Origin of the sequence: Nocardiopsis sp. L17-MgMaSL7, assembly GCF_003182025.1 — a bacterium.
Lineage (GTDB): Bacteria > Actinomycetota > Actinomycetes > Streptosporangiales > Streptosporangiaceae > Nocardiopsis > Nocardiopsis prasina.
In genome coordinates this window covers 1-56,333 of record NZ_QGTF01000005.1, presented here as the reverse complement: position 1 = coordinate 56,333, position 56,333 = coordinate 1, and the positions used below count along the sequence as shown (strand labels likewise).

Annotated in this window: 56 protein-coding genes (1 of these 56 running past the window's edge); 41 read left to right on the top strand and 15 right to left on the bottom strand. The window is 70.2% G+C overall.

Going from position 1 to position 56,333, the window contains the following annotated elements; translation table 11 throughout:
* The 13 genes from BDW27_RS10165 to BDW27_RS10105 all read left to right on the top strand — a co-directional run.
* Positions 1-1,029, top strand: the 3' portion of a protein-coding gene (locus BDW27_RS10165; protein WP_110049130.1) for an MraY family glycosyltransferase. It extends 138 nt beyond the left edge of the window; 1,029 of the gene's 1,167 nt are visible here — the last part of the coding sequence; its start codon lies beyond the left edge, outside the window; the stop codon is at positions 1,027-1,029.
* Positions 1,030-1,253: 224 nt separating this feature from the next.
* Positions 1,254-1,676, top strand: a complete 423-nt coding sequence (locus BDW27_RS10160) for a hypothetical protein (RefSeq protein ID WP_017546075.1) — start codon at positions 1,254-1,256, stop codon at positions 1,674-1,676.
* Between the two features lie 105 nt (positions 1,677-1,781).
* Positions 1,782-2,012: a hypothetical protein gene (locus BDW27_RS27465; RefSeq protein ID WP_026129511.1), complete on the top strand. Its 231-nt coding sequence runs from the start codon at positions 1,782-1,784 to the stop codon at positions 2,010-2,012.
* A 105-nt stretch (positions 2,013-2,117) separates the two neighbouring features.
* Positions 2,118-2,948 (top strand): F0F1 ATP synthase subunit A, encoded by an 831-nt coding sequence (gene atpB, locus BDW27_RS10150; RefSeq protein WP_017546077.1) that lies wholly within the window; start codon positions 2,118-2,120, stop codon positions 2,946-2,948.
* Positions 2,949-3,073: 125 nt separating this feature from the next.
* Positions 3,074-3,301 carry an ATP synthase F0 subunit C gene (gene atpE / locus BDW27_RS10145; protein WP_017546078.1) on the top strand — a complete coding sequence of 76 codons (228 nt, stop codon included), beginning with the start codon at positions 3,074-3,076 and terminating at the stop codon, positions 3,299-3,301.
* A gap of 52 nt (positions 3,302-3,353) precedes the next feature.
* Positions 3,354-3,899, top strand: a complete 546-nt coding sequence (atpF, locus tag BDW27_RS10140; protein WP_110049129.1) for a F0F1 ATP synthase subunit B — start codon at positions 3,354-3,356, stop codon at positions 3,897-3,899.
* Entirely contained in the window at positions 3,899-4,717 is an 819-nt protein-coding gene (locus BDW27_RS10135; protein WP_017546080.1) for a F0F1 ATP synthase subunit delta, read from the top strand. The genes atpF and BDW27_RS10135 overlap by 1 nt, the downstream gene beginning before the upstream one ends.
* Before the next feature lie 65 nt (positions 4,718-4,782).
* Complete coding sequence (gene atpA / locus BDW27_RS10130; protein WP_110049128.1) at positions 4,783-6,423, top strand: F0F1 ATP synthase subunit alpha; 1,641 nt, start codon at positions 4,783-4,785, stop codon at positions 6,421-6,423.
* Between the two features lie 3 nt (positions 6,424-6,426).
* Complete coding sequence (locus BDW27_RS10125) at positions 6,427-7,347, top strand: F0F1 ATP synthase subunit gamma (protein ID WP_110049127.1); 921 nt, start codon at positions 6,427-6,429, stop codon at positions 7,345-7,347.
* A 5-nt stretch (positions 7,348-7,352) separates the two neighbouring features.
* Positions 7,353-8,798 (top strand): F0F1 ATP synthase subunit beta, encoded by a 1,446-nt coding sequence (gene atpD / locus BDW27_RS10120; RefSeq protein ID WP_017546083.1) that lies wholly within the window; start codon positions 7,353-7,355, stop codon positions 8,796-8,798.
* 129 nt (positions 8,799-8,927) lie between these two features.
* A complete protein-coding gene (locus BDW27_RS10115) occupies positions 8,928-9,317 on the top strand; it encodes a F0F1 ATP synthase subunit epsilon (RefSeq protein WP_017546084.1) in 390 nt (129 codons plus the stop codon).
* A 55-nt stretch (positions 9,318-9,372) separates the two neighbouring features.
* Positions 9,373-9,828, top strand: coding sequence for a DUF2550 family protein (locus BDW27_RS10110; protein WP_017546085.1), 456 nt, complete (start codon positions 9,373-9,375; stop codon positions 9,826-9,828).
* A gap of 61 nt (positions 9,829-9,889) precedes the next feature.
* Positions 9,890-10,195, top strand: coding sequence for an MTH1187 family thiamine-binding protein (locus BDW27_RS10105; protein ID WP_110049126.1), 306 nt, complete (start codon positions 9,890-9,892; stop codon positions 10,193-10,195).
* A 324-nt stretch (positions 10,196-10,519) separates the two neighbouring features.
* On the opposite strand, the gene BDW27_RS10100 is transcribed toward BDW27_RS10105, so the two are convergent.
* The 8 genes from BDW27_RS10100 to nucS all read right to left on the bottom strand — a co-directional run bounded on the left by BDW27_RS10100 (position 10,520) and on the right by nucS (position 18,387).
* Positions 10,520-11,116, bottom strand: coding sequence for a cob(I)yrinic acid a,c-diamide adenosyltransferase (locus BDW27_RS10100; protein ID WP_110049125.1), 597 nt, complete (start codon positions 11,114-11,116; stop codon positions 10,520-10,522).
* A 305-nt stretch (positions 11,117-11,421) separates the two neighbouring features.
* Positions 11,422-12,849, bottom strand: a complete 1,428-nt coding sequence (locus BDW27_RS10095) for a M28 family peptidase (RefSeq protein ID WP_233515732.1) — start codon at positions 12,847-12,849, stop codon at positions 11,422-11,424.
* 345 nt (positions 12,850-13,194) lie between these two features.
* A complete protein-coding gene (locus tag BDW27_RS10090) occupies positions 13,195-13,863 on the bottom strand; it encodes a DUF1707 domain-containing protein (RefSeq protein ID WP_110049307.1) in 669 nt (222 codons plus the stop codon).
* 90 nt (positions 13,864-13,953) lie between these two features.
* The gene (locus tag BDW27_RS10085; protein WP_110049123.1) at positions 13,954-14,592 is read right to left on the bottom strand and encodes a response regulator transcription factor; all 639 of its coding nucleotides are present in this window, start codon (positions 14,590-14,592) and stop codon (positions 13,954-13,956) included.
* A gap of 26 nt (positions 14,593-14,618) precedes the next feature.
* Positions 14,619-15,911, bottom strand: coding sequence for a sensor histidine kinase (locus BDW27_RS10080; RefSeq protein WP_199560605.1), 1,293 nt, complete (start codon positions 15,909-15,911; stop codon positions 14,619-14,621).
* Positions 15,908-16,762, bottom strand: a complete 855-nt coding sequence (locus BDW27_RS10075) for an ABC transporter permease (protein ID WP_110049121.1) — start codon at positions 16,760-16,762, stop codon at positions 15,908-15,910. The genes BDW27_RS10080 and BDW27_RS10075 overlap by 4 nt, the downstream gene beginning before the upstream one ends.
* Positions 16,759-17,625: an ABC transporter ATP-binding protein gene (locus BDW27_RS10070; RefSeq protein WP_110049120.1), complete on the bottom strand. Its 867-nt coding sequence runs from the start codon at positions 17,623-17,625 to the stop codon at positions 16,759-16,761. Before BDW27_RS10070 ends, BDW27_RS10075 begins: the two co-directional genes overlap by 4 nt.
* An 84-nt stretch (positions 17,626-17,709) precedes the next feature.
* Complete coding sequence (gene nucS, locus BDW27_RS10065; RefSeq protein ID WP_017546094.1) at positions 17,710-18,387, bottom strand: endonuclease NucS; 678 nt, start codon at positions 18,385-18,387, stop codon at positions 17,710-17,712.
* 106 nt (positions 18,388-18,493) lie between these two features.
* Here nucS and BDW27_RS10060 point away from each other — a divergent pair, with 106 nt between their 5' ends.
* The 4 genes from BDW27_RS10060 (at position 18,494) to BDW27_RS10045 (ending at position 22,147) form a co-directional block, all read left to right on the top strand.
* Entirely contained in the window at positions 18,494-19,705 is a 1,212-nt protein-coding gene (locus BDW27_RS10060) for an MFS transporter (protein ID WP_110049119.1), read from the top strand.
* A 56-nt stretch (positions 19,706-19,761) separates the two neighbouring features.
* Positions 19,762-20,976 (top strand): 3-hydroxybutyryl-CoA dehydrogenase, encoded by a 1,215-nt coding sequence (locus BDW27_RS10055; protein ID WP_110049118.1) that lies wholly within the window; start codon positions 19,762-19,764, stop codon positions 20,974-20,976.
* A 92-nt stretch (positions 20,977-21,068) separates the two neighbouring features.
* Positions 21,069-21,398, top strand: a complete 330-nt coding sequence (locus tag BDW27_RS10050) for an ATP/GTP-binding protein (RefSeq protein ID WP_193374264.1) — start codon at positions 21,069-21,071, stop codon at positions 21,396-21,398.
* A 17-nt stretch (positions 21,399-21,415) separates the two neighbouring features.
* The gene (locus BDW27_RS10045) at positions 21,416-22,147 is read left to right on the top strand and encodes an alpha/beta hydrolase (RefSeq protein WP_017546098.1); all 732 of its coding nucleotides are present in this window, start codon (positions 21,416-21,418) and stop codon (positions 22,145-22,147) included.
* Between the two features lie 572 nt (positions 22,148-22,719).
* On the opposite strand, the gene BDW27_RS10040 is transcribed toward BDW27_RS10045, so the two are convergent.
* On the bottom strand, positions 22,720-24,015 hold the full coding sequence (locus BDW27_RS10040; protein ID WP_110049117.1) for a DivIVA domain-containing protein: 1,296 nt from the start codon (positions 24,013-24,015) through the stop codon (positions 22,720-22,722).
* Between the two features lie 430 nt (positions 24,016-24,445).
* Complete coding sequence (gene mce, locus BDW27_RS10035; RefSeq protein WP_017546100.1) at positions 24,446-24,904, bottom strand: methylmalonyl-CoA epimerase; 459 nt, start codon at positions 24,902-24,904, stop codon at positions 24,446-24,448.
* An 85-nt stretch (positions 24,905-24,989) separates the two neighbouring features.
* Here mce and BDW27_RS10030 point away from each other — a divergent pair, with 85 nt between their 5' ends.
* Positions 24,990-26,177 carry an acetyl-CoA C-acetyltransferase gene (locus BDW27_RS10030; protein WP_017546101.1) on the top strand — a complete coding sequence of 396 codons (1,188 nt, stop codon included), beginning with the start codon at positions 24,990-24,992 and terminating at the stop codon, positions 26,175-26,177.
* Positions 26,178-26,283: 106 nt separating this feature from the next.
* Positions 26,284-27,243, top strand: coding sequence for a methylmalonyl Co-A mutase-associated GTPase MeaB (gene meaB / locus BDW27_RS10025; protein ID WP_110049116.1), 960 nt, complete (start codon positions 26,284-26,286; stop codon positions 27,241-27,243).
* Between the two features lie 187 nt (positions 27,244-27,430).
* Here meaB and BDW27_RS10020 read toward each other — a convergent pair whose 3' ends face one another.
* Entirely contained in the window at positions 27,431-29,110 is a 1,680-nt protein-coding gene (locus BDW27_RS10020; protein ID WP_110049115.1) for a glycosyl hydrolase family 18 protein, read from the bottom strand.
* A 348-nt stretch (positions 29,111-29,458) separates the two neighbouring features.
* Here BDW27_RS10020 and BDW27_RS10015 point away from each other — a divergent pair, with 348 nt between their 5' ends.
* The 7 genes from BDW27_RS10015 to BDW27_RS09985 all read left to right on the top strand — a co-directional run bounded on the left by BDW27_RS10015 (position 29,459) and on the right by BDW27_RS09985 (position 36,653).
* Positions 29,459-29,980, top strand: a complete 522-nt coding sequence (locus BDW27_RS10015) for a MarR family winged helix-turn-helix transcriptional regulator (RefSeq protein ID WP_017546104.1) — start codon at positions 29,459-29,461, stop codon at positions 29,978-29,980.
* 77 nt (positions 29,981-30,057) lie between these two features.
* Positions 30,058-31,788: a methylmalonyl-CoA mutase gene (locus BDW27_RS10010; protein WP_110049114.1), complete on the top strand. Its 1,731-nt coding sequence runs from the start codon at positions 30,058-30,060 to the stop codon at positions 31,786-31,788.
* Between the two features lie 241 nt (positions 31,789-32,029).
* Positions 32,030-32,974, top strand: a complete 945-nt coding sequence (locus BDW27_RS10005) for a tetratricopeptide repeat protein (protein ID WP_026129516.1) — start codon at positions 32,030-32,032, stop codon at positions 32,972-32,974.
* A 206-nt stretch (positions 32,975-33,180) separates the two neighbouring features.
* Entirely contained in the window at positions 33,181-33,900 is a 720-nt protein-coding gene (locus BDW27_RS10000) for an AAA family ATPase (protein WP_110049113.1), read from the top strand.
* A 390-nt stretch (positions 33,901-34,290) separates the two neighbouring features.
* Positions 34,291-35,688: an NAD-dependent malic enzyme gene (locus tag BDW27_RS09995; protein ID WP_017546108.1), complete on the top strand. Its 1,398-nt coding sequence runs from the start codon at positions 34,291-34,293 to the stop codon at positions 35,686-35,688.
* Between the two features lie 64 nt (positions 35,689-35,752).
* Positions 35,753-36,334 (top strand): YqgE/AlgH family protein, encoded by a 582-nt coding sequence (locus tag BDW27_RS09990; RefSeq protein WP_110049112.1) that lies wholly within the window; start codon positions 35,753-35,755, stop codon positions 36,332-36,334.
* A gap of 76 nt (positions 36,335-36,410) precedes the next feature.
* Positions 36,411-36,653: a DUF3039 domain-containing protein gene (locus tag BDW27_RS09985; RefSeq protein ID WP_017546110.1), complete on the top strand. Its 243-nt coding sequence runs from the start codon at positions 36,411-36,413 to the stop codon at positions 36,651-36,653.
* A gap of 95 nt (positions 36,654-36,748) precedes the next feature.
* Here the strand turns inward: BDW27_RS09985 and BDW27_RS09980 are convergent, their stop codons facing one another.
* Positions 36,749-38,629, bottom strand: coding sequence for an HtaA domain-containing protein (locus BDW27_RS09980; protein ID WP_110049111.1), 1,881 nt, complete (start codon positions 38,627-38,629; stop codon positions 36,749-36,751).
* Positions 38,630-38,665: 36 nt separating this feature from the next.
* Between BDW27_RS09980 and BDW27_RS27230 the strand changes: the two genes are divergently transcribed.
* Positions 38,666-38,809 (top strand): hypothetical protein, encoded by a 144-nt coding sequence (locus BDW27_RS27230; RefSeq protein WP_158543575.1) that lies wholly within the window; start codon positions 38,666-38,668, stop codon positions 38,807-38,809.
* Here the strand turns inward: BDW27_RS27230 and BDW27_RS09975 are convergent.
* Positions 38,806-40,197: a cell wall protein gene (locus BDW27_RS09975; RefSeq protein WP_110049110.1), complete on the bottom strand. Its 1,392-nt coding sequence runs from the start codon at positions 40,195-40,197 to the stop codon at positions 38,806-38,808. The two genes, BDW27_RS27230 and BDW27_RS09975, sit on opposite strands and share 4 nt — an antisense overlap.
* Positions 40,198-40,487: 290 nt before the next feature.
* Here BDW27_RS09975 and BDW27_RS09970 point away from each other — a divergent pair, with 290 nt between their 5' ends.
* The 8 genes from BDW27_RS09970 to BDW27_RS09935 all read left to right on the top strand — a co-directional run bounded on the left by BDW27_RS09970 (position 40,488) and on the right by BDW27_RS09935 (position 48,989).
* Entirely contained in the window at positions 40,488-41,582 is a 1,095-nt protein-coding gene (locus tag BDW27_RS09970; protein ID WP_110049109.1) for a hemin ABC transporter substrate-binding protein, read from the top strand.
* Positions 41,579-42,676, top strand: a complete 1,098-nt coding sequence (locus BDW27_RS09965) for an iron ABC transporter permease (RefSeq protein WP_199560603.1) — start codon at positions 41,579-41,581, stop codon at positions 42,674-42,676. The genes BDW27_RS09970 and BDW27_RS09965 overlap by 4 nt, the downstream gene beginning before the upstream one ends.
* Before the next feature lie 104 nt (positions 42,677-42,780).
* On the top strand, positions 42,781-43,653 hold the full coding sequence (locus tag BDW27_RS09960; RefSeq protein ID WP_110049306.1) for a heme ABC transporter ATP-binding protein: 873 nt from the start codon (positions 42,781-42,783) through the stop codon (positions 43,651-43,653).
* A 6-nt stretch (positions 43,654-43,659) separates the two neighbouring features.
* Positions 43,660-44,445 (top strand): class E sortase, encoded by a 786-nt coding sequence (locus tag BDW27_RS09955; protein ID WP_026129519.1) that lies wholly within the window; start codon positions 43,660-43,662, stop codon positions 44,443-44,445.
* Between the two features lie 16 nt (positions 44,446-44,461).
* Entirely contained in the window at positions 44,462-44,710 is a 249-nt protein-coding gene (locus BDW27_RS09950) for a hypothetical protein (RefSeq protein WP_017546118.1), read from the top strand.
* Between the two features lie 244 nt (positions 44,711-44,954).
* On the top strand, positions 44,955-46,679 hold the full coding sequence (locus tag BDW27_RS09945) for a DEAD/DEAH box helicase (RefSeq protein ID WP_017546119.1): 1,725 nt from the start codon (positions 44,955-44,957) through the stop codon (positions 46,677-46,679).
* A 146-nt stretch (positions 46,680-46,825) separates the two neighbouring features.
* Positions 46,826-47,863, top strand: a complete 1,038-nt coding sequence (locus tag BDW27_RS09940; protein ID WP_199560602.1) for a zinc metalloprotease — start codon at positions 46,826-46,828, stop codon at positions 47,861-47,863.
* 118 nt (positions 47,864-47,981) lie between these two features.
* Positions 47,982-48,989 (top strand): tryptophan--tRNA ligase, encoded by a 1,008-nt coding sequence (locus BDW27_RS09935; RefSeq protein ID WP_017546121.1) that lies wholly within the window; start codon positions 47,982-47,984, stop codon positions 48,987-48,989.
* A gap of 88 nt (positions 48,990-49,077) precedes the next feature.
* Here BDW27_RS09935 and BDW27_RS09930 read toward each other — a convergent pair whose 3' ends face one another.
* Both BDW27_RS09930 and BDW27_RS09925 read right to left on the bottom strand, forming a co-directional pair.
* The gene (locus BDW27_RS09930; RefSeq protein WP_110049107.1) at positions 49,078-49,650 is read right to left on the bottom strand and encodes an isochorismatase family protein; all 573 of its coding nucleotides are present in this window, start codon (positions 49,648-49,650) and stop codon (positions 49,078-49,080) included.
* Positions 49,651-49,679: 29 nt separating this feature from the next.
* Positions 49,680-50,981, bottom strand: coding sequence for a nicotinate phosphoribosyltransferase (locus BDW27_RS09925; protein WP_110049106.1), 1,302 nt, complete (start codon positions 50,979-50,981; stop codon positions 49,680-49,682).
* Between the two features lie 133 nt (positions 50,982-51,114).
* Between BDW27_RS09925 and BDW27_RS09920 the strand changes: the two genes are divergently transcribed.
* The 6 genes from BDW27_RS09920 (at position 51,115) to rdgB (ending at position 55,592) form a co-directional block, all read left to right on the top strand.
* Entirely contained in the window at positions 51,115-51,546 is a 432-nt protein-coding gene (locus tag BDW27_RS09920; protein ID WP_017546124.1) for a Mov34/MPN/PAD-1 family protein, read from the top strand.
* Between the two features lie 107 nt (positions 51,547-51,653).
* A complete protein-coding gene (locus tag BDW27_RS09915; RefSeq protein ID WP_110049105.1) occupies positions 51,654-51,932 on the top strand; it encodes a MoaD family protein in 279 nt (92 codons plus the stop codon).
* A 7-nt stretch (positions 51,933-51,939) separates the two neighbouring features.
* Complete coding sequence (locus tag BDW27_RS09910; RefSeq protein WP_017546126.1) at positions 51,940-52,887, top strand: PLP-dependent cysteine synthase family protein; 948 nt, start codon at positions 51,940-51,942, stop codon at positions 52,885-52,887.
* Positions 52,888-53,220: 333 nt separating this feature from the next.
* Positions 53,221-53,973: an MBL fold metallo-hydrolase gene (locus tag BDW27_RS09905; protein WP_017546127.1), complete on the top strand. Its 753-nt coding sequence runs from the start codon at positions 53,221-53,223 to the stop codon at positions 53,971-53,973.
* A 196-nt stretch (positions 53,974-54,169) separates the two neighbouring features.
* Complete coding sequence (gene rph / locus BDW27_RS09900; RefSeq protein WP_083927582.1) at positions 54,170-54,895, top strand: ribonuclease PH; 726 nt, start codon at positions 54,170-54,172, stop codon at positions 54,893-54,895.
* Positions 54,896-54,986: 91 nt separating this feature from the next.
* Positions 54,987-55,592: an RdgB/HAM1 family non-canonical purine NTP pyrophosphatase gene (gene rdgB, locus BDW27_RS09895; RefSeq protein WP_110049104.1), complete on the top strand. Its 606-nt coding sequence runs from the start codon at positions 54,987-54,989 to the stop codon at positions 55,590-55,592.
* Positions 55,593-56,333 lie beyond the last annotated feature (741 nt).

The window sequence follows — 56,333 nt, the reverse complement described above, 5'->3', positions numbered from 1 at the left end:
CGGCTGGGCGGACTGGCGATCTACGGGGGTTTCGCGGCCGCGCTGCTCATCTCGGCGCAGCTGCCGCACCTCCAGAACGTCTTCGTCGCCAAGACGTGGATCGGTCTGCTGCTGGCGGGCGGCCTCATCACGGTCATCGGCGTCATCGACGACCGGTGGGGGATGGACGCGCTCAGCAAGCTGGCCGGTCAGGTCGCGGCCGCGGGCATCCTCGTCTGGCAGGGCGTCCAGCTGCTGTGGCTGCCCCTGCCGGGTACCCAGCTCTCACTGGGGCCGTGGCTCGGGGCGATGGTCTCCATCCTGCTCATCGTGGTGACCATCAACGCGGTCAACTTCGCGGACGGTCTGGACGGGCTCGCGGCGGGCATCGTCGGCATCTCGTCGCTGGCCTTCTTCGCGTACTACTACGTGGTGGCGGTGGAGCAGGGATTCGTCCGCCAGTCCTATCCGGCGATGATCGCCATCATCCTGGCCGGGACCTGCGTGGGTTTCCTCTTCCACAACTTCCACCCGGCCCGGGTGTTCATGGGCGACACCGGCTCGATGCTGCTCGGCCTGCTGCTGACCTCCATCACCATCACGGTCACCGGCCAGTTCGACGCCAACACCGCGAGGGAGGAGTTCAGCTCCTCGGGCCTGGTGGTCTTCCTGCCGATCGCGCTGCCGCTGCTGGTGATCGCGCTGCCCCTGGCGGACCTCGTCCTGGCCGTGCTGCGTCGGACGCTGGCGGGCAAGTCCCCGTTCGCCCCGGACCGGGGCCACCTCCACCACCGGCTCCTCGACATGGGGCACACGCACACGCGCGCGGTGCTGCTCATGTACCTCTGGGCGGGGATCGTGGCCTTCGCCGCAGTCTCCCTGTCCATCTTCGACTCGGCCCTCATCGTCCTGACGGTCACGGTGCTGGTCGCCACCTGTGCCGTCGGTCTCATCGCGCTGCCGCGTCTGCGCCGCCGCGGCCTGCTGCCGTGGGACCGGGGGAACAGGCCCGCCGCGAAGGCAGATCACCATCGGTCAACCGATGGATAAATGCGGGGTCACGTTCGGGACCGAGGTCCCGACAGCCGTTCCGAATGTGCGCTGGTGTGAAGCTCGCGGCAAGTGTGGGCAAGGTGACACAAGTTCCGAAGGGGCCGCCGAACGGGGCTTTCGCGAGGCGTTAAGACCGCGTTAAGGGCACCCTGGATTTGGCACCAAAAACCTTGTGATAGCTTTCACGAGCAGGTACTCACTGAACCCCACGGAGCTTCGTCATGCAGGAACACGACGCCCGGATTCTCCGCGGCGCCGCGCTTCCGAGCGCCGCGTGCGGGGTCCTGGCCATCGCGGTCTCGGGCCTTCTCGCGGGAGCGGCCGGAGCTCTCAGTTCGGCCCTGGCGGTCGGCATCATCCTCGCCTGTTTCGGGCTGGGGCAGTGGGCGGTCATGATGGTCACCCGGAGGAACAGGGACCTGTTCCTCGCCGCGAACCTGCTCGGTTTCGTCGTCAAGATGGCGCTGCTGGGCATTCTGTTGGTGACCCTGGGCCGGAGCCCCCTCATCACGGACCTCAGTAGCAACGCCTTCGTCTACAGCGCGTTGGCCGTCGTACTGGCCTGGCTGGGTGGGCAGACCTGGGCCACTTCCAGGGCGAAGATCCTTCACGTGGACCCGAGCGAGAGCTCGGAGAACACGTGATGGGGTGCCCCGCCGCGACCCGCCGGAACGGGCGTAATAACCTGTTCCAGGGCAGCCGGGCTGCCAAGTCCCAGCCGAGCCCCACATGCTATATTCCGGAGCGAGATGAGCAGCGAACCAGCCAGGAAGAAGGGCTCCAGTGCGCCTCCAGCACCGCGAGAGTCCGACGGTTGGGCGCTCTTCTCCACTCTGCTCGCGGGTGTGCTCGTGTGGAGTGCGATCGGCTGGGGTGCGGACAGGCTCCTGGGATTCCAGGCCCTCTTCCTGCCCATCGGGGCCGTTCTCGGCATGGTCGGCTCGATCTATCTGATCGTCGCCAAGACACGCCACCTCTGAGCTCCCCGCAGTTCCGCGTCGCCCATCTCGCGACGACGCTTGCAGTCACAACCATCAACGAGGCTTTCTTGCGTCACGACGAAAGGATTCGCCGTGAGTGCTGACGTGCGCATTCTCGCGGCCGAACCGGGTTGCCATCTCTTCGGCGACAACGGTTGCGGGTTCACGGCCCCCACTATCGGGATGTTCTTCCCCGAACCGTGGTTCGCCAACATCCCCGGCAGCGCGGGCATCGACCTGTACCTGGTTCTGTTGCTCGTCGCGGTCGGTGCCGTCCTGCTTCTGTGGTCGTGGTTCAGCAGGAAGCTGAGCCTCGTCCCCGGCCGCAGGCAGAGTGTCGGCGAGCTGCTCATCCTGTTCATCCGGGACAACATCACCCGGCCGACCATGGGTGAGAAGGGTGACAAGTTCATCCCGTTCATGACGGGCATCTTCTCGCTCATCCTGGCCATGAACTTCACCGGCCTGATCCCGGGCATGCTCCCGGTCAACAGCAACCTCGCCTTCACGGTGATGTTCGCGCTCACGATCTACGTGATGACGATCGTGATCGGCATCAAGCACCAGGGCGGCTGGGGCTACTTCCGGAACCAGATCTTCCCCCCGGGCATGCCCAAGTGGATCTACGTCCTGGTCACCCCGATCGAGATCCTCTCGGTCTTCCTCATCCGCCCGGTGACGCACGCCCTGCGTCTGTTCGCGACCATGTTCGCGGGCAGCCTGCTGCTGGCCGTGTTCGCCTACGGCGGCTGGTACATGCTCAACCTGACGGCGGAGCCGATGCTCGCCGCGGTCTCCGTGTTCTACTCCGGTGCCGCGCTGCTCGGGTACATCGCCTTCTTCGTCTTCGAGATCGCGATCATGCTGATCCAGGCCTTCGTGTTCACGCTGCTCGCGAGCCTGTACCTCAACCAGTCGCTCGAAGCGGCTCACTAAAGACCCCCTCCACGTTCCCCCGATCCCCTGATCGGACCAGGACGCGGAGTGCTGAAGACCCGTCCAAACCGGCGAACTGACCAATCGCAGAACGCGACGCCGGACGTCGAGTAAAGGGAAACACCATGGACATCGCTGCGATCACCGGCAACATCAACACCATCGGTTACGGCATCAGCGTCATCGGCGCCGGTATCGGTGTCGGTATCGTCTTCGGTCTCGGTATGCAGGCCATCGCCCGCCAGCCCGAGGCCCGCGGCCCGCTCCAGACCAACATCTACCTCGGCTTCGCCCTCATCGAGGCCCTGGCCATCCTGGGCTTCGTTCTCGCCTTCGCGGCTCCCGGCGCCTAGTCGGAATCGCCAACCGTTTTCTGATGGCAACTGACGCGAAGGAGGGCTGACCATGCTGTTGGAGTTGGCAGCCGAACCAAACATTCTGCGGATCGACTGGGTGAAGTTCACCTTCGGCGCGATCGCGCTTGCCGTGATCTACTTCTTTGTGGTCCGCAAGTCGGTCCCCAAGGTCATGAAGGTCCTCGACGAGCGTCACGACGCCATCGAGGGCGGCATCGAGCGGGCCAAGAAGGCCGAGGCCGAGGCCGAGGAGATCCGCCAGCAGTACCGCGAGAAGCTCGAAGAGTCGCACCGCGAGTACGCGCAGGAGCTCGAGAAGGCCAAGGAGCAGCGCGCGGCGATCATCGCCGAGGCTCGCGAGGAGGCCCAGGTCGAGGCCCAGCGCATCATCGACTCCGCCAAGGCGCAGATCGAGGCGGACCGGCAGCAGGCCTTCGTCCAGCTCCGCGGCGAGATCGGCAACCTGTCCACCGAGCTCGCGAGCCGCATCGTCGGCGAGACGCTCAGTGACAGCGCCGCTCAGACGCGGGTGGTGGACCGGTTCCTGGAGGAGCTGGGCCAGGACGAGAGCGCGAAGCAAGCCGAGGTGCGCTGATGCGTGGTATCAGCCGTAACTCCCTGGCTGAGGCGATCCGGCGCCTGGACGAGAACGTCCTGGCGTCGGCTGGCGCCGGGAACGCGGTCTCGCTGGGCGGCGAGCTCTTCGAGGTCGTCGCCCTGGTCAGCGGTGAGCACTCGCTCCGCCGCTGGCTCGCGGACCAGGCCAACGACCCCGAGAAGAAGACCGCTCTGATCGGTCAGATCCTCGAGGGCAAGGTCTCGCCGTCCACGGTCATCGTGGTCAGCGACGTCGTCTCGCAGCCGTGGTCCACCGGGCGCGACATGCTGGACGCCCTGGAGCGGACGGCGGTCTACGCGACCGTCGCCTCCGTAGAGGGCACCCGGCTGGACGAGCTCGAGGACGAGCTGTTCCGCTTCCAGCGGATCGTCGTCGCCGAGCCCGAGCTGCGTTCGGCCCTCACCCGTGAGGGTGTGGCCGACGCCCACCTGAACGCGCTGATCGAGAACCTGCTCTCGGGCAAGGTGAGCGCCGCGACGCTGGCTCTGGTCAGCCAGGCGGTCACCCACCCCCGGGGTCGTACCCTGGAGCAGGCGCTCGACAACTTCGGACAACTGGTGGCCGAGCGCGCGAAGCGCTTCATCGCCGTCGTCCGTACCGCCCACGCCCTGACCGAGACCCAGCAGACGCGCCTGCGCACCCTGCTGAGCCGCAAGTACGGCCGTGAGATCCACCTGAACATCGAGGTCGCCCCGGAAATCCTGGGTGGACTCTCCATCCAGGTGGGCGACGAGGTCATCGACGGCACGATCGCCGGGCGCATCGCTGAGGTCCAGCGCCGCCTGGCCGGCTGACGCGAAGACAAGCAAGCACGCACGGCGCCGGCCCGGCGCCATTTGAGAGCAAGGACAACGTAGAGATGGCGGAGCTGACGATCCGGCCGGATGAGATCCGGGACGCGCTACAGCGCTTCGTCCAGTCGTACGAGCCTGACGCCACCCGCGCTGAAGAGGTCGGTACCGTCACCTACTCCGGTGACGGCATCGCCCGCGTCGGTGGCCTTCCCTCGGCGATGGCGAACGAGCTGCTGGAGTTCGAGGACGGCACACTGGGCATGGCCCAGAACCTTGAGATCGGCGAGATCGGTGTCGTGGTGCTGGGTGACTTCACCGGTATCGAGGAGGGGCAGAAGGTGCGTCGCACCGGCAAGCTCCTGTCGGTCCCGGTGGGCGACAACTTCCTCGGCCGTGTGGTGGACCCCCTGGGTAGCCCCATCGACGGCAAGGGCGAGATCGAGACGAGCGAGACCCGCGAGCTTGAGCTCCAGGCCGCGACGGTCATGGAGCGCCAGCCCGTCGGCGAGCCGCTCCAGACCGGCATCAAGTCGATCGACACGATGACCCCGGTCGGTCGTGGCCAGCGCCAGCTGGTCATCGGTGACCGGCAGACCGGCAAGACCGCGATCGGTATCGACGCGATCATCAACCAGAAGGCGAACTGGGAGACCGGCGACCCCACGAAGCAGGTGCGCTGCATCTACGTCGCGGTGGGTCAGAAGGGCTCGACCATCGCCAGCGTGCGCGGCGCCCTCGAAGAGGCCGGCGCGATGGAGTACACCACCATCGTGGCCTCCCCGGCGTCCGACCCGGCCGGCTTCAAGTACCTCTCCCCGTACACCGGTTCCGCCCTCGGGCAGCACTGGATGTACGAGGGCAAGCACGTCCTCATCGTCTTCGACGACCTGACCAAGCAGGCCGAGGCCTACCGCGCGGTCTCCCTCCTGCTGCGCCGCCCGCCGGGGCGTGAGGCCTACCCGGGTGACGTCTTCTACCTCCACTCCCGTCTCCTGGAGCGTTGCGCCAAGCTCTCCGACGAGCTGGGTGCGGGCTCGATGACGGCTCTGCCGATCATCGAGACCAAGGCGGGCGACGTCTCGGCGTACATCCCCACCAACGTCATCTCCATCACCGACGGTCAGGTGTTCCTGGACTCGGACCTGTTCAACCAGGGCCAGCGTCCGGCGATCGACGTCGGTGTCTCCGTCTCCCGAGTCGGTGGCGCGGCCCAGACCAAGGCCACCAAGAAGGTCTCCGGAACGCTGCGTCTGGGCCTGGCCCAGTACCGCGAGCTGGAGGCGTTCTCCGCCTTCGGTTCGGACCTGGACGCCGTCTCCAAGCAGCAGCTCGCGCGCGGTGCGCGGATGATGGAGCTGCTCAAGCAGGGGCAGTACTCGCCCTTCTCCATGGAGAAGACGGTCGTCTCGGTCTGGATGGGTAACACCGGCCTGATCGACGAGGTCCCGGTCGAGGACGTGCGCCGCTTCGAGGAGGACCTCCTGTCCTTCCTGGACCGCGAGCACAAGGCCGTCCTGGACACCATCCGGGACACCGGCAAGTTCGAGGACGACAGCCAGAAGACCCTCCAGGCCGCCATCGAGAAGTTCAAGCAGAGCTTCCAGACCTCCGCCGGTACCCTCCTGGGCACCGAGGCTGAGGCCGAGGCTCTCGCTGAGGAGAAGGTCGGCCAGGAGACCATCAAGGTCGCCAAGGGCGGGAAGTAACCCATGGGTGCACAGCTTCGCGTCTATCGCCGGAGGATTCGCTCGACGAAGTCGATGGCGAAGATCACCCGCGCGATGGAGCTCATCGCCGCCACGCGCATCACCAAGGCGCAGCGCGCGGCCGAGGCTGCCGGACCCTACGCACGGGAGATCACGCGGGCGGTGTCGGCCCTGGCCAGCCGGGTGACGGATCACCCGCTGCTGACCGAGGCCGAGAACCCCACCCGTGCTGCCGTCCTGGTCGTCACCAGCGACAAGGGTCTGGCCGGCGCCTTCTCGAGCAACGTCATCAAGGAGGCCGAGTCCCTCACCCAGCTCCTCAAGGAGCAGGGCAAGGAAGTCCTCACCTACATGGTGGGCCGCAAGGGTGCGGCGTTCTACAAGTTCCGCGGCCGTGAGGTCGAGGAGTCCTGGGAAGGCTTCACCGAGCGGGTGACCTACGCGCACGCCCAGGAGATCGGCTCCACTCTCATGGAGCGGTTCTCCCAGGACACCGCCGAGGGCGGTGTCGACGAGATCCACGTGGTCTCCACGGAGTTCGTGTCGATGCTGACCCAGCGGGCGGGGGCGGTCCGCGCCCTCCCGCTGGAGGTGGAAGAGGTCGACGCAGAGGAGCTCGAGCAGAGCGTCGGTAGCGAGGCCCTGCCGCTCTACGAGTTCGAGCCCTCCGCGGAGGAGGTCCTGGACCAGCTGCTCCCGCAGTACGTGGTCAACCGGATCTACGCGTCCCTCCTGGAGTCGGCCGCCTCCCAGCAGGCGTCCCGTCGGGCGGCCATGAAGGCCGCGACCGACAACGCGGAAGAACTCGTCAAGAACCTGACCAGCCTGGCCAACCAGGCTCGTCAGGCCGAGATCACCAATGAGATCAGTGAGATTGTCGGCGGTGCCGATGCGCTCTCTGGGTCCAGCGCGGGAAGTGAGTAACAGAAGTGACTGCGACAGTTGAAGGTACGGCCGGCGCTGGCACCGCCACCGGCCGCATCGCCCGGGTCACCGGCCCGGTCGTCGACGTGGAGTTTCCCGTCGGCTCCCTGCCCGGCATCTACAACGCCCTGCACACCGACGTGAGCATCGGTGGCACGGAGAAGGTCGTGACCCTGGAGGTCGCCCAGCACCTGGGTGACAACCTGGTCCGCGCCATCTCCCTGGCCCCGCAGGACGGCATGGTCCGTGGCGCCGAGGTCCGCGACACCGGCGCGCCCATCAGCGTGCCCGTCGGCGACGTCGTCAAGGGCCACGTGTTCAACACCCTGGGCGAGTCCATGGACGTGCCCACGGCCGAGCTCGGCGTGACCGAGCGCTGGCCGATCCACCGCAAGGCCCCGGCCTTCGACCAGCTCGAGTCCAAGACCGAGATGATGGTCACGGGCATCAAGGTGATCGACCTCCTCACCCCGTACGTGCGCGGTGGGAAGATCGGCCTCTTCGGTGGCGCGGGTGTGGGCAAGACGGTGCTCATCCAGGAGATGATCACCCGTATCGCCCGTAACTTCGGTGGTGTGTCCGTGTTCGCCGGTGTCGGTGAGCGCACCCGTGAGGGTACGGACCTCTTCCTGGAGATGGACGAGATGGGCGTCCTCCCGGACACCGCGCTCGTCTTCGGCCAGATGGACGAGCCGCCCGGCACCCGTCTGCGCGTGGCCCTCTCGGCTCTGACGATGGCGGAGTACTTCCGTGACGTCCAGGGTCAGGACGTGCTGCTCTTCATCGACAACATCTTCCGTTTCACCCAGGCGGGTATGGAGGTCTCCACGCTGCTGGGCCGTATGCCCTCGGCCGTGGGTTACCAGCCCAACCTGGCCGACGAGATGGGTCAGCTCCAGGAGCGGATCACCTCGACGCGTGGTCACTCGATCACCTCGATGCAGGCGATCTACGTGCCCGCGGACGACTACACCGACCCGGCGCCGGCGACCACCTTCGCCCACCTGGACGCGACGACCGAGCTCTCCCGGCCGATCTCGCAGAAGGGCATCTACCCGGCGGTCGACCCGCTGGCGTCCACCTCCCGCATCCTGGACCCGCAGTACGTGGGCGAGGAGCACTACCAGGTGGCCCAGCGCGTCAAGGAGATCCTCCAGCGCAACAACGACCTCCAGGACCAGATCGCCATCCTCGGTATGGACGAGCTGTCCGAAGAGGACAAGATCATCGTCAACCGGGCTCGTCGCCTGGAGCGCTTCCTCTCGCAGAACATGTTCGTGGCCGAGAAGTTCACCGGCACCCCGGGTGTGTTCGTTCCGCTTGAGGAGACCATCGCGTCCTTCAAGGGTCTGTGTGACGGCGAGTACGACCACCTTCCCGAGCAGGCCTTCCTCGATGTCGGCAACATCGACATGGTCGTGGAGAAGGCCAAGAAGCTGCAGGAAGGCTAGTACTGCGCGTCAGTGTCCCCCCGCTCTGAGAGCGGAGGGCGACGGGCGGGGCTAGACCCGAGGCGGGGCCGAGTATCCATTCGTACTCGGCCCCGCCGAACCCACCCGCTAGCCGAGGAGTTTGTGGCAGTGTCGAAGAAGCTTTTCGTCGAGATCGTCTCTCCGGACCGCGAGGTCTGGGCGGGCGAGGGCGACATGGTCATCGCGAAGACCGTCGAGGGCGAGATCGGCGTCCAGCCCGGGCACGTCCCGGTGCTGTCGCTTCTGGCCGAGGACGCGGTCGTTCGCGTTCTGGGCGCGCGTGAGACCGGCGAGATCCGGGCCGCCGCCCACGGTGGGTTCGTCTCGGTTTCGGGTGAGGGCCGTATCTCGATCCTCGCCGAGACCGCCGAGCTCGCCGAGGACATCGATGTGGACCGTGCGCGACAGGCGCTGAAGGACGCGGGCGAGTCCGGGGACAACCCGGCCGCCGCCCGTGCCCGCAGCCGCCTGCGTGCTGCTGGCGAGGAAGTCGCCTAGCGAAGCCGGGAGGCGACGAGACGTGGGTGTGGCACCGCTTCAGGGAACGCCGTGGTTGGAGTCCTTGTTGTGGGTGGTCCTCGCCGTCGTCCTGCTCGTCGTGCTGGTGCTCGGCACCGGTTGGATGCGACGGTTCGTGCTGCTGCGCAGCGGCGGGGCCGTCGAGTGTTACCTGCGTGCGCGTGGGGGGAAGGGACGTCGGGGCTCCTGGCGGATCGGCTTCGGCCGTTACGGCTCGGGTGACCTCGGGTGGTTCCCCGTCCTCTCCCTCAGACCGCGGCCGACAGTGCGACTGTCGCGCCGCGGTCTCGTCGTTGTGGGGCGTCGTGCCCCCGGAGCCGAGGACGCGCCCCTGCCCGCTGATGTCACGGTCCTGGAGGTCGGCTGGGCGGGCGCGGACGGCAGCGACCCCAGTGAGGCCGCCCTGGAGGTCGCGATGGGTGAGAGCGCGCTCACCGGGTTCCTGTCCTGGATCGAGTCCATGCCCCCCGGCACCCAGTGGCAGGCCTGACCGCCGCGCGGCGGGAGCCCTGAGGTTCACAGGGGCGGTCCCCGTGTGTTTGCATGGGCCCATGAGTACCATCGTGGCTTTCTCAGTGTCCCCGCTCGGTAGCGGCGAGTCCGTCGCCCCGGCCGTGGCCCGTGCCGTCAGGGTCGTGCGTGAGAGCGGGCTGCCCAACGAGACCTCCGCCATGTTCACCACCGTCGAGGGCGAGTGGGACGAGGTCATGGACGTCGTCAAGCGCGCCGTGGAGGCCGCCGGTGAGGGGGCCGGGCGGGTGAGCCTGACTCTGAAGGCGGACGTCCGTGAAGGCGTGACCGACGGCCTGCACACCAAGGTGGAGGCCGTCGAGCGCGAACTCGGCGACCTCCACTGACGTCCCCTCCGGCACCCCCGTCAGGTGCCGGAAGGGTTCGCGGGGTCGGCCCACCAATCACGGCGTCGTCCCCCGTGCCGGGACCTCTCACATCCCTGGTGAGCGGCGGACCCACGACGACGGACCCGGGGACCCGCCGAGACGAGGCCGCAGGGCCCGGCTCGACCGCCCACGTGCCGCTGCCTCCTGTTGGGGAACCGCGCGTACAGGCCCGGGGCGCATGTGGCACGACCACACTTTCTGTTGTGGAACAGTCGCGTTCACGCGGGTGAGACGGAGGGCGGGCGAAGGCCGCCGATCGGCTTCTCGCCCGTCCGGGGTTCCCTAGCGTTCGCCGCCCGGCTTCCACAGGACCTCGTCGCCGTCTCCGGCAACGTGGCGGCCGAGGATGAACAGCAGGTCCGAGAGGCGGTTCAGGTACTGCGCCGTGAGCGGGTTGACGCTGTCCCCGTGCTCCTCGATGGCCGCCCACACGGAGCGTTCGGCGCGGCGGACCACGATGCGGGCGGTGTGCACCAGGGCAACGGTGGGCGAGCCGCCGGGCAGGATGAAGCTGCGCAGGGTCGGCAGGTCCGCGTTGTAGGTGTCGCAGGCCTCTTCCAACCGGGTGACGTACTCCGGCAGGACCCGCAGCGGCGGGTACGCGGGGTCGGGCACGATCGGTGTGGACAGGTCCGCGCCCAGGTCGAAGAGTTCGTTCTGCACGCGCAGCAGGAGGACGCGCACGTCCTCGGGGAGGTCGCCCAGGGACAGCGCCACACCGATCGCCGCGTTGGCCTCTTCGGCGTCCGCATAGCCGACCAGGCGGGTGTCGTTCTTGGAGGTCCTGCTCATGTCGCCGAGCGCCGTCGTGCCGGCGTCACCGGTACGCGTGTAGATCTTCGACAGTACGACCGGTTTGTCCGTGTCCCTTGTGCTCATGGCTCTCAGCCTAGGCGAGGGCGTGGAACCGGGCCCGTGGTGGGGTCTGAGCACGGGCGAGTCACGGAGGATAACTGTTCAGTATCGGGGGGTGAAGGTGACATGGCTCACTGATACCTTGAGGCACGAGGGAGCTACACACGGTAGTTTCCGGCGGTGTTCACGCGCGGACACCCGGGCGGGACTGAGGGGGGTCGCCCGGACGACCGTACGAGGGGGAGACATCGCGAGGGGCGGGTGGCGTGGAACCGGGGGGTTCACGCCACCCGCCCTCCAGCTTCCCGGATCAGCGGTGGATCACGTGTCTAGCGGATCCAGGCGTCCCCCTTGCGGGGCAGGTCCACCGTCACGGCGGACATCGACAGCACGCCGTTGACCGGGAGAGTGCTCTCGGCGAAGAACTCCACACCGTGCGCGCCCGCTGCCGACAGCTCGGCCACCGACTCCCAGTTGACGTTCTCCAGGGTGTCGTCGGCCGTGTGGTAGTACGGGTCGAACGCCTCGCCCGCCGTGCCGCCGTACCACTCCGCCTGCTCCTGCGACTTCACGCCGTCCGCACCACTGAACAGGCCACCGGAGGGCACACCCGCCTGCATGAAGCCGAAGTAGTCGCTGCGGCCGCTGAGCACACCCGGCTCGCTGACCTGGCCCTGAGCCTCGAAGTAGTCCTCGAAGACCTTCGCGATGGCACCGGAGCCGGAGGGGGCGCCGCCGGACTCCGGCAGCTCCATCCGGCCGTCGAGCACGAACCGGCCGTAGTTGTGCGAACCGATCATGTCGAAGTTCAGGTAGAGCGCGAGGTCGTCGAGCTCCCCTTCGTCCAGACCGGCGACGTACTCGCTGGAACCGACCAGGCCGGACTCCTCGGTGCCCCAGAAGGCGAAGCGCACCTGGTTGTTCGGGTCGGGCTGTTCGGCCAGCCGGATCGCGGTCTCCAGCAGGAAGGCGGTGCCGCTTCCGTTGTCGTTGATGGCGGGGCCCTCCTCGACACCGTCGAGGTGGGCGCCGACGACCACCACGTTGTCGTCCCGGCCGCCGGGGGTCTGCGCGAGCACGCTGTAGGAGCTCTCCTGGCGGACCTCGGCGTCCACGGTGACCTGGAGCTCCAGGTCCGGGATCGACAACAGGTCCGCGCCTGCCAGGCCGGAGACGCCGACGGCCGGGATGGCGGAGGGTTCGCTCACGGTGCCGAGGAAGACCTCGTCCTCGTTGTTGACGACCAGGGCCGCCGAGGCGCCCGCGTCGGCGGAGTTGGTGACCTTGTCCTCGAACGGGCAGCTGCCGCGCACCGTGATGGCGACGGCGCCCTCGGGGAAGTCCGCGAAGTCGTCCGGGGAGCAGCCGCTCGCCGCGCTGTCGGGGGCGACCGCGACGGCGGGGGCGGACACGTCGCCGGAGCCCGAGTAGCTCATGGTGACGAAGTCCTGGTCGAGCTCGTACGGGTGCTGCTTCGGCGCGGTCTGCGCGAGCACGGCGGGCGTGTTCTCTCGCCAGGCCTCGTAGTCGTACTCGTGGCGGTAGGGCTCGTACCCCGCCCGCTTGAGCTGGTCCTCGACGTACAGGGCGGCCACGTCGTACCCGGGGGTGCCGCTGGCGCGGTTGCCTCCGTTGTAGCGGGCGATGGTGTCGAGGTTGGCCATGTGGGCCCCGATCGCCTCCGCCGACACGAGGTCGGGGAGCGCGGCCTGGTCCGCGTGGGCCGGTGCGCCCGCCAGGGTGCCCGCGGTCATCATGAGGGCGGCGAGACCGGCGGTGACGGCGGTGCTCCGCCTGGGGGAGGGAGGCGCGGCCGCTGTGTCGCGCGGGCTCCCATGGGTTGTCGGTTGCACGGACTTCCTCCGGTTCACGGGGGCCCATCGTGCCGTGGTGTGGGGGATGGACACCTGGGGTGGGCGAGGTACCGGAGAAGCCTCGCAGGAGGTTCCGGTCGCGGCAAGACATGGCGCGGGACATTGCCACAATCAGCCACAGACCTTACGGGAAGGTGCGCACTGTGATTTGATGGACGGCCCGAAGCGCCGGGATCGTCGAGGTGAAGCGGCGTCACGAGACGCGGGACGGGCCCACGGCCCGCCCGGTCAGCCCTCGCCCCCTTCGCCCTCCTGGTGCTTGCGCGCCCGGTAACTGACCCCGACGCCGCCCATCAGGGCGACGCCCCGGATGTGCACGATCGGGGCGCCCGGCTCCACCACGCTGGGGGTGTCGCCCTCGATCCCGAAGCCACCCATGATCGGTAGGCCGTGCACCCGCACCTGGATGTCGTCGGGGACGATGATGCCGATGCCGCCCATGACCGCGCCGATCCAGACGGTGGTCTCGCGCTCGGTGAACCGGGCCTCCCTCAGGTCGAGTTCGACCCCGCCCATGGTGGCCACGGCGAAGAACCGGCGGGGGAGCACCCAGTTGCCGGAGCGGTCGGCACCGCCCAGGAGGGCGATCGCGGCGTGACTGGTGGCGGGTTGGTCGCCGATCCGGCTCGCGCCGTACACGGGACGCGGCGAGCGGAAGTCGGCCGGTGCCGGGAGACGGGCGGCCGCAGCGCCGGAACCGGGCAGGTCCTCGGTGAGGGGGACCAGTTCGCCGACGGTCTTGGCGCGGTACACCGCGTCCAGCCGGTCGCTGTGTTCGTCGGGGTCCAGGCGCCCCTCGGCGAGGGCCTCCCGGAGCAGGTGGGCGACGGCGTCACGGTCGGCGTCGGAGGCGCGCATCCGGCCGTTGCCGTCATCGTGGGGGGTGAGTTGGCTCATCTGTTCCACCCTATGCCGATTCTGCCCTCCGCGGCGGACCACGGGATCGGGGACGAGCCCGGAGACGACCCTGAGACGGGTCCCGCGGCGCTACTTCTCGGGAAGCAGGCCCCGGCGCATCGCCTGGGACACCGCGGCGGTCCGGTCGCCCACCCCCAGCTTCTCGTAGACCCGCATGAGGTGGGTCTTGACCGTCGTGGCGCTGATGTGCAGGGTGCGGCCGATCGCCGCGTTGGTCAGCCCGTCCGCCGCCAGCCGCAGCACCTCGACCTCGCGCGGGGAGAGCGCCGGTCCCTCCGGCTCCGTGTTCCGCTGACGCACACCGGTCAGCAGTTTCCCCGCCAGCCGACCGCTGAGCACCGTCTCGCCTCGGGCCGCCGAGCGCACCGCGTCGGCCAGCTCGGCCCTCGGCGTGTCCTTGAGGAGGTAGCCGGTGGCGCCCGCCTCGACGGCGCGCAGGATGTCGGTGTCGGTGTCGTAGGTGGTGAGCACCAGCACATGGACGCCCGGATGCTCGGCGCGGATGCGTTCGGTGGCCTCCGCCCCGTCGCCGCCGGGCATGCGCAGGTCCATCAGGACGACGTCGGGGACCAGGGAGGCCACCCGGGCCACCGCCTCGGGGCCCGATCCGGCGTCGCCGACGATGTCCAGGTCGGGCTCGGCGCTGAGCATGCCACGGATGCCCTCGCGGACCACGGGGTGGTCGTCCACCAGCAGGACACGGATCATGGGACGGCTTTCCTCTCCGGGACGGATCATTCGTCCGCGTCGTCGTGGGGGATGGCCAGGCGGACGGTGGTGCCCCCTCCGGGGGAGCTCTCCAGCTCCAGCAGCCCGCCGACCGACTCCGCCCGGTGGCGCATGTTGGCCAGTCCGTTGCCGTGGGCGGGCAGTGAGGTGTCGAAGCCGAGCCCGTCGTCCTCCACGGTCAGCCGTACGCCGACGTCGGTGTAGGCGAGGGTGACCGTGGTGGTGCGGGCTCCGGCGTGCTTGCGGACGTTGGCCAGGGCCTCCTGCGCGGTGCGCAGCAGACAGATCTGGAGGTCGTTGGCGAGTTCCTCCGGAGCCCCGGTCACCTCGGCGTTCACGGAGATGCCGAGTTCCCGGCCGAGGCGTTCGCAGATGCGTCGGACCGAGGCATCCAGGCCCTCGTCGTCCAGCCGGAGCGACTGCCGGGCGGCCACCATGGCTCGGGTCTCGGCGAGGTTCTCCGCCGCCGTCTCACGCATGAGCGCCAGGTGGCGGCGGGCGGTCGCGGGGTCGCTGTCCAGCTCCGACTCCACCGCCTGGGTCAGGGTGATGATGCTGGTGAACCCCTGGGCCAGGGTGTCGTGCATCTCGCGGGCCAGGTGCTCCCGCTCAGCCAGGGCCCCGGCCTCCTCGGACAGCCGGGACACCTCCTCGCGGCTGCGCCGCAGCGCCTCGATCAGCTCGTACCGTTCCGCGCTCTGCACCACGATCCGTTCGATCCAGGTCCCGAACCACAGGGCGTAGCCCAGGATCGCACCGTTGATGAGCAGGCTGACACCGACCGAGGACCAGTCCTCCCAGCCGAGCAGGCCGTCCAGCACCGTCGGGAAGAGCAGGATCACGCCCACCGTCGCGACGGCGAGCACGCTCCCCACCGTCATGAAGCAGACCGGGGCGATCGCGATCAGCGCGAACACCAGGGTCGGGTTGATGATCACGGCGGGCACGCTGGGCAGGAGGAACATCCCCATCAGCCTCAGGGCCCGGCCCGTGCTGGGGAAGTCCTTCTCCGGGCTGATCAGCGGCCGGGCGAAGACCAGGTAGACCAGCACCACCGCGACCATCAGCGCCGCCGTCAGCCAGCGCCACTCCGGAGGGCCGGTGACCAGGGCCAGCACGATCACCGCCGCCATCGCGAGGGTGAAGGCCACGTGCCACCAGACACCCATGTTCCACGCGTGCCGCTCGTCCCGGTCGGAGGACGGATCCCGTCCGGTCGGGGCCTCCGACCAGGCGGGATCGGACCCCGAGGGCGCCGTCGTGTCCGGCCCCGGGGCCCGGTCCGTCGTCATGGTCATCCGTCCTTGCGCGTCTTCCATCGGAAGGTCAGAAGGGTCAGGACCAAGCCCACCACACACCAGCCCCCCAGGACCAGGGCGACCATGTGCAGGTCCCAGGCGCCGGACATCTCCATGACGGCCATCTCGTCCGGGAAGAACGCGGCCCGCATGCCCTGTGCCATCCACAGCAGGGGGAAGAGGGCGGCGCCGGTCAGGATCCAGTCCGGCATGAAGTGCACCGGGACGAAGATCCCGGAGGTGAACTGGAGCAGGAGGAAGGGGATGACCACCACGGCGGAGGCGGTCTGGGCGGTGCGGGCCAGCGAGCTCATGGCGATGCCCAGCAGGGAGCAGCCGACCGTTCCGAGGACGAACACCCACGCGATGGTGGACCAGGCGGCGAGGGTGGACGGCATGGTCCCGCCGAAGAACAGGGCCGCGACGGCGAGCAGGAGCGCCATCTGGCCCACGGCGAGGAAGAGCACGAGGAGCGTCTTGCCGACGAAGTAGGCGCTGGGCGGCATGGGGGTTCCGCGCAGTCGGCGCAGCGCCCCCTGGTCGCGTTCGACGGCGATCGCGATGCCGAGGGTCTGGAAGCTCACCGACATCAGGCCCATCGCGATGAGCCCGGGCAGGTAGTAGTCGACCGCCGCCATCTCCATGTCGAACATGCCGTCGAAGATCGCCGCGAACATGACCAGGATCAGGGCGGGCAGCGAGAACGTGAAGATCAGGCTCTCCCACTCGCGGGAGAAGGTGCGGATCTCCATCCACCCCCGGGACAGGCCCACGCGCACCGCGCCGGGCGGGCGGCCCGGAGCACCGGGGGCGGGGGTCGCGGCGGTCTCCGTCACGGTGTCGGTGCTCATGCCGCGCCTTCCTCGTTGGCCTGGCCGTCCTGGATCATGTCGAGGTAGATGTCCTCCAGCGTGGGGCGGTGCACGCTCAGCTCCGGGATCTCCCCGGGGATGCGCGCGCTCAGCTCGGACACCAGCCGGGTGGGTGTGTCGGTGCGCGTCTCGTGTCGGCGCCCGTCCTCCGTCCAGGAGACGGTGGCCTGGGCGGAGGCGCGGCCCCCCAGCTGCCCGGGGGCGTCCAGGGCACGGATGCGGCCGCCCGCGATCACGCACACCCGGTCGGCCAGGAACTCGGCCTCCTCCAGGTAGTGCGTGGTGAGCACGATGGTGGTGCCCTGCCGTGCCAGGCCCTGGATGAGCTCCCAGAACTCGCGGCGCGCCCGGGGGTCGAAGCCGGTGGTGGGCTCGTCGAGGAAGAGGAGTTCGGGGCGGCCGATGATGCCCAGGGCGACGTCGAGGCGTCGCCGCTGTCCGCCGGAGAGCGAGTCGGGCAGTGCCGTGGCCTTCTCCGCGAGGCCGACCATCTCCAGGACCTCGTCGGCGCTCAGCGCCCGGGGGTAGTAGCCCGCGAAGTGCTGGAGGACGTCGCGCACCCGCAGCTTGGGGACCATGGTCTCCTTCTGCCACACGATCCCGATCCGGGAGCGCCAGGCCCGGCCCGCCCGCCCGGGGTCCTCACCCAGCACACGGACGTCGCCGCCGCTGCGGGTGCGGAAGCCCTCCAGGATCTCCACCGCGGTGGACTTGCCCGCGCCGTTGGGCCCGAGGAAGGAGAAGACCTCGCCCCGGGGGACGCTCAGGTCGATCCCCGCGACCGCGTGGGTGTCGCCGTAGCGTTTGGTGAGGCCCTCGACCTCGATGACTGTTGCGCTCATACCCCCAGCGTTCCGTGGACGCCGTGCGGAGGGTGTCCCCCGGGGGGACCGACCGCTGTCCTCCGAACGGAGGACAGCGGGGGGTCAGAACAGGCGCAGGATGTCGGGCTCGATGCCGCGCAGTTCGTCGTAGTCCAGGACCACACAGGTGATGCCCCGGTCCTCGGCCAGGACCTTGGCCTGGGGCTTGATCTCCTGGGCCGCGAACACACCGGTCACCGGGGCCAGGGAGGGGTCGCGGTTGAGGAGTTCGAGGTAGCGGGTGAGCTGCTCCACGCCGTCGATGTCCCCGCGGCGCTTGAGCTCCACGGCGACGGTGTTGCTCTCGCCGTCGCGGCAGAGGATGTCCACGGGGCCGATGGCCGTCGGGTACTCGCGGCGGATGAGCGTGTAGCCGTCGCCCAGCGTGGTGATGTGCTCGGCGAGCAGTTCCTGGAGGTGGGCCTCCACGCCGTCCTTCTGGAGGCCGGGGTCCTTCCCGAGCTCGTGCGAGGAGTCGTGCATGACCTCCTCGATGGTCAGCACGAGCTTCTCACCGGACTTGCTGTGCGTGACCGTCCACACGTCGGGACCGTCCTCGACCGTCTCCTCGCGGAGTTTGCACGGCGGGTTCATCCAGTTCAGGGGTTTGAACGCCCGGTCGTCGGCGTGGATGGACACGCTCCCGTCGGCCTTGATCAGGATCAGGCGGGGAGCCATGGGCAGGTGGGCGGTGAGCCGGCCGACGTAGTCGACGCTGCACCGCGCGATGACGAGACGCACGGGACGTCACGTTACCGCCTCCGCCGCGCCCGCGAACCCGCTTCCGGGGAGGGACCACGCCGGGGCGGGGATGGGGACCGGGGCCGGTACTGCCTAGGGTGGCGGGATGCTCGTGCGCAATCGTTGGGTCATCCTGTCGGTCAGCATGGTGGCGCAGGTGGCCAGCGTCTCGGTGATGTTCGGGGTGCCGGTCGTGCTCCCGCAGCTGCGCGAGGCGTTCGGGGTCTCCACGGCCCAGGCGGGGATGCTCGCCGGGCTGCCCTCGTTCGGGCTGCTGCTCACCCTCCTGGCCTGGGGCGTGGTCATCGACCGCGCGGGGGAGCGGGCGACGATGGCGCTCAGCCTGCTCCTGACTGCGGGTGTGCTCGGCCTGCTGTGGACGGTGACGGACCTGTGGGGCGCGGCGGCGGTACTGCTGCTGGCGGGCGCGGTCGGCGGCCCGGTCAACGCGGCCAGCGGACGCCTGGTCATGACCTGGTTCGAACGCCGCGAACGCGGACTGGCGATGGGCATCCGTCAGTCGGCCCTGCCCCTGGGCGTGGGGCTGGCCGCCCTGGTGCTGCCCAGGGCGGCGGACGCGTGGGGGTTCGTCGGCGCGATGACGCTCCCGGCCGGACTCGCGCTGGTGGCGGTCCCGCTCGTGCTGGCGATGGCCTCGGCGCCCCCGGACGGGCGGGAGACCCCGTCCGCCCCCGCGTCGGCCGAACCGGCAGAACCCGCCGAACCCGCCGAACCGGCGGTGTCCCCCTACCGCGGATGGGCCATCTGGCGGGTGCACGGCGTGAGCATGCTCCTCGGGGTCCCACAGGTCACGCTCATGGTCTACACGGTCATCTACCTGGTCCAGGAACAGGGGTGGGGCCCGCCCGCCGCCGGTGCCGTCGTGGCGGCCGCGCAGATCCCCGGGGCGGTCGGACGGCTGCTGCTCGGGGCCTGGTCGGACCGGACCGGGAACCGCATGCGTCCGGTCCGGTGGCTGGCCGTGGTCTCCGGGGTGGCGCTGGTCCTGCTCACCGTCCTGCCGAACGTGTGGGGAGGGGCAGCCGTCCCCCTGGTCCTGGTCTGCCTGGTGCTGACCATGTGGCACAACGGCCTGACCTTCCTCTCCGTGGCGGAGATCGCCGGAACCGCCTGGGCCGGGCGGGCGCTGGCCGTGCAGAACTGGCTCCAGTCGGTCAGCACCACCCTCACCCCCGTGCTGATGGCCGCCGTGATCACGCTCGCGGGGCTGCCCGCCGTGTTCGCGGTGAGCGCGGTGTTCTCCGCGTTGGCCGTCGCCGTGGTGCCGATCCGGCCGAACCGCATTACCGACCAGTAGTAGAGATCTGGTCCCGGTGCGTCGGCGGGGCGCCCGGGAGGTCTAGGCTGGGGCCCATGGTGCAGGAATTTGACAAGGTCGGCGTCGTAGGACTGGGCACGATGGGTGCGGGCATCGCTGAGGTGTTCGCCAGGGCCGGGTTCAACGTCGTCGGGGTCGAGATCGACCAGGCCGCCCTCGACCGCGGCCGTGGCCACGTGGACAAGTCCCTCTCGCGCGCGGTGAGCAAGGGCAAGATCACCGAGGGGGAGCGCTCGGAGATCGACGCCCGCCTCACGTTCAGCACGTCCCGCGAGGACCTCGCGGACGCCGACTTCGTCGTCGAGGCCGTCCCCGAGCACATGGACGTCAAGCGCGACGTGTTCGGCGACCTCGACCGGATCTGCCCGCCCGGCACGATCCTGGCGACCAACACGTCCTCGCTGTCGGTCACCGAGATCGCGGCGCTGACCGACCGCCCCGAGAAGGTCGTGGGCCTGCACTTCTTCAATCCGGCCCCGGTCATGAAGCTGGCGGAGGTCATCACCACCGTCTCCACCAGCGCCGAGACCGTCGACATCGTCACCGAGGTCGCCAAGCGCGTCGGCAAGACCCCGATCGCGGTGAGCGACCGCGGCGGATTCGTCGCCAACGCCCTCCTGGTGCCCTACATCAACGACGCCATCCGTCTCTACGAGCGTCGGATCGCCACCCGCGAGGAGATCGACGAGGCCGTCAAGAAGGCCGCCGGTCTGCCGATGGGCCCGCTCGCCCTCGCCGACCTCGTGGGCCTGGACGTGTGCCTGGCCGTCATGGACGTCCTCTGGGACGAGTTCCACGACCCCCGGTACACCGCCAGTCCGCTCCTGCGCCGCATGGTCGCCGCGGGCCGCCTCGGCCGCAAGACCGGCCAGGGCTTCTACGCGACCGGTGACGAGGCCCCCGAGCCCCGCCGTACCGGCCGCCTCGCCGAGATGGTGCGCGAGGAGGAGACACTCGACCTCGGCGAGATGCTCATCGCGCCGCAGATCGACGACGCCCTGCGCATGGTCGGCGACGGCTACGCCTCCGCCAAGGACATCGACACCGCCATGCGGTTCGGCTGCGGGTACCAGAAGGGCCCGACCGAGCTCCTGGAGGAGCGCGGCGCCGAGTCCGTCATCACCACCCTGGTGGCCATGTCGGAGTACGGGCTCACCACCATCGCGGTGCCCGCGCCGCTCCTCATGGACCTGCTGCCCGACGCCGAGGAGAGCGCCTCCCACGGCGGAGGCTGCGCCTGCCACGGCTAGGTTCACCGCTTCGCCCCTGCCCGAAGCCCCGGCCGCCGCCACACCCCCGGGTGTGACGGCGGCCACTGTTCTTCCTCTCCTACCCTTGGAGGGTGAGCCCGCGCCGTAACAGCCCCCGCCGTAAGACCGCCCGGGGCAAGAACACTCCTGGAGGCCCCCCGGACGAGGACGCCCTCATGCTGCGCGTCACCGGAGGGCAGCGCCGCGAGACCGGGCCCGACGGCGAGTGGGTCACGCGCCGGATCAGCGGCGCCGCCGCGACCAAGGTCTACCGCTGCCCCGGCTGCGCCCAGGAGATCCCCGCCGGGATGCCCCACGTCGTCGCCTGGCGCCCCTACGGCGACGGAGGCGACCGAAGGCACTGGCACTCCTCCTGCTGGGACCGGCGTTCCCACCGCTCTCCCAGGGCCCCCAGATACTGACCTGACGAAGAGGACCCATGGAGATCCGAGCCACCACGGTGCTGCCCGCCGTTCGACGGCCCATCACACTGCACACCGCCGACGGACTGGAACTGGTCGGCGAACTGGCCCTGCCCGAGGGCCGCAGGCCCGTCGCCACCCTGGTCTGCCTGCACCCCCTGCCCACCGCCGAGGGCATGATGGACAGCCACGTCCTGCGCAAGGCGTCCTTCCGCCTGCCCGCCCTGGCCAACGTCGCCGTGCTGCGCTTCAACACGCGTGGCACCACCTCACGCCACGGCACCAGCGAGGGCGAGTTCGGGGAGGGCGAGACCGAGCAGCACGACGTCATGGCCGCCATCGAGTTCACCGAGTTCGAGGACCTGCCCGACCCCTGGCTGCTGGGCTGGTCGTTCGGTACCGAGTTGGCCCTCAAGTGGGGCTGCGACCCGCAGGTCAGGGGCGCGCTGCTGCTGTCACCCCCGCTGCACCGCGCAGACGAGTCCGACATGCGGGTGTGGGCGGACTCCGGCAAGCCGGTCGTGGCGCTGGTCCCCGAACACGACGACTACCTCAGACCCGAGGAGGCCCGGGAACGCTTCGCGCCCCTCACCCAGGCCGAGATCATCGGGGTCGACGGCGCCAAGCACCTGTGGGTCGGCGAGCCCTACGTGCGCCGCGTCCTCGACGAGATCGTCAAGCGCGTCAACCCCGAGGCGTACCCGCTGCCCACCGAGTGGGACGGTCCGTGGGAGAAGGATTCTGTATAGCTTGGGGCCTCCGCTGTACTGCCTGGGGCCTCCGCTTCGCTTTGGCCCGTGTTCGGTGCCTTTGCAGAGGGATTTGGGTTCAAGGCAGCACAGCATCCTCGTCTGCGCCTGGCTCGTTCCTCGCTGGCGGCTTGACTCGTCTTGCAGAACCCTCTCCGGCACCGAACGAAAGCACCCCCCTTGTGGCTGGGGTGCTCGGGCGGGGCTCACGCCTGTGGCTGAGCAGCCCGGTCGATACTCCGCCGGTGGCTCGTGTGACTGGTCAGGCTCTCGCCTGTGGCTGAGGGGGCGGCAACCCTGGTGGCTGGAGCCCTCGTCAGCCAACCGATTTCGGTGTGGGTGAGCGGTCCGGTCTTCACTGGGGCGATCAGGTGCCCCGTCGGTCGGACCCCCCGTGGCTGAGGCGAGCGCGCGGGTTCCTGGCTGTGGCTGCGCTGAGTCGGCCCCGTAGCTCGGGAGTCGTACTGACGTCCGTGCTGGTGGGTGGGGAAGCGCGAAGGGCCCGGTCCCGGGGGTTCACCCCTGGGACCGGGCCCTTCGTCGTCTCAGGACGACTCAGCCGAGGCCGGTCGTTACTCCTGCCACCAGTCCTCGTCGTCGGAGCCCTTGCCGGAGTGGGCCGGCTGCTTGGGCTCCTCCACCGCGGGGGCGGGGGCGGCCGGGGCGGCCTCCTGTTGGATCGCGGCGGGGGCGGGAGCGGCCGGGGCGGGGGGGGCGGGGGCGCCACCGCCTCCACCGAGCAGCTGACGCAGCTGCTGGAGGTGCGACTGGATGCTGTCCCGCTGGCGGTTGAGCTCGTCGACCTCCTTCTTGGCGGCCGTCATGATCCGGTTGGCCTCGGACTTGGCGTCACCGAGCTGGTGCTCGGCCTTGGACTTGGCCTCGGCCTCGATCTGACCGGCGTTCTTCTTGGCGTTGCTGACCAGCTGCTTGGCGTGGTTCTCGGCGTCGCGGCGGGTCTGCTCGGCCTGCTGGCTGGCCTTGGTGGCGCGCTGCTCGGCGCTGGAGGCGCGCTCCTCGGCCTCGTTGACCATCTTCTGCGTGGCGGCCTGGGCGGCGGCCAGACGCTCGGCGTCCTGGCGCTCGGCCTCGGCACGACGGTCGGCCAGCTGGAGCTCGAACTGGTCCTCGGTCTCGGTGCGGCGGGCCTCGGACTCGGCGTACGCGCGCTCGGCGTTCTTGCGCAGCTCCTCGGCCTGGCTCTTGGCCGACTGGATCGTCTCGTCGCGCTCACGCTTGGCGGCGGCGCGGGCCTGGGCGCACTCACGCTCGGTGGTGGTGCGCAGCTTGGCGATCTCACCCTCGAAGGTGGCGCGCTTCTCGGCGATCTCGTGGTCGACGGCCGAACGCTTCTTCTGCACCTCGCGCTCGGTGGTCGAGGCCAGCTCGTCGGCCTCGCGGCGGGCGGTGGTGCTGATCTCCTCGGCCTCGGACTCGGCGGCCTGGCGCTGCTCGTCGGCCTCACGCTGGGCCAGCGTGCGGACCTCGGTGGCCTCCGACTCGGCGGCCGCGCGCATCTCGGCGGCCTCGATCTGGGCGGCCGAGCGGATGTCGTTGGCGTCGATCTGGGCGCTCTGCACCAGCTCGTTGGCCTGCTCCTCGGCGAGGCGCAGCAGCTCCTCGATACGGGAGCCCAGGCCGGAGTAGGAGGGGCGCTCCCGCTCCTGGAGCTGGCGGTTCTTCGCGTTCAGCTCGGACTTGGCCTTGTCGAGCTGCTTGTTGGACTGCTTGACCTCGTTGCGCAGCCCGTCCAGGTAGTCCTGCACCTGGGTGCGGTCAAAGCCACGCAGCACCACGTCGAACTCTGGCGGGGTGTTGTCTTCGTCGAAGATGTTGTTGAGCTGGGTGTCAATGTTGTTTGACGACATGTGGCGGAATCCTGAACGGGTGCGAGACGGCTACTTGCAAACTGCCGGGGGCGGCAGGAGGGCGGCTGCTGTGTGCCCCCGGGGGGCGGGTTTTCGCCCGGAGGGGCGCGAGCCGGGACGCGGGCGGACCGGTGCGACGGGGTTCCGAGCTCCCGTGATGACCCTGACCGCCTCCGACGGTCGCGTGGATGTGGTGGACACCCGGATGCGACCGTCCCGGCTCACTGACCGGACTGCAAGACATGGACCACGCCGGATGCGAACACATCCGGCAGCTAGCCGACTTTATCAAGCAGGACACCCCTGGGAAGGGGGTTTCGGGCAACTTCCGGTGGGGTCCGTGGTCAACCGAGCCACGGGAACTCAAGCTGTGATGAGTCCGGAACTTCCCCGTGACGTGAATCGGCCGACCACTTCCCTCAGCATGGCGCTAGTGGGCGCTCTGCACCAACTCGGTGAGGACTCCGCCGCAGTCCTTCGGGTGCAGGAACACGATCCGCGAACCGGCGGTACCGGAGCGCGGCTCGGCGTCGAGCACCCGTACCCCGTGTTCGGCCACCCCGGCCGCGCTCGCGGCCACGTCGCCGGTGCCGAACGCGATGTGGTGCACGCCCTCGCCGTTGCGGGCCAGGAACTTCGCCACGGGGGAGTCCTCCCGGGTCGGCTCCAGGAGTTGCAGGTACGTGGCGCCGCCGTCGTCCGTGCCGTTGATCCGGAGCATCGCCTCGCGGACGCCCTGCTCCTCGTTGACCTCCTCGTGCTCCACCTCGAACCCGTACGTGGTCCGGTAGAACTCGACGGACGCGTCGAGGTCGCGGCAGGCGATCCCCACGTGGTCCAACCGGGTCAGACCCGCGAATGGGCCGGTGGGGCTGGGTGCGTCACTCACTGGCGAACCTCCCGAACGTCGCTGGGACCTGTGTGGGTATCGTTGCAGACCAGCTGAGACACCCATCACTTGGAGGCCAGTTAAGATGCCCGGTTCCGTCATCGTCGGTGGGGCCCGGACCCCGACCGGCCGTCTCCTCGGCTCCCTCGCCGGGTTCTCCGCCGCCGACCTGGGCGGCTTCGCGATCAAGGCGGCGCTGGAGCGCGCCGGGATCAGCGGAGACCAGGTGGGATACGTGGTCCTGGGACAGGTCCTCCAGGCGGGCGCCGGGCAGATCCCCTCCCGTCAGGCCGCCGTGAAGGCGGGCATCCCCATGGACGTCCCGTCCGTGACCATCAACAAGGTCTGCCTCTCCGGCCTGGACGCCATCGCCCTGGCCGACCAGCTCATCCGCGCGGGCGAGTTCGACATCGTGGTCGCGGGCGGCATGGAGTCCATGACCAACGCCCCCCACCTGCTGCCCAAGTCCCGCAAGGGCTACAAGTACGGCTCCGTCGAGGTCCTGGACGCCACCGCGCACGACGGCCTCACCGACGCCTTCGAGGGCGATTCGATGGGTGCCTCCACCGAGCGCCACAACGGCAAGCTCGGCATCGAGCGCGCCGAGCAGGACGCCTTCGCCGCCCGCTCCCACCAGCGCGCCGCGGCCGCTGCCGAGCAGGGCCGGTTCGACGCGGAGATCGTCCCCGTCGAGATCCCGCAGCGCAAGGGCGACCCGGTCGTGTTCTCCCACGACGAGGGGGTCCGGCCCGACACCACCGTCGAGAGCCTGGGCAGGCTGCGTCCCGCCTTCGACAGCGACGGCACCATCACCGCGGGTTCCTCCTCGCAGATCTCCGACGGCGCCGCCGCCGTGGTCGTGATGAGCCGAGCCAAGGCCGAGGAGCTCGGCGTCCCGATCCTCGCCGAGATCGGCGCGCACGGGAACGTCGCCGGTCCGGACAACTCCCTGCACTCCCAGCCCTCCAACGCCATCAGGCACGCGCTCACCAAGGCGGGCAAGGAAGTGGGGGACCTGGACCTCATCGAGATCAACGAGGCCTTCGCCGCGGTCGGCATCCAGTCCACCAAGGACCTCGGTGTCTCGGAGGACATCGTCAACGTCAACGGCGGCGCCATCGCGATCGGTCACCCGATCGGCGCCTCCGGAGCCCGCATCGCCCTCCACCTGATCCACGAGCTGCGTCGCCGCGGCGGCGGGCTCGGCGCGGCCGCTCTGTGCGGCGGCGGTGGCCAGGGCGACGCCCTGCTGTTCACGGTGCCCGGGGAGTAGCACCCGTCCGGTCCGTGCGCGGGCCGGTCGGGAGTGAGATCGTACGGGGCGGGGGCGTCGGGGCACCGCCCCGACACATGTCCGCAGGTCGAGGTCGAGGAGTCGCATGAACGCCCCCCAGTTGGTCGAACGGGTTCGCGGGGGTGACCGCCGGGCACTGGCCCGAGCGATCACCCTGGTCGAGAACGGTGCCGCCGAACTGCGCGAGATCATGGCCGGGCTGGCGCCCCACACAGGACGGGCCCGCGTGGTCGGCTTCACCGGCTCGCCCGGGGTGGGCAAGTCCACCACGACCAACGCCGTGGTGCGCGCGGTGCGCGCCCGCGGCCTGTCGGTCGCGGTCCTGGCGGTGGACCCCTCCTCGCCGTTCACCGGCGGCGCCCTGCTCGGTGACCGGGTGCGGATGCAGGAACACGCCACCGATCCGGGCGTGTACATCAGGTCCATGGCCAACCGCGGGCACCTGGGCGGGCTGTCCTGGGCGGCCCCGCACGCCCTGCGGGTGCTGGACGCGGCCGGGTTCGACGTGATCCTCGTGGAGACGGTCGGCGTGGGCCAGGCCGAGGTGGAGATCGCCGGTTTGGCGGACACGACCGTCGTGCTGAGCGCCCCCGGCATGGGCGACGGGGTGCAGGCCGCCAAGGCCGGTGTGCTGGAGGTCGCCGACGTGTTCGCGGTGAACAAGGCGGACCGGGACGGCGCCAAGGTGACCCTGCGCGAGCTGCGGCAGATGATCGCGATGAAGGACCGCTCGGACGACGAGTGGAAGCCGCCGATCGCCATGACGGTGGCTGCCAAGGACGAGGGGATCGACGAACTCTGGGGGCGGGTGGAGGAGCACCGCGCGCACCTGGAGAAGTCCGGGGAACTCGCGTCGCGGCGCCGTCGGCGCGCACGTGACGAGGTGGAGGCCATCGTGCTGGACCTGCTGCGCGCCCGGATGGGTGGTGTGGGCTCCGAGCACGGACTGGACGATCTGGCCCGGGAGGTCGCGGCCGGTGAGCGCGACCCCTACGCCGCCGCGGACCTGCTCCTGAAGGAGCTCGGCGCCGCCACGGGGGAGTAGCGCGCTCCCTGCCCGGGTCGCCGGAGTTCCCGTCCTCGAAGTACCGGATCGACCCCGGACACGAGGCGGCCGGGGCGGACCGTCGCACGTCGGTCCGCCCCGGCCTGGCGGCGGTGCTCCCCGGATCAGAGCACCGACGCCGCTGGTTCCCGCCACCGGCCTCGACCGGAGGCGGGGGTCCTCGGTCCTACCCGACGAGCGCCGTGTCGATGGCGGCCATCAGGCTGCCGTCGGTGTCGTCGCCGTCGATGGACCAGATCATGACTCCGCCGAGGCCGTTGTCCGTCACCCAGTCGGTCTTCTGGGTCATGGCGGTCTCGTCGTCGAAGGTCCAGAAGGTCTCTCCGTCGTAGAGCCAGGCCGTTCCGAGGTCGTCGGAGCGGAACAGGTCGTAGCCGGGAAGCTCCTTGAGGTTGCGGTACTCCTCGCTGCCGTCGGCGTAGGTGCCGGAGGCGGGGCCCGTGGCGGGCTGGAAGAGCCCGTCTCCCTCAGGGCCGGGTTCCACACCGGTCCAGCCCTGCCCGTAGAAGGGCACGCCCAGGACCAGCTTGTCGGGGTCGACGCCGCGGTCGAGGTAGGCCTGCATGGTGGTCTGGGTGGAGATCACGTCACCGGGGTCGCGCGGGTCGGGGACCAGGTTGGACTGGTGGTTGGTGACCGACTCCCAGGTGCCGTGGTAGTCGTAGCCCTGGACGGTGATGTAGTCCATGTTGGGCATGATCTCGTCCAGCTCGAAGCCGGTGTCGATGCGCCAGGGGCCAGCGGGCATGAACGCGCTGATCTCGTAGTGGCGTTCGGTCTCGGCGCCGAGCTCGTCCAGCTGGTCGCGGAACTCCTGGACCAGGGCGGTGAAGTTCTCCCGGTCCTCGGGACGGACCACGTTGTGCGGGTTGCCGTCGGAGGCGGGCCACTCCCAGTCGAGGTCGATGCCGTCGAAGACGCCGTAGCCGACGCCCTCGCCGCCCGCCCCGTCGATGACCGGGAGGTTCCCCTTCAGGTACAGGTCGACGCAGGAGCTGACGAGCCGCTCACGGGACTCGGGGGTGAGCGCGGCGTCGGAGAAGTGCTTGGACCAGTTCCAGCCGCCCAACGAGATGTTGACGATCAGGTTGGGGTACTGCTCCTTCAGCTTGCGGAGCTGGTTGAAGTTGCCGCGCAGGGGCTGGCCGGGGCCGTCGGCGGCGCCGTCGACGCTCTCCGAGGCGGGGACGGCCCGGCCGTAGTCCGCGCGGGCGTCGCCCTCCTCGGGCTCGTTGGTCATGAAGCACTCGCCGTCGGGGCCCACGTTGCCGAACGCGTAGTTGATGTGCGTGAGCTTCTCGGCACTGCCCGAGTCGACGAGGTCGCGGACGCCGTAGCCGCGCTCCTCCACGCCCCACTGGGTGAAGTAGGCGATGCTGCGGCTGCCGTGCTGGGGCCCCTCGTCGGGCTCTCCCGCGCACGGGGCGCCGTTGACGGTGCAGTCGAGGAGGTGGCTGTTGCCGCCGGTGTGGACGCCGTTGAAGCCGAACTGGTAGGTGCCGCCGGCGGGGATCGCCGCGCCCCAGTGCGGCGGGGTCACGGTGTAGCCGTCCTGGGCGGTGCCCACGAGGGTGGCGTTCCACAGCTGGTGGACGCTGCTGCCCTCCGGGAGGTCGAACTCCAGGGTCCAGTCGGTCAGGTCCGCCCCGGAGGCGTTGTGGACGGTGATCTCGCCGGTGTAGCCGGTGTTCCAGCGGGCCGACTCGACGTAGGTGACCCTGAGGTCGGAGGGCTCGGCGCTTTCGGCGCCCTCTGCGGCCACGGGCGGGACGAAGAGAGCGAGTGGCGCCACCAGCGCGGCGGCGGCCGCCACCGAGAGGTGGGTTCTGAATCGTCGTGAGCTCACGTCGCGAGGTCTCCTGGGGGGAGGGGTCAAGGCCCGAGGGGGCTTCTGCGGCCCTGACGTGGGGGGATAAATTTTTAGGAAACTTAACTAATAATTACGGGCCCCGTCAACGCCCCGCCGGGAAGTTTTCGCCGAGCCGCATCGGATTCAGGGAGGGGGACCGGTCTCCTCCGGGTGATCCGTCGAGTTGACGGGCCGGACCAGTGGCCCCGAGCGGAAAGTGTCCCCTTCCGGCCACGGAACCCCCCTTGCCGGTGAGGCGACGATGTGCTTCCCCGTTCCGGGCCGACCCGGAACACCGTCCAGCGCCCACCGAACACGGCCTAGAGTGACGGCGTGGGAAACCCTTTGAACCTTCCGTTCGACCCGATCGAGCGCGCTCACGACAACTGGAGTCAGAGATGGGGAGCCTCGCCCGCCATGGCGGCGGTCACCTCCCTCATGCGCGCGCAGCAGCTCCTCATCGGCGAGCTGGACGGCACTCTGAAGCCGTTCGGCCTGACCTTCGCCCGGTACGAGGCGTTGGTCCTGCTCACCTTCAGCTCCTCCGGCTCGCTGCCGCTGGGCAAGATCGGTGAGCGGCTGATGGTGCACCCCACCAGCGTCACGAACACCATCGACCGGCTGGAGGGGCAGGGCCTGGTGCTCCGCCGCCCCAACCCGAGCGACGGTCGGGGCGTGCTGGCGGAGATCACCGAGGCTGGGCGCGAGGTCACGGAGGAGGCCACCCAGGCGCTCCTCGGTATGGACTTCGGGGTCGGCTGCTACTCCGACGAGGAGCTCTGGGGCGTGCACCAGCTGCTCACCCGGCTCAGGGTGGACTTCGGTGACTTCCCCGCCCCCGTGGCCGAGGCGGCGGAGCGGCGCTGACCGGGCCGTCCACCCGCGCACGTGCGCCGGGGACGCCCTGTCTGTACTTATTTAGTTGGACGTCCTACTATCTTGGTATGGCGAACACCACAGGAGAGCCCACCGACGGCGGCGGGGCCCAGGAGATCGAGGCCGGGCGCGATCGCTGGCAGCGCCGCTACGACTCCGCCCGCAAGCGCGACGCGGACTTCACCACGCTGTCCGGGCGTCCCCTCGAACCCGTCTACGGGCCCCGGCCCGGCGCGGAGGTCCCGGGCTTCGAGCGCGTCGGCTGGCCCGGTGAGTACCCGTACACCCGGGGCCTGTACCCCACCGGGTACCGGGGCCGCGCCTGGACCATCCGCCAGTTCGCCGGGTTCGGCAACGCCACGCAGACCAACGAGCGCTACAAGATGATCCTCGCCCAGGGCGGCGGGGGACTCTCGGTCGCCTTCGACATGCCCACCCTGATGGGCCACGACTCGGACTCACCGCAGGCCCTCGGCGAGGTCGGGCACTGCGGCGTCGCCATCGACTCCGTCGCCGACATGGACCTGCTCTTCGACGGCATCCCCCTCGGGGAGACCACCACGTCCATGACGATCAGCGGACCGGCCATCCCGGCCTTCTGCATGTACCTGGTCGCCGCCGAGCGCCAGGGTGTCGACACCGGCGGCCTCAACGGCACGCTCCAGACCGACATCTTCAAGGAGTACATCGCCCAGAAGGAGTGGCTGTACCCGCCCGAACCCCACCTGCGCCTCATCGGCGACCTGATGGAGTACTGCGCGGAGCACATCCCCGCCTTCAAACCGCTCTCGGTCTCCGGCTACCACATCCGCGAGGCGGGGGCCACGGCCGCGCAGGAGCTGGCCTACACCCTGGCCGACGGGTTCGGCTACGTGGAGCTGGGCCTGTCTCGGGGCCTGGACATCGACCGCTTCGCACCCGGACTCTCCTTCTTCTTCGACGCCCACATCGACTTCTTCGAGGAGATCGCCAAGTTCCGCGCCGCCCGCCGCATCTGGGCCCGCTGGATCCGCGACACCTACGGTGCGAAGACCGAGAAGGCCCAGTGGCTGCGGTTCCACACCCAGACCGCCGGGGTCTCGCTCACCGCCCAGCAGCCCTACAACAACGTGGTGCGCACCGCCGTCGAGGCGCTCTCCGCCGTGCTCGGCGGTACCAACTCACTGCACACCAACGCCCTCGACGAGACGCTGGCCCTGCCCACCGAGCAGTCCGCCGAGATCGCCCTGCGCACCCAGCAGGTCCTCATGGAGGAGACCGGGGTGGTCAACGTCGCCGACCCGCTCGGCGGCTCCTGGTACGTGGAGGCGCTCACCGACGAGATCGAGGCCGAGGCGGAACGGATCTTCGAGCAGATCCTCCGCATGGGCGGGGGAGAGGACGCCGAACACGCCATCGGCCCGATGACCTCCGGCATCCTCGCCGGGATCGAGAACGGCTACTTCAGCTCCGAGATCGCCGAGTCCGCCTTCCAGTACCAGCAGGCCCTGGAGAAGGGCGACAAGCGCATCGTCGGCGTGAACTGCCACACCGCCACCGTCTCCGGCGAACTCGACATCCTCAAGATCAGCCACGAGGTCGAACACGAGCAGAAGCGCGCCCTCACCGAGCGCCGGGCCGCCCGCGACAAGGACGCCGTGGACCGCGCCCTGGCCCGCCTCCTGGAGGGCGTCCGCGCCGAGGACGGCAACCTCATCCCGCTCATCATGGACGCCGCCCGGGCCGAGGCCACCCTCGGCGAGATCTGCGCCACGATGGGAGAGGAGTTCGGCGGCTACACGGAGGACCCGCGGTTCTAGGAGTTTGGTGCCTTTGTAGAGGAACCTTCGGCGCCTGCGGTGTGATGGCTCGTTCCTCGCAATCCCACCTCCACCACCTCCAGAACCCTCTCCGGCACCGAACGGGCACCCCCTTTGCGGCTCAGGTGTCCTCCGTCTGTCCGACTGTGGCTGAGGCAGGCGGCCATCGTGGCGGGTGCGTTCGCCGAGGGCTTCCCGGGGCGGTCCTCGTACCGCTCCGGGATGCGGCAGGATAGGGAACATGCAGCCTTCGGACTTTTCACCGAACAGTGCGGTTGACCTCGGGGCGCGCAAGGCGGCCTTGGAGCGTGAGGCCAAGCAGCGCGCCGAGGAGTCGGCCGGTCGAACCAACCCCTACTCCGTCAACGCCGACGAGTCCAACTTCCAGCAGGTGCTGGAGCGGTCGATGGCCGCCCCGGTCGTGATGGCGGTGCTGGCGAGCTGGTCCGAGCAGTCCAGGCAGGTCGAGACGATCCTCGACAGGCTCTCCCAGGGCTCCGGCGGCAACTGGCTCCTGGCCAAGATCGACAGCGACGCCAGCCCGCAGCTGGTGCAGGCGCTCCGCGTATCCGGGACCCCCACGATCATCATCGCGGTCCAGGGCCAGGTCATGCCCCTGATGCAGGGCCCGGCCAACGAGGAGCAGCTGCGCGACGCCCTGACCCAGGTGTTCGGCGCGCTCGCCCAGCAGGGCATGCTCCCCCCGGACCACCCCGGCACGGTGGACGGCGACCCCTCCGCGATGCCGGAGGAGGCCGAGCCCGCCCCCCAGGAGGACCCGATCACCACGCAGGCCCAGGCGGCCCTGGAGCGCGGTGACTTCGAGGCCGCCGCCGCGGTCTTCGAGAAGGCCCTGGAGGACGACCCCAGGAACGCCGAACTCAAGGCCAACCTCGCGCAGGTCCGCCTGGTCGGCCGCCTCCAGGAGGTGGACGGCCCCGCCGTGCGCCAGGCGGCGGAGAGCGACCCCGCGAACGTGGAGGCGCAGATCACCGTCGCCGACATCGACATGTACGGCGGCGAGTACGAGGCCGCCTTCGACCGGCTCGTCGAGACGGTCCGGCTGACCTCGGACGACGAACGCGACCGGGTGCGCGGGCACCTGCTCGCCCTGTTCGACCTGCTGCCCGCCGGTGACCCCCGGGTGAGCGCGGCCCGCCGCAAACTCACCTCGGCGCTGTTCTAGCCCGGCGGGACCGGCCCCGGGACGACGGAGATCCGTCGTCCCGGGGCCGGTTCTTCTTCTGGTGGATTTCCTCCCGATGTGTCACCAAGAGCGGTAAAACGGTGCGTATTTACCGATTTGGAGATGGCGGGGATAGCGCTCTCGCTGCGGGGTAGGAGCTGAGGAGAAGTTCCGTCCGACGTGCGGCCAACCCGGGCAGGTGTCCCATGGCGACCAACCAAGCTCGACCAGCGCACGACGCTGCTCCCGTGGTCACGATCTCGGCGACCTTCGGCGCGGGCGGCAGCGTGGTCGGCCCGGCCGTCGCGGCCAGGCTCCACGTCCCCTTCCTCAACCGTGCGGTGCCCAGCGCTGTGGCGGCCGAGATCGGCTGCTCCCTCGACGAGGTGCTCCAGCGCGACGACCGCACCCCCGGCGGGTTCGAACGGCTGCTCGCCAGTGCCGCGCGACTGCCCACGGTCACCCTCGGCAGCGTCGACTCCGGGTTCGTCGGCACCACCGACAGGGAGGGCCGCCTCCTCTACGACCACGAGTTCGTGGAGCAGACCGAGCGGGTCATCCGCGACGTCGCCCGCACCGGCGGTGTGGTGCTGGGCCGGGCCGCCGCCGTGGTCCTGGCCGACCACCCCGGCGCGCTGCACGTGCGCCTGGACGGGGACCGTGAGGCCCGCCTGCGCAGGGCACGAGGCCTGTGGGAGCGGGGCGACCCGGAGGAGCACGGCGGCCAGGGCTGGGGTGCGAATCCGCCCACGCTCCGCCTGCTGGACGACAACGACCGCGCCCGAGCCGCCTACGTGCGCCGCTTCTACCGCACCGATCCGGCGGACCCCGGCCTCTACCACCTGGTGGTCGACTCCACGGCCCTCTCCACCGACGCCTGCGCGGACGTGGTGGTGCGCGCCGCCGCCGACCGGGCCCGGGGTTAGAGGAGGGGCGAAGTGCCCCATAAACGCCCGGAATTAATGCGATTTTTTCCGAAGGCGTTAATTGTCACCTTGTGCTGACGTTACCCGCTTGACTCGGGTAAGGTGAGGCGACTCGGTTGTGGGCTCCCAAGTACTGCCCCCGCCCGGCAACCGAGCCCCGCGCCGGACGCCCGATGACCGGGTGTTCCACGGCGGGACGCGCAACCGTCACGGACCAGGGTCCGATCGGCGCGCAGGCGCCGACGAGGTTCCACCGGGCCCGGCCACGGAGTGCAGGCCGTGCGTCCGATCCCCGGTGGAGGAGTCCCGACGTCGGTCCGTACGTCCACGGGAGGGGCCGCCGGTGTGCCCCGCGGACGCATGACATCAGCAAAAGCCAAGGAGCAATACGTGGCCACCCTTCCCAGCGTTTCGTACTCCATCACCGTCCGCCTCGAACTGGACGCCGGAGGGAGCGCTGTCGGCAGCCTCACCAACGCGGTGGAGCAGGTCGGCGGCATGATCACCGCCCTGGACGTGGCGGCCGCTGGGCACGAGCGCATCCGCATCGACGTCACCTGCGCCGCCCGCGACACCGAGCACGCCCAGGCGATCGTCGACGCCCTCGGCGGGGTCGAGGGGGTCGTGGTCCACAAGGTCAGTGACCGCACCTTCCTCATGCACCTCGGCGGCAAGATCGAGATGAAGTCCAAGGTGCCGCTGCGCAACCGCGACGAGCTCTCCATGGCCTACACCCCCGGTGTCGCCCGCGTCTCCCAGGCCATCGCCGCCAACAAGGACGACGCCCGCCGCCTCACCATCAAGCGCAACAGCGTCGCCGTGGTCACCGACGGCTCGGCCGTCCTCGGTCTGGGCAACATCGGCCCCGAGGCCGCCATGCCCGTCATGGAGGGCAAAGCCGCCCTGTTCAAACGCTTCGCCGACATCGACGCGTGGCCCATCGCCCTGGACACCCAGGACGTCGACGAGATCGTCCGCACCGTCCAGCTGCTCGCCCCGGGCTTCGGCGGCATCAACCTGGAGGACATCTCCGCCCCCCGCTGTTTCGAGGTCGAGGCCCGCCTGCGCGAGCTCCTCGACATCCCCGTCTTCCACGACGACCAGCACGGCACCGCGATCGTCGTGCTCGCCGCCCTGCGCAACGCCCTGCGCGTGGTCAACAAGAAGCTCTCCGAGGTCCGCATCGCCATGTCCGGCGCCGGCGCGGCCGGCACCGCGATCCTCAAGCTGCTCATGCACGCCGGAGCCCGCGACATCATCGTCAGCGACGTCCACGGCGCCGTGCACGCGGGCCGTGAGAACCTGGACAGCAACCTGCGCTGGATCGCGGAGAACACCAACCCCGAGGGCTACAGCGGCGACCTCAAGGGCTCCGTGGCCGGGGCCGACGTCTTCATCGGCGTCTCCGCCCCGAACCTGCTCGGCGGTGACGACATCGCCGAGATGAACGAGGACTCGATCATCTTCGCCCTGGCCAACCCCGACCCCGAGGTCGACCCCGAGGTCGCCCACCTGCACGCGGGCGTGGTCGCGACCGGCCGCAGCGACTACCCGAACCAGATCAACAACGTCCTGGTCTTCCCCGGCTTCTTCCGCGGCCTGCTGGACGCCCAGAGCCACGACGTCACCTCCGACATGATGGTCGCCGCCGCCGAGGCCCTGGCCGACGTCGTCACCGAGGACGAGCTGGGCCCGAACTACATCATCCCGAGCGTGTTCCACGCGGACCTGTCCACCCACGTGGCCACCGCCGTGCGCGAGGTGGCCCAGCGCGGCCAGGCCGAGTAGCGATTCGGTGGTCCTCCCTGTCAAGGGGCGACCACCGGTCCGGTTTTCCGGGTAAGTGTGGAGCATGGACCAGTCGACACTCACCGGACGCCTGCTGGTGGCCGCCCCCCTCCTCCAAGAGGACTCCTTCCGCCGATCGGTGGTCTTCGTCGTGGACGACGCCGACGACGGCACCCTCGGGGTCGTCCTCAACCGCCCGCTGGAGCTCCCGGTGGACGAGGTGGTGACGGACTGGGGCGCCTACGCGAGCGCGCCCCCGGTGATGTTCTCGGGCGGGCCGGTCGGCACCGACTCGGGGATCGCCCTCGGTGCCGCGCCGCCGGACGAGGAGCCGCCCGGCTGGGCACCGTTGGAGGGGGTCGCGCCCGGGCGGGAGCTGGCCGGGGTCGGTCTGGTGGACCTGGAGGCCCCCTCCGAAGTACTGGGGGCCGCACTGGTTTCCCTGCGTGTGTTCGCCGGGTACGCCGGATGGAGTGCCGGGCAGCTGGCGGGGGAGATCGAGGACGGCGCCTGGTACGTGGTGGACGCCCTCTCCGACGACCTCTTCGGGGGCGCCCCCGAGACATTGTGGCCGCGGGTGCTGCGTCGCCAAGGTGGCGAGATGGCCCTGTTGTCCACCTATCCTGACGATCCCACCATGAACTGAGCGGTTTGCCGCGGGCTTCGAAGTGGGGCGCGTCACCCTATACCGTGGTAGACGGACGTTGAAAGGTGTGAGGACGATGTCGATGGATGTCCTGAACAAGGTTCTTCCGGACAGCGAGACCAGGCCGGACATCTCGCACGACGACGGGGACCGGGAACGGTTCGCCCACTACGTGCAGAAGGACAAGATCACCCAGAGCGCGGTGACCGGTGACCCGGTGATCGCCCTGTGTGGCAAGGTCTGGGTGCCCAACCGGGACCCGAAGAAGTTCCCCGTGTGCCCCGACTGCAAGAGGGCGTACGAGGAAATGATGAAGTGACGGCTCCTCGTGGCCGGCAGGCGGAAGGGCCCTGACTCACCCCCTCGGGTGAGCCAGGGCCCTTCGTGCCGTCAGTCGGCCGGGAGACCGGTGGATCAGGCTCCGGTGCCGGCGCGTCGGCGGGAGGCGACCAGGGCGGTGCCGCCCGCGGCCACGGCGACCGCCGCGGCGGCCAGGAGGCCGGTCAGCGCCACACCGGTGTTGGGCAGGCCGGGCTTGCCGCCGCCGTCACCCGGACCGGGCGTGGGGTTCGGGGTCGGCTTGTCGTCGCCACCGCCTCCGGTGCCGCCGCCGGGAACCTCGACGTCCTCGTCGACGCTCACCGTGAGGCTGATCGGGTCGAGCTGCTCTCCGGCGACGTAGAAGTCGGCGAAGGCGGGGACGCCGTCGGCGGTCAGCGTGGCCGGGATCGCGCCCCAGGACAGGACACCCCCGTCCAGCTCGTGGGAGACACCGGACAGGTCCAGGTCGGCGAAGGCCACGTCGTCGTAGGTGACGAGCTCCTCGTCGGTGAGGGACTTGCTGACCACGTCGGCGTACAGGGTGCCGGTGTCGCCGTCGATCTCGACCCGGGGGTCGGCGACGGTCATGTGCAGCAGGGGGTCGGCGTCGCCGTAGACGTGGCCCTCGAACAGCACGGTCCCGGTGAAGTCGATCTCGGCGACCTCCTCCTCCAGGTTCACGCTGCCCGTGCCGTCGGTGAAGGAGAAGGTGTCGTCGTCGTTGCGGGTGGCGCCGTCCTCGGTGCGGATCGTGCCCTTGGCGATGTTGCCCTCGATGTAGGTGCGGAAGGACTCCTTCACACCCCAGTCGGCGCGGCCGTTGTACACGGTCAGGTCACCCTCGGGGGTCTGGCCGCCCTCACCGTCGCCCTCACCGCCGTCCTCGCCGGTGGCGAAGGTGACGGGGGTCCACACGTCCTGGTCTCGGTTGTCCAGGTCGTTGCGGTCGTTGAACACCGCCACGTAGCACTGGTCCTCCAGGCAGTCGTAGGCGGTGCCGCCCTTCTCGAAGGCGCCGATGACGTCGAGGTCGGTGCCGAAGGCGCCGTCCGCGTCGGGCGCGGTGCCCTCACGCAGCCATACGCCGCTGCCGAACCAGTGCTGCGGGTACGAGGAGTCCGACTGGGCGATACCGGTCAGCGCCACGTACACGCCCGCCCCGGGGCGGAACCCGGTGCCGTCCACCCGGACGGTCTGGCCCTCGGGATCCAGACCGGTGGTCTGGCTGACCCGCACCTCGGGGTCGAGGACGGGCTCCTCGGGGTCGGTCGGATCGGTCGGGTCGGTGCCCTCGACCACCTCGGTGGTGAAGGACAGCGGGTCCATGGCCTCGCCCGCCGGGTAGAAGCTGGCGAACGGCTCCACGGCGTCGGCGTGCAGGGCCCCGGCCTCGGAGGTGAAGGTGATCTGGTCGCCGTCGACACCGATCTCGGCGCCGGTCAGCTCCGCCACCGCCACCTCGCCGTACTCGACGAGGTCGCCAGGCGGCAGCGACGGGTCGGCGCCCGCGAACTCGCGGCTGGCGACGTCCGCGTAGACGGTGGCCGTGCCCTGGCCGTCGAACTCCACGCGCGGGTCGTTCACGCGGATCTCCAGGACAGGGCCCTGGCCGTAGTCGTGGCCGGTGAAGACCACTCCGCCGGAGAAGCTCACCTCGCCGGAGGAGTCCTCCTTGGAGACGGTTCCCTCGGCGGTGGGGAAGTCCAGGGTTCCGTCGGTGTTGCGGCTGGCACCGTCGACGGCCTCGTAGCCGCCGTGGGCGATGGGGCTGGACACGTAGTTGCGGAAGGACTGCTTGACGCCCCAGGTGGCGGAGCCGTCGGCGACGGAGACGGGCGCCTCGTCGGCGAGGGCCGGTGCGGCGCCCAGGGAGAGCGAGGCGCCGAGGGCGGCGGCTCCCGCGAGGGAGACGAGGGAGCGCAGGGGGCGGCGGAGTGCGCCGGTCCCGTCCGCTCTCGTGGCGGTGGTGCTCATGGGGTGAGTGTTCCTATCGACTCGGGGGATGGACGGATGCCGGTTCCGGTCGCGCACCGGGTTCCGGTCGGGGAGTGGGGCAGCGGTCCCGAGGCTGAGCGGGCGCTGGCGGAGCCGCTGAGGGAGAACGTGGTCAGTGGGGCCGGGACCGTCCAGCCGGTCCCGGCCAGGGGTGCCTAGGTGGTCGCGGGGCCCGGGGGTGTGCCACGACGGCGTGCGGCGAACAGCGCCACCGCGCCGGTCAGGACGGCCACCGCGGCGGCCAGGACCAGACCGGTCAGCGACGATCCGGTGGTGGCCAGCGGCCCGCTGGCGCCCCCTCCGGCGCCTCCTGAGCCAACACCGCCCGAACCGGACGCCGGGGTGTCGCCGCCGGTGTTCCCGGAACCGTTCGCGCCCCCGCTGGACGCGGTGCCGTTCCCGCCGGACGGGCCCGGGTCGCCGGTCTGTCCGCTGAAGGTCACCGGGACGAACACGTCCTGGCCCCGGTCGCTGGAGCGGGTGTGGTCGTTGCGGGTGACGACGGCGCAGTCGGTGGCGGCGGAGAGGCAGTCGGTGTGCTCGTCCGACCCCTTGACCGTGAGTTCGACGGTGAACCCGCCGTTGGTCCCGCTGCCGGTGTAGGGGGTGGCCAGACCTTCGCCGTAGGGCGGCGGGTTGCTGGAGACCCAGACGGAGGCGCCGCCCTCGCCCTCCATGTCCACGCCGCCGATGCAGGGGCTGGGCGCCTGGGTGGAACTGGCGTTGGTGGTGTCGCACAGGGCGACGTAGACGCCCTTGGAGGTGTCGTAGCCCGTGCCGGTCACGGTGACCTTCTCGCCGGAGGGATCGAGCCCGCTGGTCCTGGAGACCGTGAGGGTCGGGCTGCCCGGGGTCCTGGGCAGGGTCTGCGGCGCCGACTGGGGCAGGGGAGCGCTGGGCGCCTGGGCCTGGGCCTGGGGCTGGGTGCGCGGCGCGGTCTGCGCCGCGGGCGCCGCGAAGCTCACGGGGACCACGCCGACGACGGGGGCGCCCGGGGTCTGCGCCGGGGCGATCACGGGCGCGCCGCGGCCGGGACCGGGGGCCGAGACGACCTCGGCCGTCTCCGCGTCCCGGGCGTCAGGTGCGGTGTCGCCCCCGTCCTCCCGGGGGTCGGGTTCCCGGCCCTCGGGTGTCCCGGGAAGGGGCGCCTCGGGTTCGGGCCCTCCGGCGATCTCGGTCAGGACGATCTCGAAGGGGTCCTCGGCGGTGTCGAGCCCGGCCTCGTCGGCGAACCCGACGCCGGTGAGGAGGTCCGCCGTGAACAGGCCGCGCTCGTCCACCTCGACCCGGACCGCGTTCTCGGTGTCCAGGACGGCGGAGTCGTCGGGGTTCGGGGTCGGGACCGCCTCGGCGGGCAGGGCCCGGGTGGCGATCTCGATCATGCTGCCGGGGTCGTGCCCGATCCCGGACACCGTGACGGTGTCGCCCCGGGGGTCGAGCCCCTCGGTGCGGTCCACGGCGGTGGTCCGGGGATGGACTGGTTCTTCGGCCGGGGCGGCGAGCGCCGTCGCGGGCATGACGGCGGCCAGGACCGTCGCCGCCGCCACGGCGGCCAGGGATGGGAGAAACCCACGGAGGGGAACCGCAGCTTGCATCAGGGGCCTTCGCGTTCGTGCGGGTCGGACGGTGTCCGTCACCCGCGAGACCTGGGGAATCGGGTTTAGGTTATGCTTACCTAGGCAAAGTGAGCCTTACCTAACTCAACCCCGCGCAGAACAGTTGAACACCGCACCGTCCGGGTTGTCAAGATGATGACGACCTGTCATATAAAAGGTCGTGTCGCGCCCCCGCTCCCCGGCGACACCCCCGGCACACGGATCAACCGAAAGCGACCGCCATGCCCCACGTCGTCCCCCGCTTCCGCCTGCGCGGTCGCCACCGAACAGGACCGGCCACCGTCCTGCTCGCCGTGGCCTGCGCCCTCGCCCTGACCTCCTGCACCGGTGAACCCGCCCCCGAGGACGCGTCGGCGGACGGGGGCATCCCCGCACTCTCCGAGAACCGGCTCCAGGTCCTGGAGGACGCCCCGGCGCCCGAACTCCCCGTGACAGTGGAGTCGGTGGTCCTCGACCCCTACCGCACCAGCGCGGACCCCCTGGAGTACGAGGAGGTCGAGGTCACCGACGCCAGCCGTGTCCTGCCGCTCACCGGCGGCCTCGCCGAGATCGTCTTCACCCTCGGCCTCGGCGCCCAGGTGGTCGGCCGCGACGTGGCCGCCACCTTCGACGAGGCGTCGGACCTGCCGGTGATCAGCGAGGGCCACGACGTCTCCGCCGAGTCCGTGCTCGCCCTCCAGCCCACGGTGGTCGTCGCCGACACCCAGACCGGGCCGCCCGAGGTGATCGAGCAGATCCAGCGCAGCGGCGTCCCCGTCGTCATCGTCGAGGAGGCCTGGTCCATCGACGAGATGTACCCGCGCTTCGAGCGCGTCGCCGAGGCACTCGGCGTCCCCACCGCCGGAACCCGGCTGGTCGAACGCACCCGGGACCAGATGGCCGAGGTGCGCGAGGCCTCCCTGGAGGCCAGCGCGGACCCCCTCGTCGCCTTCCTCTACCTGCGCGGCACCGCCGGGGTCTACCTCCTCGGGGGGCCCGGCTCGGGCGCCGACGCCATGCTCGCCGAGATCGGGGCCAGGGACGCCGGGGTCGAGATGGGCCTGACCACACCCTTCACACCCATCACCACCGAGGCGCTCATCGAGGCGCAGCCGGACGTCCTCCTCGTCATGACCAAGGGCCTGGAGTCGGTCGGCGGCGTGGAGGGGCTGGTCGAGATCCCCGGCGTCGCCCAGACCCCCGCGGGCCGGAACGCGGCCGTCATCGACTTCGAGGACGGGGTCCTGCTCAACTTCGGCCCCCGCACCCCGCAGGTCATCGTCTCCCTGGCCGAGGAGCTGGCCGCCATCCCCGACGGTGACGGGGGCACCGCGTGACCGCCCTCGCCCAACGGCCCGCCGCCACCGACGCGGTACCGAACCACGGAGGCCGTGGGCTGCGACGACTGCGCGCCGGTCTCCTCCTCGGCGGCCTGTCCGTCGGCCTCGTGACCGTCGCGGTCATCGCGGCCGGGGTCGGTGCCTACCCCATCCCGGCTGGCCAGGTCGCCGCGTCCGTCCTCCAGGCGGTCGGTCTCGACGTCGGCGCCGAACCCGACCAGATCGCCAGGACCGTCCTGTGGGACGTACGCCTGCCCCGCGTCGTCCTGGCCGTCATGGTCGGCGCCGCCCTGGGCAGCGCGGGCGCCATCATGCAGGGCGTCTTCGGCAACCCCCTCGCCGAACCCGGAGTGATCGGGGTCTCCGCCGGTGCGGCCGTCGGAGCGATCGTCGTCATCTTCACCGGCGCCACCGTCCTCGGCCACTGGACGGTCATCGCCTCCTCCTTCGTGTTCGGGCTCGGCACGACCCTGTTCGTGTACGTGTTCGCGCGCTCGGGAGGCCGCACCGAAGTGGTCACCCTCCTGCTCACCGGCATCGCGGTCAACGCCATCGCGGGGGCGGCGATCGGCCTGATGACCAACTTCTCCCAGGACGCCGAGATCCAGACCATCACCTTCTGGCAGCTGGGCAGCGTCTCCACCGCCACCTGGTCCAAGGTGGCGGCGATCGCGCCCTGCCTCCTCCTGGGACTGGCGGTCGTCCCCGTGTACGCCCGTCGCCTGGACCTGCTCGCGCTCGGTGAGGGGCCCGCCCGTCACCTGGGAGTGGACGTCGAACGCATGCGCCTGGTGCTCATCGGCGCCATGGCACTGCTCACCTCGGCGGCGGTCGCCTTCGCCGGGATCGTCGCCTTCGTGGGCCTGGTGGTCCCGCACATCATCCGCATGGTGACCGGTCCCGGCCACCGCGTGCTGCTGCCCGCCTCCGCGCTCGGCGGCGGACTGCTGCTGCTCGCCGCCGACCTGCTGGCCCGCACGGTCGCAGCCCCCGCCGAGATCCCCCTCGGCGTCGTCACCGCCGCCCTGGGCGGACCGTTCTTCTTCTTCCTGCTGTACCGCACCCGCGCCAAGCAAGGAGGCTGGTCGTGAGCGCCGACACCACGAGCATCGCCGGTACCGCCAGCACCACCCTCGACTCCGCGACGGGGGCGGCTCCGCGGCGGTCGGCCCTCGCCCGAGGGTTCGCCGCCGCAGTGGCCCCCCTGACCAGGGCGCCAGCCCCACCCGCGCCCGTCGAACCCGGTTCCGAGGTGGTGCGCGCCGAGGGCCTCACCGTCCGCAGGGGCGGGCGCGCCCTCCTCGACGGGGTCGACCTCACCGTCCGCGCCGGTGAGCTGCTCGCCCTGGTCGGACCGAACGGCGCGGGCAAGTCCACCCTGCTGTCCGCGCTCTCGGGTGACGTCGCGGGAGGCACGTCCCGGGGCGATCGCGACTCGGGGACGGTGCGCCTGCTCGGCCGCCCGCTGCCGGACTGGAACCCACCCGAACTGGCGCTGCGCCGGGCCGTCCTGCCCCAGGAGGCCGCGGTCAGCTTCCCCTTCTCCGTCGCCGAGCTCGTCGCGATGGGTCGCGCGCCCTGGGCCGGGCTGAGCACCCCGGACCGGGACGACGACCTGGTCCGTACCGCCATGGAACGGGTCGGCGTGACCCACCTGGCCGACCGCCGCTTCCCCACGCTCTCGGGAGGCGAACGGGCCCGCGTCATGTTCGCCCGGGTCCTGGCCCAGGACACCCACCTGCTCCTCCTCGACGAACCGACCGCCGCGCTGGACATCCACCACCAGGAACTCGTACTCTCCATCGCGCGCGACCTCGCGACCGGCGGTGGGGCGGTTATCGTGGTCCTGCACGATTTGGGGCTTGCGGCCGCGTACGCCCATCGTGTGGCGGTACTCTCCGGAGGACAGGTCGCCGCGCGGGGAAACCCCACCGACGTGTTCAGCTCGTCGCTCCTCAGCGCTGTGTACCGACACGAGGTCGAAGTCCTGCCGCATCCGCGTACGGGGGTCCCGCTCGTCGTCCCCCTCCGGCCGCCCGGGTGCACACGAAAGCGTCCACAGGAGTAGGTCGTATTGGTGTCCACAACTGAACGGCAGTCCCATGATGAGCCCCGTCCCTCGGGCGAGGGGCGCGAGCGGCCCCCAAGGGGCCGGCGTCGCCGTCCGCGCAAACCACGGACCACCCCGGGCGACGTCGTCCGCGGGTTCGTCCGCTTCTTCGGCGAGGTCCTCCTGACGGTGGGTCTGCTGATGCTCTTCTACGCCGGCTACGAGGTGTACGGCTCCCAGTGGGAGACCGACCGTGAGCAGCAGGGACTGGCCGACGGCCTCGACGAGGCCTGGGCCGCCGCCGACGAGCGCGGGCCGGACTCCGAGCCCCTGCCCGGCAGCGCCGACAGCCGTCTGTACGTCCCGAGCCTGGACCTGGACTGGGTGGTGGTCAACGGCACCACGCCGGACGACATCCGCTACAGCCCGGGCCGCTACACGGAGTTCGACAGCACACCCGGCGAGCTCGGCAACTACGGCATCGCCGCGCACCGCACGCCCGGGCTCTTCTGGGACCTGGACCTGCTCGACGACGGCGACGTCATGGTGCTGGAGGACGGCGAGAACTTCTACACCTACGAGGTCTTCCGTGAGGAGACCGTGCTCCCCGAGGACTTCTGGGTGGTCAACCCCGACCCCTTCGAGGAGGCCTCTGAGGAGGAGCCCGGACGGGCGCTGCTCACCCTCACCACGTGCGCGCCCAAGCTCAACAACACGCACCGGCTCATCGTCTGGGCCGAACTGACCGAGACCACACCCAAGTCCGAGGGCATGCCCGACAGCATCGCCCACATGGCTCCGGACGCCTAGGGGAAGGGACGCACGAATGTACGGACTGATCTGGCGCATCCTGCCCGGCCCCTGGGCCTCGAAGTTCATCATGTCGGTGGGACTGCTGGCGGGCGCGGCCGCCCTGCTGTGGTTCTTCGCCTTCCCGGCGCTTTCCCCGCACATGCCGTTCAACGACGGCGCGGTCGACATGACCGGCGTCGGCGGCGAGGCCCCCGAGGGGGAGGCCGACCCCGCCACCGGTGACGCGGACCCGGGGGAGTCGGAGGTCTCCGGAGAGGGCTGAGGGACCCGGGAGTCCCCGGGGACGCGGGGGACTCGGCACGGATTCCCGAAGTACGGCGCGGCGCGGTGCGGCAAGCACCGTGCCGCTTGTCATGGGGTGTGCGGGGCGCCCGGAGCTCGGTGCCCGGGCCCGATCGCCGGACACGCCCGGGGCGACCGCTGTGCCGGGCGCCACCGCCGGAGCTCCCGATACGGTCTTCGGCGGCCGCTAACCTCAAGCAGGTGAGTAACGGGGGACGGAACGAATGACGGTGACGCAGACCACGACGGAGAACCGGCTGAGCGGTCTCCGTGCCTGGCAGCGGGAGGCCTTCGAGGAGTACTTTCGCAGGCAGCCACGCGATTTCCTCGCCGTGGCCACGCCCGGGGCGGGCAAGACGACCTTCGCCCTGACCCTGGCGAGCGAGCTCCTCCAGCGGCACGCCGTACGGGCGATCACCATTGTCTGCCCCACCGAGCACCTCAAGAAGCAGTGGGCCGAGGCGGCGGCCCGGTTCGGTATCGCCATCGACCCCGACTTCAAGAACGGGCAGGGCGCCCTCGGGCGCCAGTACGTCGGCGTGGCCGTCACCTACGCCCAGATCGCCGCCCACCCGATGCTGCACCGCAACCGTACAGAGGCGCGCAAGACCCTGGTCATCTTCGACGAGGTCCACCACGCGGGCGACGCCCTGTCCTGGGGCGACGCCGTCCGGGAGGCCTTCGACCCGGCCACACGGCGGCTCTCGCTCACCGGAACCCCGTTCCGCTCCGACATCAACCCCATTCCGTTCGTGGACTACGTCCAGGACGCGGCGGGTGTGCGCCGCTGCTCGTGGGACTACAGCTACGGGTACGCGCCCGCCCTGGAGGACGGGGTCGTGCGCCCGGTCATCTTCATGGCCTACTCCGGGGAGATGCGGTGGCGGACGCGGGCGGGTGACGAGCTCGCCGCCCGGCTCGGCGAACCCCTCACCAAGGACGCGCTGTCCCAGGCGTGGCGGGCCGCGCTCGACCCCAAGGGCGACTGGATCAAGAAGGTCCTGCAGGCGGCCGACCGCAGGCTGACCGAGGTGCGCAAGACCCACGCGGACGCGGGCGGACTGGTCATCGCGAGCGACCACGAGAACGCCCGCGCCTACTCGCGCATCCTGCGGCAGATCACCGGCAAGGGCGCCACCGTGGTGCTGTCCGACGACCCCGCCGCCTCGAAGAAGATCACCCGCTTCGCGAAGAGCGACGACCGTTGGATGGTCGCGGTCCGGATGGTCTCGGAGGGCGTGGACGTGCCCCGCCTGATGGTGGGCGTGTACGCGACCTCCACCAGCACCGCGCTGTTCTTCGCGCAGGCCATCGGCCGTTTCGTGCGGGTGCGCCAGCGCGGCGAGGTGGCGTCGGTGTTCCTGCCCTCCGTGCCGACCCTGCTGGAGTACGCGGGGGAGATGGAGCGCGAGCGCGACCACGTCCTGGACAAGCAGCCCTCGGACGACGAGTACCCCGAGGAGGACCTCCTCAAGGAGGCCAACAAGAAGAAGGACACTCCGGACGCGGGGGAGGAGCTCCCCTTCGAGACCATGGAGTCGGCCGCCGAGTTCGACCGCGCGCTCTATGACGGCCTGGAGTACGGGGGCGGGGCTGCCGGGTCCAGCGAGGAGGAGGACTTCCTCGGGCTGCCCGGGCTGCTCGAGCCGGACCAGGTCTCGCAGCTGCTGCGCAAGCGCAAGGCGGACATCCACGCGAGCCAGCTCAAGGCCAAGGGGAAGTCCGAGCCGGAGGAGGAGTCGGGGCCCACGCACGAGGTCCTGGCCGAGCTGCGCAAGGACCTGAGCAACCTGGTCGGAGCCTGGCACCACCGCACGGGCAAGCCGCACGGGGTGATCCACAACGAGCTGCGCCGCGCCTGCGGAGGGCCGCCGGTCGCGCAGGCCACGCCGCCGCAGATCCGTGAGCGCATCGCCAAGCTCAGAGCCTGGGCCGTGGGCCAGAAGTAGGTTCGCGGCGACAGGCCGGGGGAGAGGAGCGGGTCCGGACCCGCCGGGGTCCGGAGGCCCCCACCACCGGCCGAAGAGGGCAAATACTTCGCAAGGTCGGGCAAGCTCGCCAAACGCTGAGCAATCGTCTCACTACAGTGAGTGAGGTGACTCGACGAAGCCCACGCGGCGGCTCAGCCGCGACCTGGTCCGGCCTGACCCTGTGCGCACTCGCGCTGACCGGTCTGGTGGCGAGCTCGCTGCCAGAGACCGCGCATCCCGAACCCCAACGGACCGGGGTGACGGTCGCCGACCAGCACTGTCCGCCCGACTGGGACCCTCGGGCCGCCGACGGCGCCGACACCGCGGCCCGGGCCGCCGCCAGCAGGCTCTCCGACCCCGGCGCGGGCGGGAACGCCGACGTCGAGATCACCCCGGAGCAGGCCGCGGAGTACGAGGAACAGCTCCGCGACGCCCTGGTCCCCCAGCGCGGACGTGAACTCGCCCCGCCGCACGCGGTGCCCGTGGTCGTGCACGTCATCTCCGCCCAGGACGGCCGGGGAGACGTGACCGACGAGCGCATCCAGGAGCAGATCGACGTCCTCAACAAGGCCTACCGGGGCGACTACGCGGTCGGTTCCGAGGGCACCGACACGGGCTTCAGCTTCGAGCTCTCGGACGTCACCCGCAACGTCAACGACGCCTGGTTCGACGACTTCAACCGGTACCGCGACGCCATCCGTTCCGATCTGCGCCAAGGTGGACCCGAGACGCTGAACGTCTACACCACGCAGCTCGACTCCGGTCTTCTCGGCTACTCGACCTTCCCCCAGGACTACGCGGACGGCCCCGACCAGGACGGCGTCGTCATCGCGCACGACACCTTCCCGGGCGGGACGCGCGACCGCTTCAACGAGGGCCACACCGGCACCCACGAGGTCGGCCACTGGCTGGGCCTGTTCCACACGTTCCAGAACGGCTGCGAGAGCCCCGGGGACTACGTGGACGACACCCCGTACGAACGCGAGGCGGCGGCGGGCTGCCCGGAGGGCCGGGACAGCTGCCCCGACCTCCCGGGACTCGACCCCGTCACCAACTTCATGAACTACAGCGACGACGCCTGCATGACCCACTTCACCCCGGGGCAGTCGGTCCGCATGGCCGAGCACTGGGAAGCCTTCCGAGGGGGCTCGGCCCGAGTCTGAGCCGCACCCGCACCCGGTTCCCACGGGCACGGCGCCCCGCCCCGGCGGGGCGCCGTCCGTGTGTCCGGGGCCGGGCGGCGGTCAGTCATCGGGTGGTGGGCGTCGATAGGCTGGGGGCATGGCAGCGAACACCTATCTGACCGGGATCAAGCCCACCGGTGACTTCCATCTGGGCAACTACGTCGGCGCGATCAAGCCCGCCCTCGCGGCGGCCGAGGGCTACGACACCTTCTACTTCATCGCGGACTACCACGCGCTCAACATCATCAAGGACGCGGACGAGCTCCGCCAGAGCATCCGGTCGGGCGCTGCCACCTGGCTGGCCTGCGGACTCGACCCCGAGCGCACGGTCTTCTACCGTCAGTCCAGCATCCCCGAGACCTTCGAGCTCACCACCATCCTGAGCACCCTCACCCCCAAGGGACTCATGAACCGCGCGCACGCCTACAAGGCCGCGCGCGACCGCAACAACGAGGCGGGCGTCACCGAACTCGACGCCGGGATCAACATGGGGCTGTACGTCTACCCCGTGCTCATGGCCGCCGACATCCTCATCATGGAGGGCGAACGCGTCCCCGTGGGGCGCGACCAGTCCCAGCACATCGAGTACACCGCCGACATCGCCGGGTACTTCAACCACCGGTACGGCGACAGCTACAGCTTCCCCATCCCCAAGGGCGTCATCGACGACAGCGAAGCCAGCATCCTGCCCGGGACCGACGGCCGCAAGATGAGCAAGTCGTACGACAACCACATCCCGCTCTTCCTGCCGGAGAAGAAGCTCCGCAAGGCCATCAACCGCATCCCCACCGACTCCACCCCGGTCGAGGACCCCAAGGACCCGGACTCCTCGATCCCCTTCCAGCTGCTCACGCACTTCGCCGACGCGGAGAAGGTGGCCGACGTGCGCCAGCGCCTGGAGGCGGGCGGCATGGGCTGGGGCGACCTCAAGAAGGAGCTCTTCGAGGCGGTCAACACCGAGCTCGGCCCCAAGCGCGAGCGCTACGAGGAGCTCATGGCCTCGAAGACCGAACTCGACGAGATCCTCGACTCCGGCCTCGAGCGCGCCCGTTCGCGGGCCCGCCGCGTGCTGACCGACGTCCGCGCCGCCATCGGCATCGGCTAGCTCCGCACACGCGCGCGGGGGCGGTGGTGACCAGGTCACCACCGCCCCCGTCGTCATGTGGGGTCCGGGGCGGGACCGCCCCGCGGATTCAGCCGACGAGCGGCTCACCCTCCAACGTCACACCGGCCTCGCGCAGCCGCTCCAGCGCCGTGTCCACCGTGGGAGCGGAGACCCCCGCCGTCAGGTCGAGCAGCACCCGGGTCCGGAAGCCCTCCTTCCGGGCGTCCACGGCTGTCGCGCGTACGCAGTGGTCGGTGGCGACCCCCACCACGTCCACCTCGTCCACGTCGTGCTCCCGCAGCCATGCGGCCAGGGTCGTCTCGCCGTCCCCGGCCCTGCCCTCGAACCCGCTGTAGGCCGCCTCGTACTGCCCCTTGCTGAAGACCTCCTCGGCCAGGGATTCGTCGAAGTCGGCGTGGAACTCCGCGCCGGGCGTGCCCACAACGCAGTGCCGGGGCCAGCTGTCCACGAAGTCGGGGTTCTCCGAGAAGTGTGCCCCCGGGTCGATGTGGTGGTCACGGGTGGCGACGACGTGGTCGTATCCGCCCACACGCGCGTGCTCGGTGACGGCCGCCGCGGTACGGGCCGCGCCCGTCACGCCCATGCTGCCGCCCTCACAGAAGTCGTTCTGGAGGTCCACCACGATGAGTGCCCTGCTCATGCCGGCACCTCGCTTCCTTGTCGTCGGGATCAGTGGAAGACGGTCGACAGAGCGACGTCGCCACGGGACATCCGCAGAGCCTGCTCGGGGAGCTCGGCCACCGTCGCGCGGTGGCGCGCCCGCGCCTCCTGCACGCTCTCGCGCCCCACGACCTCACCGTCGGTGACCAACGGCAGCAGCAGCGGCCGGATCCCGACCTGCTCGGTCGGCTCGTGCGGGTACACCTCCTCGGACACGGCGACGCCCTTGTCGTCCAACCGCCGGACCGCCCACTTGCGGCCGCCCCGGCTCGGCTTGCCGACCGAGCGCTTGGCGACCGGTTCCAACGGGGCGTCCGGCGCCAGGTCGCGCGCCCGCGCCACGAGTTTGTAGACCAGTGAGACGGTCGGGGCGCCCGAACCCGTCACCAGGGACGTACCCACTCCGTACCCGTCCACCGGGGCCACCGCCAACGCCTGGATCGAGTGTTCGTCCAGGTCGCCGGTGACCACGATCCTGGTCCCGGTGGCGCCGAGGTCGTCCAGCTGTTTGCGGACCCGGGAGGCGGTGGCCCCCAGGTCCCCGGAGTCGATGCGGACGGCGCCCAGCTCGGGCCCGGCCAGCTCCACCGCGTGCCGCACCGCGCGTTCCACGTCGTAGGTGTCCACGAGGAGCGTGGTCCCCGATCCCATGGACTCCAACTGGGCCTTGAAGGCGTGCCGTTCGCTGTCGTGCAGAAGCGTGAACGCGTGCGCGGCCGTGCCGCCGGTCGGGACCCCGTAGGTGCGCCCCGCTTCCAGATTGGAGGAGGTCGCGAACCCGGCCAGGTAGGCGGCACGGGCCGCGGCGACGGCCGACCGCTCGTGGGTGCGCCGGGAACCCATTTCGATGAGGGGCCGGTCTCCCGCGGCCACGCACATCCGGGTGGCGGCGGAGGCGATCGCGCTGTCGTGGTTGTACACGGACAGCGCGAGGGTCTCCAGGATCACGGCCTCGGCGAAGGTGCCCTCCACGACCAGGATCGGCGACCCAGGGAAGTAGGCCTCGCCCTCGCCGTAGCCCCACACGTTCCCGGAGAACCGGTACTCCGAGAGCCATTCCAGTGTGGTGTCGTCCACGACGCCGTGGTCGGACAGGAAGTCCAGTTCCTCGCGGCCGAAGCGGAAGCGCTCCAGCAGGTCCAGGAAACGTCCGGTCCCCGCGACTACCCCGTAGCGACGGCCCTCGGGCAGGCGCCGGGCGAACATCTCGAACACCGACCGGCGTGCGGCGGCCCCGCTGTGCAGGGCTCCCTGGAGCATCGTCAGTTCGTAGTGGTCGGTGAGCAGCGCGCTGCTGCTGTCCTCGCTCATAGGGGCGAGCCTACGTGTTCCGGTCCGGGCCGGTACGAGCGCCCCACCTGCGTCGGGGCGTTGCCCGGAGTGACCTCCCCCGCATGAATACCCACTTGGTTGGTAGAGAAGCTGTTGTGGGTACCCTGGAGCCATGCTGAGGATCGACCGCTCCATCCACGACCAGATCGTCGCCCACGCGCGACGCGACCACCCCGACGAGGCGTGCGGTGTCGTCGCGGGACCCGAGGGCTCCGACCGCCCGGAGCGGATCATCGAGATGCTGAACGCGGCACGCTCCCCGACGTTCTACGAGTTCGACTCGACCGAGTACAAGAAGGTCTACGACGAACTGTGGGACCGCGACGAGGAGTTCGTCGTGATCTACCACTCCCACACAGCGACCGAGGCCTACCCCTCGCGGACCGACATCACGTACGCCCAGTGGCCCCAGGCCCACTACGTCCTCGTGTCCACCCGCGAGCCCGACACCGCCGAGTTCCGTTCCTTCCGGATCATCGACGGTGAGGTCACCGAGGAACCCGTCGAGATCGTCGACGGCGGCGCCTCCGGCGCGGACCGGTAGGAACGCAGCCGCCCGACGGCGCCCGGCGCCACGGCCCGCGGAATGCCAACGGCGGGCCGCCTGTTGGACCTGAACGCACAACAACGACCGTTAACGGAGTCACCTTCATGGCCATCGAGGTCCGCATCCCCACCATCCTGCGCAACCTGACCAACGACGCCAAGGTCGTCCAGGGGTCCGGCGACACCCTCAGCGAGCTGGTCAGCGACCTGGACCAGCAGTACCCCGGCATCGCGGAGCGCCTGGTGGAGGGCGGCAAGCTGCGCCGGTTCATCAACGTCTACCTGAACGACGAGGACGTCCGCTTCGTGGGCGGTCTCGAAGCCAAGCTCTCCGACGGCGACAACGTGACCGTGCTGCCCGCCGTCGCGGGCGGCTCCCGCTGAGGAAGCCATGCGCTACGACTCCCTGCTCGACTCCCTCGGAGGCACGCCGCTGGTCGGCCTGCCTCGGCTCTCGCCCTCGCCGGAGGTCCGGCTGTGGGCGAAGCTGGAGGACCGCAACCCCACCGGCTCGATCAAGGACCGCGCCGCGTTCTTCATGATCGAGCAGGCCGAGAAGGACGGGCTGCTCTCCCCGGGGTGCACCATCCTGGAGCCGACGTCGGGGAACACCGGCATCTCGCTGGCCATGGTCGCCAAACTGCGCGGCTACCGCATGGTCTGCGTCATGCCGGAGAACACCTCCGGTGAACGCAAGCAGCTCCTCGCCATGTGGGGCGCCGAGGTCCACTACTCCGACGCCGCGGGCGGCTCGAACGAGGCCGTCCGGGTCGCCAAGGAGATGGCATCGGAGCACCCCGACTGGGTGATGCTCTACCAGTACGGCAACCACGCCAACGCGCGGGCCCACTACGAGACCACCGGGCCCGAGCTGCTGGCGGACCTGCCGGAGATCACGCACTTCGTGGCGGGTCTCGGTACCACCGGAACCCTCATGGGGGTCGGCCGGTACCTGCGCGAGCACAAGCCGGACGTGCGGATCGTGGCCGCCGAGCCGAGGTACGGGGAGCTGGTCTACGGACTGCGCAACCTCGACGAGGGTTTCGTTCCCGAGCTGTACGACGAGTCCGTCCTCACCACGCGTTTCTCCGTCCCCTCGGAGGCCGCGCTCCGGCGGACCCGCGAGCTCCTGAACAAGGAGGGCGTCTTCGCGGGCATCTCCACGGGCGGAGCGCTCCACGCGGCCCTGGGCATGGCCCGCAAGGCCGAACAGGCCGGCGAGCGCGCCGACATCGCGTTCGTCATCGCCGACGCCGGATGGAAGTACCTCTCCACCGGCGCCTACGAGGGCACCCTCGAGGAGGCGGAGGAGCGTCTGGACGGCCAGCTCTGGGCCTGATCCAGCCTCCGGGGCCGCCTGGAGGCGGTGTCGGAACGGTGTCTGGGAGGCCGGTTCCCCGCGGGGGCCGGCCTCCGGTCCGTTCCCACGCAGGTCAGTTCCTGTCCTGAACTCGGGCGCAGCGAATCGGTCAAATCTGGTCAATCGGTGTGAAAAATTCACACGTGATGCACGTCGCCTGAGATGCGGGCCACATTTTGTACCACCCAGGCGGTCATTGGGGTACACCCGTAACAACGGGACATCCGCAGAACCAGCCGCCCACCGCTCACCCCGCACACGTCACCAAGGGGCCACGGAAGCAGTGCGGCCGATCGAAAAGGCGACGACGACGTGCGACTCACGATTATCGGGTCCTCCGGGAGCTTCCCCGGGCCGGACAGTCCGGCCTCCTGTTACCTGGTGGAGGCGGACGGCTTCCGGCTCCTCCTCGACCTGGGCAACGGCGCCCTCGGCGCCCTCCAGCGCCACGCCGACCTGTACTCAGTCGACGCCGTCTACCTCAGCCACCTGCACACCGACCACTGCGCGGACATGTGCGCCTACTGGGTCGCCCGCATGTACTCGCCCGGCGGCGCCAAGCCCCCGATCCCCGTGTACGGCCCCGCGGGTGTGGCGGACCGCCTCGCGGAGATCTACGGCCTGGACCCCGACCCCGGGATGACCGAGGTCTTCGACTTCCGCGAACTCGCCCAGGGTGAGTTCCGGATCGGACCCATGACCGCCCGCGTCGCCCGCGTCAACCACCCCGTCGACGCCTTCGGCATCCGCCTGGAGCACGGCGGTGTCAGCCTCGCCTACTCCGGAGACACCGGCACCTGCGACTCCCTGGTCGACCTGGCCCGCGACACTGACCTCTTCCTGTGCGAGGCGGCCTTCCACGACCATGTCGAACACCCGAAGGACATGCACCTCACGGGCAGTGAGGCCGGCGACCACGCCACCAGGGCCGGGGCGCGCAAGCTGCTGCTGACCCACCTGGTGCCGTGGAACGACGACGACATCACGCTGGCCGAGGCGCGGAGCACCTACGACGGCCCCATCGAGCTGGCCCGGGGCGGACAGGTCCGCGAGATCGGCGTCTGAGACCGACGGTCCGCGGCGCTGGTACTCCGACCCGACCGAAACACGGTGGGTCACGGACACACAGGGTGACGAATGCGGCAGGGCCGGGACTGTGTGAAGAGGGAAGTAGTGGGGCCCGTGTGGCACGGGTCCCACCGTGGCCGGTAGCGCCCGACTCCAGCCCCGTGGAACACCGTGCCGATATACGCTCGTGTCCATGGCTCGACCTGACGGACGCGTTCCGACCCAACTCCGCCCAGTGAACATCCACCGCAACTGGCTCCGCCACGCGGAGGGCTCCGCCCTCATCGAGTTCGGGGACACCCGCGTGCTCTGCGCGGCCACCGTCGAGGACGGTGTGCCCCGCTGGCGCCGGGGTACCGGCGAGGGGTGGGTCACCGCCGAGTACGCGATGCTCCCGCGCTCCACGGACACCCGGGGCGCCCGTGAGTCCGTACGCGGCAAGATCGGCGGTCGCACCCACGAGATCTCCCGCCTGATCGGCCGCTCCCTGCGCGCCGTCGTCGACTTCAAGGCGATGGGCGAACACACCATCACCCTGGACTGCGACGTACTCCAGGCCGACGGCGGCACCCGCACCGCCGCTGTCACGGGTGCCTACGTGGCCCTGGCCGACGCGATGAAGCACCTGCGCAAGCGGCGCAAGCTCAAGAACAACCCGCTGACCGGCTCGGTGGCCGCGGTCAGCGTCGGCGTGGTCCAGGGCCAGCCCCGGCTGGACCTGAACTACCTGGAGGACTCGGTCGCCGACACCGACATGAACGTCGTGCTCACCGGTGACGGGAAGTTCGTGGAGGTGCAGGGCACCGCCGAGGGCCAGGGCGCCGCCTTCGACCGCGAACTGTTGAACAAGCTGCTCGACCTCGCCTCAGGCGGGTGCGAGGAGCTGACCGCCTTCCAGAAGAAGGCCCTGTCGGAGTGACTGTCGCGAGCGGGGCCGGTCCGGCAGACCCGCCCCGCTCCCCAGGGGGAGGAGCCCCTTGAGGACCAACGGTGAGAGTGGAGGAGGCACGGTGAAGCTCGTCCTTGCGACGCGCAACGCGAAGAAGGTGCCGGAGATGCGCGCCATCCTGGCCGAGGCCGGTGTGTCGGCGGAGGTCCTGGCCCTGGACGCGTTCCCGGACGCCCCCGAGGTACCCGAGACCGAACCCTCCTTCATCGGCAACGCCCTGCTCAAGGCGCGGGCGATCGCGGAGCACACGGGGCTCCCGGCCGTCGCGGACGACTCCGGTCTCAGCGTGGACGAACTCCGGGGGATGCCCGGGGTGCTGTCCGCCCGTTGGGCCGGGAGGTTCGGTGCGGACGACCAGGACCGGGCCAACCTGGACCTGGTGTTGGACCAGCTCGCCGACACCCCCGCCGACCGCAGGGGAGCGGAGTTCGTCTGCGCCGCGGTCCTGGTGATGCCGGACGGGATCGAGGCCGTGGCGGAGGGTGTCCTGCGGGGCCGCCTGGTCGGTGAACGCCGCGGCGGGAACGGGGTCGGCTACGACCCGGTCTTCGTTCCCGAGGGGGAGACCCGCACGGCGGCCGAGTTGTCGCCCGAGGAGAAGAACGCGATCAGCCACCGGGGGATCGCCTTTCGGCAGCTCGCCCGGGAACTGGCGGAGATCGTCTGAGCGGGACCGACCACGACTCCGGTCGGATCGGTCGTGGTGGGGGCGGGTGCGGGACCCGCCTGGGTCCCGCACCCGCCCCCACTCGGTCAGTGGGACCGACCACGGGCGAAGGAATCCGCCCGGCCATGTTTGCCGACGGCCTCGCTGGGCAGGACTCACAGTGTCTGACAAGCAAGCCACGAGAAGCGCCGGTCTCCGTCTGAGGAGCCGAGCCGAACGGGGCGTCGCTCCGCGGACCTGGGAGGAACCCGAGATCACGGGGGCCTCCGGGTCGACGCGGAACGTCCGGGCAGATCGGGATCCCTCCCACGTTCCGGACCGATTTGACGTCTGACGGTTCAGATACCTAGACTCACCGAGTCGCTGCGGGACGGCGAGCGGGGCCTCACGGGTCTCGACTCGGAACCGGGCCGCGATCTCCGACATCCTCCTCGCAAGCACGATGGTTCGAGCAGTCGCTCGGGGCATGTAAGCTCGGGGAGTTGCTTCAAAAGCCCGGCGGAAACGCAGAGCGGACGAAGCACCGGGAATTCTTTCTCCGGATCAGGTTTGAAGCGAAAACGCCGATTTGGCGGGGCGCGGAACACCTGATAAAGTAAAGACACAACAGCGGAAACGCAAAAAGCCTTCTCCGGAAGAGCAGACGGAACCTCGGTTCTGGCGCTTGTACGGGAAGAGTGATTGTTTCTTGAGAACTCAACAGCGCGTGTTTGATTTTCTTTAAGCCATGTTTGTTTTGGC

What these genes read in the sequence shown, in the direction of transcription:
- BDW27_RS10160 (WP_017546075.1), top strand. Translation starts at nt 1,254, where the DNA reads ATGCAGGAACACGACGCCCGGATTCTCCGCGGCGCCGCGCTTCCGAGC.
- BDW27_RS27465 (WP_026129511.1), top strand. Translation starts at nt 1,782, where the DNA reads ATGAGCAGCGAACCAGCCAGGAAGAAGGGCTCCAGTGCGCCTCCAGCA.
- atpE (WP_017546078.1), top strand. Translation starts at nt 3,074, where the DNA reads ATGGACATCGCTGCGATCACCGGCAACATCAACACCATCGGTTACGGC.
- atpF (WP_110049129.1), top strand. Translation starts at nt 3,354, where the DNA reads ATGCTGTTGGAGTTGGCAGCCGAACCAAACATTCTGCGGATCGACTGG.
- BDW27_RS10135 (WP_017546080.1), top strand. Translation starts at nt 3,899, where the DNA reads ATGCGTGGTATCAGCCGTAACTCCCTGGCTGAGGCGATCCGGCGCCTG.
- atpA (WP_110049128.1), top strand. Translation starts at nt 4,783, where the DNA reads ATGGCGGAGCTGACGATCCGGCCGGATGAGATCCGGGACGCGCTACAG.
- BDW27_RS10125 (WP_110049127.1), top strand. Translation starts at nt 6,427, where the DNA reads ATGGGTGCACAGCTTCGCGTCTATCGCCGGAGGATTCGCTCGACGAAG.
- BDW27_RS10105 (WP_110049126.1), top strand. Translation starts at nt 9,890, where the DNA reads ATGAGTACCATCGTGGCTTTCTCAGTGTCCCCGCTCGGTAGCGGCGAG.
- BDW27_RS10100 (WP_110049125.1), bottom strand. Translation starts at nt 11,116, where the DNA reads ATGAGCACAAGGGACACGGACAAACCGGTCGTACTGTCGAAGATCTAC.
- BDW27_RS10095 (WP_233515732.1), bottom strand. Translation starts at nt 12,849, where the DNA reads ATGATGACCGCGGGCACCCTGGCGGGCGCACCGGCCCACGCGGACCAG.
- BDW27_RS10090 (WP_110049307.1), bottom strand. Translation starts at nt 13,863, where the DNA reads ATGAGCCAACTCACCCCCCACGATGACGGCAACGGCCGGATGCGCGCC.
- BDW27_RS10085 (WP_110049123.1), bottom strand. Translation starts at nt 14,592, where the DNA reads ATGATCCGTGTCCTGCTGGTGGACGACCACCCCGTGGTCCGCGAGGGC.
- BDW27_RS10080 (WP_199560605.1), bottom strand. Translation starts at nt 15,911, where the DNA reads ATGACCATGACGACGGACCGGGCCCCGGGGCCGGACACGACGGCGCCC.
- BDW27_RS10075 (WP_110049121.1), bottom strand. Translation starts at nt 16,762, where the DNA reads ATGAGCACCGACACCGTGACGGAGACCGCCGCGACCCCCGCCCCCGGT.
- BDW27_RS10070 (WP_110049120.1), bottom strand. Translation starts at nt 17,625, where the DNA reads ATGAGCGCAACAGTCATCGAGGTCGAGGGCCTCACCAAACGCTACGGC.
- BDW27_RS10060 (WP_110049119.1), top strand. Translation starts at nt 18,494, where the DNA reads ATGCTCGTGCGCAATCGTTGGGTCATCCTGTCGGTCAGCATGGTGGCG.
- BDW27_RS10055 (WP_110049118.1), top strand. Translation starts at nt 19,762, where the DNA reads ATGGTGCAGGAATTTGACAAGGTCGGCGTCGTAGGACTGGGCACGATG.
- BDW27_RS10045 (WP_017546098.1), top strand. Translation starts at nt 21,416, where the DNA reads ATGGAGATCCGAGCCACCACGGTGCTGCCCGCCGTTCGACGGCCCATC.
- BDW27_RS10040 (WP_110049117.1), bottom strand. Translation starts at nt 24,015, where the DNA reads ATGTCGTCAAACAACATTGACACCCAGCTCAACAACATCTTCGACGAA.
- BDW27_RS10030 (WP_017546101.1), top strand. Translation starts at nt 24,990, where the DNA reads ATGCCCGGTTCCGTCATCGTCGGTGGGGCCCGGACCCCGACCGGCCGT.
- meaB (WP_110049116.1), top strand. Translation starts at nt 26,284, where the DNA reads ATGAACGCCCCCCAGTTGGTCGAACGGGTTCGCGGGGGTGACCGCCGG.
- BDW27_RS10010 (WP_110049114.1), top strand. Translation starts at nt 30,058, where the DNA reads ATGGCGAACACCACAGGAGAGCCCACCGACGGCGGCGGGGCCCAGGAG.
- BDW27_RS10005 (WP_026129516.1), top strand. Translation starts at nt 32,030, where the DNA reads ATGCAGCCTTCGGACTTTTCACCGAACAGTGCGGTTGACCTCGGGGCG.
- BDW27_RS10000 (WP_110049113.1), top strand. Translation starts at nt 33,181, where the DNA reads ATGGCGACCAACCAAGCTCGACCAGCGCACGACGCTGCTCCCGTGGTC.
- BDW27_RS09990 (WP_110049112.1), top strand. Translation starts at nt 35,753, where the DNA reads ATGGACCAGTCGACACTCACCGGACGCCTGCTGGTGGCCGCCCCCCTC.
- BDW27_RS09985 (WP_017546110.1), top strand. Translation starts at nt 36,411, where the DNA reads ATGTCGATGGATGTCCTGAACAAGGTTCTTCCGGACAGCGAGACCAGG.
- BDW27_RS09980 (WP_110049111.1), bottom strand. Translation starts at nt 38,629, where the DNA reads ATGAGCACCACCGCCACGAGAGCGGACGGGACCGGCGCACTCCGCCGC.
- BDW27_RS27230 (WP_158543575.1), top strand. Translation starts at nt 38,666, where the DNA reads ATGCCGGTTCCGGTCGCGCACCGGGTTCCGGTCGGGGAGTGGGGCAGC.
- BDW27_RS09970 (WP_110049109.1), top strand. Translation starts at nt 40,488, where the DNA reads ATGCCCCACGTCGTCCCCCGCTTCCGCCTGCGCGGTCGCCACCGAACA.
- BDW27_RS09950 (WP_017546118.1), top strand. Translation starts at nt 44,462, where the DNA reads ATGTACGGACTGATCTGGCGCATCCTGCCCGGCCCCTGGGCCTCGAAG.
- BDW27_RS09945 (WP_017546119.1), top strand. Translation starts at nt 44,955, where the DNA reads ATGACGGTGACGCAGACCACGACGGAGAACCGGCTGAGCGGTCTCCGT.
- BDW27_RS09935 (WP_017546121.1), top strand. Translation starts at nt 47,982, where the DNA reads ATGGCAGCGAACACCTATCTGACCGGGATCAAGCCCACCGGTGACTTC.
- BDW27_RS09930 (WP_110049107.1), bottom strand. Translation starts at nt 49,650, where the DNA reads ATGAGCAGGGCACTCATCGTGGTGGACCTCCAGAACGACTTCTGTGAG.
- BDW27_RS09925 (WP_110049106.1), bottom strand. Translation starts at nt 50,981, where the DNA reads ATGAGCGAGGACAGCAGCAGCGCGCTGCTCACCGACCACTACGAACTG.
- BDW27_RS09920 (WP_017546124.1), top strand. Translation starts at nt 51,115, where the DNA reads ATGCTGAGGATCGACCGCTCCATCCACGACCAGATCGTCGCCCACGCG.
- BDW27_RS09915 (WP_110049105.1), top strand. Translation starts at nt 51,654, where the DNA reads ATGGCCATCGAGGTCCGCATCCCCACCATCCTGCGCAACCTGACCAAC.
- BDW27_RS09910 (WP_017546126.1), top strand. Translation starts at nt 51,940, where the DNA reads ATGCGCTACGACTCCCTGCTCGACTCCCTCGGAGGCACGCCGCTGGTC.
- rph (WP_083927582.1), top strand. Translation starts at nt 54,170, where the DNA reads ATGGCTCGACCTGACGGACGCGTTCCGACCCAACTCCGCCCAGTGAAC.